Annotated in this window: 60 protein-coding genes and 1 riboswitch (1 of these 61 running past the window's edge); of the genes, 57 read left to right on the forward strand and 3 right to left on the reverse strand. The window is 51.6% G+C overall.

The features are described from left to right. Window positions 1–221 precede the first annotated feature (221 nt). The gene (locus XYCOK13_RS00380; RefSeq protein ID WP_213409861.1) at window positions 222–746 is read right to left on the reverse strand and encodes a hypothetical protein; all 525 of its coding nucleotides are present in this window, start codon (window positions 744–746) and stop codon (window positions 222–224) included. 236 nt (window positions 747–982) lie between these two features. Here XYCOK13_RS00380 and XYCOK13_RS00385 point away from each other — a divergent pair, with 236 nt between their 5' ends. From XYCOK13_RS00385 to rsmI, 10 genes are all read left to right on the forward strand, one after another. Continuing rightward, window positions 983–1,168, forward strand: coding sequence for a sigma factor G inhibitor Gin (locus XYCOK13_RS00385; RefSeq protein WP_213409862.1), 186 nt, complete (start codon window positions 983–985; stop codon window positions 1,166–1,168). A 133-nt stretch (window positions 1,169–1,301) separates the two neighbouring features. Continuing rightward, complete coding sequence (locus XYCOK13_RS00390) at window positions 1,302–2,864, forward strand: aminotransferase class I/II-fold pyridoxal phosphate-dependent enzyme (RefSeq protein WP_213409863.1); 1,563 nt, start codon at window positions 1,302–1,304, stop codon at window positions 2,862–2,864. Further along, the gene (gene tmk, locus XYCOK13_RS00395) at window positions 2,865–3,512 is read left to right on the forward strand and encodes a dTMP kinase (protein WP_213409864.1); all 648 of its coding nucleotides are present in this window, start codon (window positions 2,865–2,867) and stop codon (window positions 3,510–3,512) included. 126 nt (window positions 3,513–3,638) lie between these two features. After that, entirely contained in the window at window positions 3,639–3,968 is a 330-nt protein-coding gene (gene darA / locus XYCOK13_RS00400) for a cyclic di-AMP receptor DarA (RefSeq protein WP_213409865.1), read from the forward strand. Between the two features lie 56 nt (window positions 3,969–4,024). Continuing rightward, on the forward strand, window positions 4,025–4,471 hold the full coding sequence (locus tag XYCOK13_RS00405) for a YaaR family protein (RefSeq protein WP_213409866.1): 447 nt from the start codon (window positions 4,025–4,027) through the stop codon (window positions 4,469–4,471). A 22-nt stretch (window positions 4,472–4,493) separates the two neighbouring features. Further along, window positions 4,494–5,477, forward strand: a complete 984-nt coding sequence (gene holB / locus XYCOK13_RS00410; RefSeq protein ID WP_213409867.1) for a DNA polymerase III subunit delta' — start codon at window positions 4,494–4,496, stop codon at window positions 5,475–5,477. A 1-nt stretch (window position 5,478) separates the two neighbouring features. After that, the gene (locus XYCOK13_RS00415) at window positions 5,479–6,282 is read left to right on the forward strand and encodes a PSP1 domain-containing protein (protein WP_213409868.1); all 804 of its coding nucleotides are present in this window, start codon (window positions 5,479–5,481) and stop codon (window positions 6,280–6,282) included. Window positions 6,283–6,430: 148 nt separating this feature from the next. Beyond that, window positions 6,431–6,796 (forward strand): DNA replication initiation control protein YabA, encoded by a 366-nt coding sequence (gene yabA, locus XYCOK13_RS00420; protein WP_280520862.1) that lies wholly within the window; start codon window positions 6,431–6,433, stop codon window positions 6,794–6,796. 60 nt (window positions 6,797–6,856) lie between these two features. After that, window positions 6,857–7,639 carry a tRNA1(Val) (adenine(37)-N6)-methyltransferase gene (locus tag XYCOK13_RS00425; protein WP_373314287.1) on the forward strand — a complete coding sequence of 261 codons (783 nt, stop codon included), beginning with the start codon at window positions 6,857–6,859 and terminating at the stop codon, window positions 7,637–7,639. Beyond that, window positions 7,636–8,532, forward strand: a complete 897-nt coding sequence (gene rsmI, locus XYCOK13_RS00430; protein ID WP_213409869.1) for a 16S rRNA (cytidine(1402)-2'-O)-methyltransferase — start codon at window positions 7,636–7,638, stop codon at window positions 8,530–8,532. Before XYCOK13_RS00425 ends, rsmI begins: the two co-directional genes overlap by 4 nt. Window positions 8,533–8,779: 247 nt before the next feature. Here rsmI and XYCOK13_RS00435 read toward each other — a convergent pair whose 3' ends face one another. After that, the gene (locus XYCOK13_RS00435; RefSeq protein ID WP_213409870.1) at window positions 8,780–9,046 is read right to left on the reverse strand and encodes an AbrB/MazE/SpoVT family DNA-binding domain-containing protein; all 267 of its coding nucleotides are present in this window, start codon (window positions 9,044–9,046) and stop codon (window positions 8,780–8,782) included. Between the two features lie 302 nt (window positions 9,047–9,348). On the opposite strand from XYCOK13_RS00435, the gene XYCOK13_RS00440 reads away from it, so the two are divergent. The 15 genes from XYCOK13_RS00440 to XYCOK13_RS00510 all read left to right on the forward strand — a co-directional run bounded on the left by XYCOK13_RS00440 (window position 9,349) and on the right by XYCOK13_RS00510 (window position 22,485). Next, complete coding sequence (locus XYCOK13_RS00440) at window positions 9,349–10,590, forward strand: HD domain-containing protein (RefSeq protein ID WP_213409871.1); 1,242 nt, start codon at window positions 9,349–9,351, stop codon at window positions 10,588–10,590. Between the two features lie 36 nt (window positions 10,591–10,626). Further along, window positions 10,627–11,418: a TatD family hydrolase gene (locus XYCOK13_RS00445; protein WP_213409872.1), complete on the forward strand. Its 792-nt coding sequence runs from the start codon at window positions 10,627–10,629 to the stop codon at window positions 11,416–11,418. 153 nt (window positions 11,419–11,571) lie between these two features. Next, window positions 11,572–11,738, forward strand: a riboswitch (cyclic di-AMP (ydaO/yuaA leader). 309 nt (window positions 11,739–12,047) lie between these two features. Continuing rightward, complete coding sequence (locus tag XYCOK13_RS00450; RefSeq protein WP_213409873.1) at window positions 12,048–13,184, forward strand: resuscitation-promoting factor; 1,137 nt, start codon at window positions 12,048–12,050, stop codon at window positions 13,182–13,184. Between the two features lie 172 nt (window positions 13,185–13,356). Further along, on the forward strand, window positions 13,357–13,938 hold the full coding sequence (gene rnmV, locus XYCOK13_RS00455; protein ID WP_213409874.1) for a ribonuclease M5: 582 nt from the start codon (window positions 13,357–13,359) through the stop codon (window positions 13,936–13,938). Then, window positions 13,935–14,819: a 16S rRNA (adenine(1518)-N(6)/adenine(1519)-N(6))-dimethyltransferase RsmA gene (gene rsmA / locus XYCOK13_RS00460; protein WP_213409875.1), complete on the forward strand. Its 885-nt coding sequence runs from the start codon at window positions 13,935–13,937 to the stop codon at window positions 14,817–14,819. The genes rnmV and rsmA overlap by 4 nt, the downstream gene beginning before the upstream one ends. Before the next feature lie 68 nt (window positions 14,820–14,887). Continuing rightward, complete coding sequence (yabG, locus tag XYCOK13_RS00465; RefSeq protein ID WP_213409876.1) at window positions 14,888–15,754, forward strand: sporulation peptidase YabG; 867 nt, start codon at window positions 14,888–14,890, stop codon at window positions 15,752–15,754. Between the two features lie 122 nt (window positions 15,755–15,876). Then, window positions 15,877–16,152: a biofilm formation stimulator Veg gene (veg, locus tag XYCOK13_RS00470; protein WP_213409877.1), complete on the forward strand. Its 276-nt coding sequence runs from the start codon at window positions 15,877–15,879 to the stop codon at window positions 16,150–16,152. Window positions 16,153–16,368: 216 nt separating this feature from the next. After that, window positions 16,369–16,539, forward strand: a complete 171-nt coding sequence (locus tag XYCOK13_RS00475; RefSeq protein ID WP_213409878.1) for a small, acid-soluble spore protein, alpha/beta type — start codon at window positions 16,369–16,371, stop codon at window positions 16,537–16,539. 136 nt (window positions 16,540–16,675) lie between these two features. Continuing rightward, window positions 16,676–17,530 (forward strand): 4-(cytidine 5'-diphospho)-2-C-methyl-D-erythritol kinase, encoded by an 855-nt coding sequence (ispE, locus tag XYCOK13_RS00480; RefSeq protein WP_213409879.1) that lies wholly within the window; start codon window positions 16,676–16,678, stop codon window positions 17,528–17,530. Window positions 17,531–17,614: 84 nt separating this feature from the next. After that, complete coding sequence (purR, locus tag XYCOK13_RS00485; protein ID WP_213409880.1) at window positions 17,615–18,454, forward strand: pur operon repressor; 840 nt, start codon at window positions 17,615–17,617, stop codon at window positions 18,452–18,454. Then, a complete protein-coding gene (locus tag XYCOK13_RS00490; protein ID WP_213409881.1) occupies window positions 18,451–18,843 on the forward strand; it encodes a RidA family protein in 393 nt (130 codons plus the stop codon). Before purR ends, XYCOK13_RS00490 begins: the two co-directional genes overlap by 4 nt. A gap of 116 nt (window positions 18,844–18,959) precedes the next feature. Then, window positions 18,960–19,247 (forward strand): septation regulator SpoVG, encoded by a 288-nt coding sequence (gene spoVG, locus XYCOK13_RS00495; protein ID WP_213409882.1) that lies wholly within the window; start codon window positions 18,960–18,962, stop codon window positions 19,245–19,247. A 183-nt stretch (window positions 19,248–19,430) separates the two neighbouring features. Then, complete coding sequence (glmU, locus tag XYCOK13_RS00500; RefSeq protein ID WP_213409883.1) at window positions 19,431–20,825, forward strand: bifunctional UDP-N-acetylglucosamine diphosphorylase/glucosamine-1-phosphate N-acetyltransferase GlmU; 1,395 nt, start codon at window positions 19,431–19,433, stop codon at window positions 20,823–20,825. Window positions 20,826–20,842: 17 nt separating this feature from the next. Next, a complete protein-coding gene (locus XYCOK13_RS00505) occupies window positions 20,843–21,793 on the forward strand; it encodes a ribose-phosphate diphosphokinase (protein ID WP_213409884.1) in 951 nt (316 codons plus the stop codon). Between the two features lie 65 nt (window positions 21,794–21,858). Further along, entirely contained in the window at window positions 21,859–22,485 is a 627-nt protein-coding gene (locus tag XYCOK13_RS00510) for a 50S ribosomal protein L25 (protein WP_213409885.1), read from the forward strand. A gap of 143 nt (window positions 22,486–22,628) precedes the next feature. On the opposite strand, the gene XYCOK13_RS00515 is transcribed toward XYCOK13_RS00510, so the two are convergent. Next, the gene (locus tag XYCOK13_RS00515) at window positions 22,629–22,829 is read right to left on the reverse strand and encodes a hypothetical protein (protein ID WP_213409886.1); all 201 of its coding nucleotides are present in this window, start codon (window positions 22,827–22,829) and stop codon (window positions 22,629–22,631) included. A gap of 119 nt (window positions 22,830–22,948) precedes the next feature. Between XYCOK13_RS00515 and pth the strand changes: the two genes are divergently transcribed. The 32 genes from pth to nadB all read left to right on the forward strand — a co-directional run. Further along, a complete protein-coding gene (gene pth / locus XYCOK13_RS00520) occupies window positions 22,949–23,512 on the forward strand; it encodes an aminoacyl-tRNA hydrolase (protein ID WP_213409887.1) in 564 nt (187 codons plus the stop codon). A 92-nt stretch (window positions 23,513–23,604) separates the two neighbouring features. Further along, window positions 23,605–23,835 (forward strand): anti-sigma-F factor Fin, encoded by a 231-nt coding sequence (fin, locus tag XYCOK13_RS00525; RefSeq protein ID WP_213409888.1) that lies wholly within the window; start codon window positions 23,605–23,607, stop codon window positions 23,833–23,835. Between the two features lie 127 nt (window positions 23,836–23,962). Further along, window positions 23,963–27,484, forward strand: coding sequence for a transcription-repair coupling factor (gene mfd / locus XYCOK13_RS00530; protein WP_213409934.1), 3,522 nt, complete (start codon window positions 23,963–23,965; stop codon window positions 27,482–27,484). Further along, window positions 27,471–28,490: a peptidylprolyl isomerase gene (locus XYCOK13_RS00535; RefSeq protein ID WP_213409889.1), complete on the forward strand. Its 1,020-nt coding sequence runs from the start codon at window positions 27,471–27,473 to the stop codon at window positions 28,488–28,490. The genes mfd and XYCOK13_RS00535 overlap by 14 nt, the downstream gene beginning before the upstream one ends. A 287-nt stretch (window positions 28,491–28,777) precedes the next feature. After that, on the forward strand, window positions 28,778–29,320 hold the full coding sequence (gene spoVT / locus XYCOK13_RS00540; protein ID WP_213409890.1) for a stage V sporulation protein T: 543 nt from the start codon (window positions 28,778–28,780) through the stop codon (window positions 29,318–29,320). A 145-nt stretch (window positions 29,321–29,465) separates the two neighbouring features. After that, window positions 29,466–31,157 carry a putative polysaccharide biosynthesis protein gene (locus XYCOK13_RS00545; RefSeq protein ID WP_213409891.1) on the forward strand — a complete coding sequence of 564 codons (1,692 nt, stop codon included), beginning with the start codon at window positions 29,466–29,468 and terminating at the stop codon, window positions 31,155–31,157. A gap of 65 nt (window positions 31,158–31,222) precedes the next feature. Next, complete coding sequence (gene yabN / locus XYCOK13_RS00550) at window positions 31,223–32,749, forward strand: bifunctional methyltransferase/pyrophosphohydrolase YabN (protein WP_213409892.1); 1,527 nt, start codon at window positions 31,223–31,225, stop codon at window positions 32,747–32,749. A 125-nt stretch (window positions 32,750–32,874) separates the two neighbouring features. After that, window positions 32,875–33,147: an HU family DNA-binding protein gene (locus tag XYCOK13_RS00555; protein ID WP_213409893.1), complete on the forward strand. Its 273-nt coding sequence runs from the start codon at window positions 32,875–32,877 to the stop codon at window positions 33,145–33,147. Continuing rightward, window positions 33,147–33,437: an RNA-binding S4 domain-containing protein gene (locus XYCOK13_RS00560; RefSeq protein ID WP_213409894.1), complete on the forward strand. Its 291-nt coding sequence runs from the start codon at window positions 33,147–33,149 to the stop codon at window positions 33,435–33,437. Before XYCOK13_RS00555 ends, XYCOK13_RS00560 begins: the two co-directional genes overlap by 1 nt. A 156-nt stretch (window positions 33,438–33,593) precedes the next feature. Further along, window positions 33,594–33,875: a sporulation protein YabP gene (gene yabP, locus XYCOK13_RS00565; RefSeq protein WP_213409895.1), complete on the forward strand. Its 282-nt coding sequence runs from the start codon at window positions 33,594–33,596 to the stop codon at window positions 33,873–33,875. Continuing rightward, on the forward strand, window positions 33,872–34,462 hold the full coding sequence (gene yabQ / locus XYCOK13_RS00570) for a spore cortex biosynthesis protein YabQ (protein WP_213409896.1): 591 nt from the start codon (window positions 33,872–33,874) through the stop codon (window positions 34,460–34,462). Before yabP ends, yabQ begins: the two co-directional genes overlap by 4 nt. Window positions 34,463–34,477: 15 nt before the next feature. Next, on the forward strand, window positions 34,478–34,798 hold the full coding sequence (locus XYCOK13_RS00575) for an FtsB family cell division protein (RefSeq protein ID WP_213409897.1): 321 nt from the start codon (window positions 34,478–34,480) through the stop codon (window positions 34,796–34,798). 143 nt (window positions 34,799–34,941) lie between these two features. Beyond that, the gene (locus tag XYCOK13_RS00580) at window positions 34,942–35,403 is read left to right on the forward strand and encodes a S1 domain-containing RNA-binding protein (RefSeq protein ID WP_213409898.1); all 462 of its coding nucleotides are present in this window, start codon (window positions 34,942–34,944) and stop codon (window positions 35,401–35,403) included. A 768-nt stretch (window positions 35,404–36,171) separates the two neighbouring features. Then, window positions 36,172–38,667 (forward strand): stage II sporulation protein E, encoded by a 2,496-nt coding sequence (gene spoIIE / locus XYCOK13_RS00585; protein ID WP_213409899.1) that lies wholly within the window; start codon window positions 36,172–36,174, stop codon window positions 38,665–38,667. A 324-nt stretch (window positions 38,668–38,991) separates the two neighbouring features. Further along, window positions 38,992–39,228, forward strand: a complete 237-nt coding sequence (locus XYCOK13_RS22260; RefSeq protein WP_213409900.1) for a helix-turn-helix transcriptional regulator — start codon at window positions 38,992–38,994, stop codon at window positions 39,226–39,228. 45 nt (window positions 39,229–39,273) lie between these two features. Next, window positions 39,274–40,107, forward strand: a complete 834-nt coding sequence (locus XYCOK13_RS00595; RefSeq protein ID WP_213409901.1) for a MauE/DoxX family redox-associated membrane protein — start codon at window positions 39,274–39,276, stop codon at window positions 40,105–40,107. 356 nt (window positions 40,108–40,463) lie between these two features. Continuing rightward, complete coding sequence (locus XYCOK13_RS00600; RefSeq protein ID WP_213409902.1) at window positions 40,464–40,895, forward strand: hypothetical protein; 432 nt, start codon at window positions 40,464–40,466, stop codon at window positions 40,893–40,895. Then, window positions 40,882–42,648 (forward strand): ABC transporter ATP-binding protein, encoded by a 1,767-nt coding sequence (locus tag XYCOK13_RS00605; RefSeq protein ID WP_213409903.1) that lies wholly within the window; start codon window positions 40,882–40,884, stop codon window positions 42,646–42,648. Before XYCOK13_RS00600 ends, XYCOK13_RS00605 begins: the two co-directional genes overlap by 14 nt. Continuing rightward, a complete protein-coding gene (locus XYCOK13_RS00610; RefSeq protein ID WP_213409904.1) occupies window positions 42,648–43,934 on the forward strand; it encodes an ABC transporter substrate-binding protein in 1,287 nt (428 codons plus the stop codon). The genes XYCOK13_RS00605 and XYCOK13_RS00610 overlap by 1 nt, the downstream gene beginning before the upstream one ends. A gap of 21 nt (window positions 43,935–43,955) precedes the next feature. Further along, complete coding sequence (locus XYCOK13_RS00615; RefSeq protein ID WP_213409905.1) at window positions 43,956–44,408, forward strand: TlpA family protein disulfide reductase; 453 nt, start codon at window positions 43,956–43,958, stop codon at window positions 44,406–44,408. After that, entirely contained in the window at window positions 44,409–45,680 is a 1,272-nt protein-coding gene (locus tag XYCOK13_RS00620) for an ABC transporter substrate-binding protein (protein ID WP_213409906.1), read from the forward strand. A gap of 255 nt (window positions 45,681–45,935) precedes the next feature. After that, the gene (locus tag XYCOK13_RS00625; protein WP_213409907.1) at window positions 45,936–46,982 is read left to right on the forward strand and encodes a LacI family DNA-binding transcriptional regulator; all 1,047 of its coding nucleotides are present in this window, start codon (window positions 45,936–45,938) and stop codon (window positions 46,980–46,982) included. A 147-nt stretch (window positions 46,983–47,129) separates the two neighbouring features. Next, window positions 47,130–47,585 (forward strand): VOC family protein, encoded by a 456-nt coding sequence (locus tag XYCOK13_RS00630; RefSeq protein WP_213409908.1) that lies wholly within the window; start codon window positions 47,130–47,132, stop codon window positions 47,583–47,585. A 46-nt stretch (window positions 47,586–47,631) separates the two neighbouring features. Next, the gene (locus XYCOK13_RS00635; RefSeq protein WP_213409909.1) at window positions 47,632–48,333 is read left to right on the forward strand and encodes an SDR family oxidoreductase; all 702 of its coding nucleotides are present in this window, start codon (window positions 47,632–47,634) and stop codon (window positions 48,331–48,333) included. Window positions 48,334–48,381: 48 nt separating this feature from the next. Further along, window positions 48,382–49,035, forward strand: coding sequence for a ThuA domain-containing protein (locus XYCOK13_RS00640; protein WP_213409910.1), 654 nt, complete (start codon window positions 48,382–48,384; stop codon window positions 49,033–49,035). A gap of 187 nt (window positions 49,036–49,222) precedes the next feature. Beyond that, window positions 49,223–49,972, forward strand: coding sequence for a vWA domain-containing protein (locus XYCOK13_RS00645; protein WP_213409911.1), 750 nt, complete (start codon window positions 49,223–49,225; stop codon window positions 49,970–49,972). Continuing rightward, window positions 49,956–50,891 (forward strand): serine/threonine protein kinase, encoded by a 936-nt coding sequence (locus XYCOK13_RS00650; RefSeq protein WP_213409912.1) that lies wholly within the window; start codon window positions 49,956–49,958, stop codon window positions 50,889–50,891. The genes XYCOK13_RS00645 and XYCOK13_RS00650 overlap by 17 nt, the downstream gene beginning before the upstream one ends. Window positions 50,892–50,994: 103 nt before the next feature. Further along, window positions 50,995–52,419 (forward strand): tRNA lysidine(34) synthetase TilS, encoded by a 1,425-nt coding sequence (gene tilS / locus XYCOK13_RS00655; RefSeq protein WP_213409913.1) that lies wholly within the window; start codon window positions 50,995–50,997, stop codon window positions 52,417–52,419. Window positions 52,420–52,449: 30 nt separating this feature from the next. Beyond that, a complete protein-coding gene (hpt, locus tag XYCOK13_RS00660) occupies window positions 52,450–52,986 on the forward strand; it encodes a hypoxanthine phosphoribosyltransferase (protein ID WP_213409914.1) in 537 nt (178 codons plus the stop codon). Between the two features lie 140 nt (window positions 52,987–53,126). Beyond that, complete coding sequence (gene ftsH, locus XYCOK13_RS00665) at window positions 53,127–55,187, forward strand: ATP-dependent zinc metalloprotease FtsH (protein ID WP_213409915.1); 2,061 nt, start codon at window positions 53,127–53,129, stop codon at window positions 55,185–55,187. A gap of 269 nt (window positions 55,188–55,456) precedes the next feature. Continuing rightward, on the forward strand, window positions 55,457–56,401 hold the full coding sequence (nadA, locus tag XYCOK13_RS00670; RefSeq protein WP_213409916.1) for a quinolinate synthase NadA: 945 nt from the start codon (window positions 55,457–55,459) through the stop codon (window positions 56,399–56,401). Between the two features lie 176 nt (window positions 56,402–56,577). Beyond that, window positions 56,578–57,671, forward strand: partial view of an L-aspartate oxidase gene (gene nadB / locus XYCOK13_RS00675; protein WP_213409917.1) — the 5' portion only. 526 nt of this gene lie beyond the right edge of the window; only the first 1,094 of its 1,620 coding nucleotides appear in the window; its start codon is at window positions 56,578–56,580; its stop codon lies off the right edge, out of view.

Genomic DNA, 57,671 nt, shown 5'->3' on the forward strand with positions numbered 1-57,671 from the left:
GAGGCGGTCGCGCTTTTTGTGTGTTGTTTGCTCGTCATTTTCTGCTGATCGTTTATGTGCTGTTTCTTGTAGGGGATCGCCGCATGAACGGAACGGAGGGCAAGTCCTACGATTTTGCAGGCATTGCCCTCCGTATCGAGTTCAGTCCTTATGAAAATAGTTGCGGCAGGGTATAAAACCTTTTTTATCTATTCTGTCCACGTCAACACCAGTCAGGCTAGCTATGCCCGATAATAGGAAACGTCCGAGTGTTGCAGTTTGATCCAGGTGCTGCTCCCTTCCTGCGGCTTGCTGCGATAGCACAACGTCATAAGTGTCGGGAGATGAAGGATTATAAATGTACAGCATATAGAGGCAACCGCATCCAGCGGAAACCAGATGAAGACACTACCAATCAAGAATACGCCGGCCAGAAAAGCATGTATCTCGATATTTCTATAACTTGCATACAGCACCGGTTGCTGCGGTACAAGGCCGACAAAAGGAAAACGGAAGGAGACGGACCATCGGCTTGCTAATGTAGGATGCATCCAATGAAGAGCCGTCCTTTTGAAGACGAACTGCAGCGCACGTACGACAGCCAGAACCAATACGCAGCTTCCGAATGGCTCACGGGTGAACAGGAACATCAGACATCCCGTAAGCAATAGTATGTAAGAGGCCTTCATCAAGGAAGAAATGCGAATTCTTTTTAACAAGGTATATTGATAGATGCTCGATTGATCCGTTAATTGTTTGGGATTCACTTTGCTTCTCTCCATGTTCAATCTTGTCTGATCCAGGCCGTATATTGAACAACCGCGGGAATATACAGCTACTTATGTTCGTGCAGCATGTCGATCATCATCTACCCGCAGCCTTAAATCTGTCTCGAAATCGTTTCTCCTGCATCTAAAATACTTGTACAATGAGAGAAGAACCAGTTTAAGAGGTAGAAAGTTGAGACATACTAGGACTAAAAAGCAAGAAGGTGGTATGGTAGATGGAAAGCCAAGAACAAGTCCAGTGCATCATATGCAGTCAATTGAAAAGGGATGGCATTCATATTTGCACCAGCTTTATATGTACCGACTGCGAGAGTGAGCTCGTCCGTACGGACGTGCTAGATGATAAATATTCGTTTTTTATCAAGCAAATGCGTCAAATTGTATTGAAAAAGAACGCATAGTGCCCGCTTCTACTACAACAGCCTTCCTTCGAATAGGAAGGTTGTTTCATTTTTGATATAGTATTAGTATCATAGCGGTGAATGCCGGTTTGCGTCAACACGCACTTCACAAGAAGGGAAGGCACATAGCAGGATGAATCAACATCGGGCCCCCATTTACGAGAAATTGCAGGAATATGTGAAATCGAGTCCGGTGAGCTTCCATATCCCGGGACACAAACGCAGAGCATGGTCCCAAGAGGGATGGTTGAAGGACTGGTTTCTTGGAGATGTGACAGAAATTACGGGAATGGATGACCTGCATGCGCCTGAGGAAATGATAAAAGAAGCGGAAGAACTGGCCGCAGAATGCTTCGGTGCGGAACAAACGTTTTTTCTGGTTGGGGGAAGTACATCCGGGAACTTGGCGCTGATCCTGTCTGTTTGTCAACCAGGGGATGTGGTGTTAGTCGATCGACACGCCCATAAGTCGGTCCTGCACGGTCTGATGCTGGCTAGAGCGAAGGCTGTTTTCCTGCCTGTAGCGATAGATCCCATGAGTGGATTACCTATGGGCACGAGCCCGGCAATCCTTGCGAGGGCTCTGGAACGTTATCCGGTTGCGAAAGCCGTTGTGCTGACCTGTCCCAATTATTATGGCATTGGCCCGGATATCGAGGCAATTGCCTCGCTGTCTAGGAATGCTTCCATTCCGCTTTTGATTGATGAAGCACACGGAGTACATTTCGGCTTCCACGAAAAACTGCCGATGTCTGCCATTCGGCAAGGAGCAGATGCTGTTGTGCAGTCGGCTCACAAAATGGGAGGCGGACTGACTATGGGAGGATTCCTGCACTTGCGCGGGGATCGCGTTGATCCAGCTAGAGTGCGCCAATGCTTGTCCATGGTACAGACCTCAAGTCCTTCCTATCCTATTCTCGCCTCGCTTGACGCATTTCGCAAGCATTGGGCCGCAGATGGAAGCAGAATGATTCAACAAGGGCTCGACGCCGTACTTAGCTTCCGACTGAGCATGCAAGCATTGCCCCGATTTGCCGTAACAGATATGGTGCAACATGCGCTGTTGCAGTCGGGAGATGCATGGAAGCGGAAAGTCGATCCATTCAAGCTATATATTTTTGATCGGACGGGGGAGCTGGACGGCTATACCCTGCAAGCACGGCTCGAGCAGCACAACTGCATGATCGAAATGGCTGATCCGCGTGGTGTGCTGCTGGTCTTCACATACGCGTCAACTAAGGAAGATGCGCAGCAGTTGTTCGGCGCATTTGGCAAATGCGCGGAAATCTCCTTAATCGACAGAGAGACGCGGCCAATTGGAAACGAGCAACAAGTTGGCATGGATGACGCAAAAAATGCACAGTCACTTTCAGACGGGGAAGGATGGAGCCCCAGTGAGTTAGAAAGCGCGTCAAGCATAAGCGATCCCGTCGACTTGGCAGACTGGCAACTCCCGTCCCAAACTGAGCTTGTTCCATTGGAACAGGCGAAGGGCAGAAAAATGGCTGAAATGATCATACCTTATCCCCCTGGCATTCCGTTGGTTTGCAAGGGAGAGAGGCTGACAGACCAATTATGGATGCAAGCGATCCGGCTTCGTGATGCAGGCGCGCGATTTCAAGGAACCGAGGACAGCAAGCTTGCCTCCGTGCGAGTTATCGTGGAAGGTTTACAGGAGATTGGAGAGAGACGATAGATGAACCATAATGGATTTATTACTTTTGAAGGCGGAGAAGGTTCAGGGAAGACCACTTTGATTCAGGCGGTTGCCCGGCACTTTGAGCTGAAGGGACAACGTGTAGTGGCCACGAGAGAACCTGGCGGGATTGACATTGCCGAACAAATCCGCGAGATTATTTTGAACCGGTCGAATACGGCGATGGACGGAAGGACTGAGGCGCTGCTTTATGCAGCGGCAAGGCGCCAGCATTGGGTGGAGCGAATCAAGCCTGCGCTGGAACGGGGCGAATTGGTGCTGTGCGACCGATTCATCGATAGTTCGTTGGCCTATCAAGGATACGCTCGCGGATTGGGTGTGGATGAAGTCTATGAGATTAACCAATTTGCCACCGAAGGAGTGCTGCCTTCTCTAACGCTTTGGTTGGATTTGGATCCCGAGGCAGGGCTTGCTCGCATCGCGAACAATGAACAGCGTGAAGTGAACCGGCTGGACTTGGAAAGGCTGGACTTCCATGAGCGCATTCGCCAGGGGTACCGCCTGCTTGCAGAACGATTTCCGGAAAGGATTTGCCGGATTCATGCCGATCAACCCGTAGAGCAGCTGAAGGACGAGGCAATAGCGCTTATCGAAAAAAAATGGAACGGGCCAATTGTCGAGAGATAAAGAACCTATCATCTTTGTCCGACATATTGTATAATGAATGATACATGAAAATACTATATATTATGCGCATGTAAACGCATTCATTATTTTCGTGTAACTGATGATATGATTAAGGGAGGGCTCACTATGAAACTGGTGATTGCGGTAGTGCAAGACAAGGACAGCAACCGGTTGGCAAACGCCCTGGTGAAGGAAGGCTTCCGCGCAACGAAGCTGGCCAGCACCGGCGGTTTTTTGAAGGCGGGCAATACGACCTTTATGATCGGGATTGAGGATGAATGCATTCCTGAAGTCATGAAAACGATCAAGGCCAACTGTCAAGTACGCGATCAGTTAGTAACGCCGGTTTCACCAATGGGGGGCACGACCGATTCCTATATTCCGTTTCCGGTCGAGGTACAAGTGGGAGGCGCCGCTGTATTTGTGCTTCCTGTAGAGCGATTTGAGCATTTTTGACAACAGCGTTAAGTATTACGCCTATTGCAGGCTAAGCGGGCAAGGAGTAGATTGCAGTGAAGATTAACCCTGGTTGGCGTTCGACGATTAACGAGCTTAAGCGGACGGAGCAAGCATTGTCGCAGACGAGCAGTCCAAGAGGCTTTTCCGATATGATGCAGCAGCAGCAGGAACGGGCAACGGAGGAACAGCTAAAGCGCAGGATTGAGGAAATTCGCCAACAGGGAGAGCGGCTGGCCAAGTCGATGACGGTTCGCGAGCTGCGAGCATATAAAACCATGATCCGCGCCTTCTTGGAGGAAACTGCCCGCCGCGGCGTTCACTTGAAGGAAACCCGCGGTTGGGACAGACGCGGCCGTGGCAAGCGCTATCGCATTCTAGAGGATATCGACAGGCATCTGCTGGAGCTGGCTGACGATATGCTGGAGCGGGAAGAAGGCCAGGTTGATCTGTTGAGACGCATCGGGGAAATTCAAGGACTATTGATTAATGTATTTTTCTAAGCAATAGAACGGAGTCGAAATCATGGCTTTTCAACATGTATATGGGCAACAGCAAGCCAAGAAGATGCTGCTCACGGCCTTGAATCGGGATTCGTTGTCGCATGCCTACCTCTTCGCAGGACCACGAGGAACAGGCAAGAAGGCGATGGCATTAGCCCTGGCTCAGGCCGTGATGTGTTTATCCCGGCTGGAGGACGGCGATGCATGCGGCCACTGCGTCGAGTGCCGCAAGGTAGAGCATATGAATCATCCGAATGTGCTGTGGGTGGAGCCGGATGGGGCCTCCGTCAAGATTGCGCAGATCCGTCAGCTGCAGCAAGATCTGGCCTACCAGGCATCGCGCGGTCAGCGCAAAGTATATATGATCGGACAAGCTGAGCGAATGACGGCTGAAGCTGCCAACAGCCTGCTCAAATTTCTGGAGGAGCCGTTCTCGCCAACATTGGCCGTCCTGCTGACCGATCATGTGCAAGCCTTGCTCCCAACCATCCTGTCCAGAGTTCAGCTTGTTCCCTTCGTTCCGTTAGCGAAGGAAGCGATGCTTGAAGCGATGCTTGCTGAAGGGGCAGATCCTGTTCTCAGCCGTGCAGCCGTTCATGTAACTTCCGGCTTGGAAGCGGCGAGGACAATTATCCAATTAAATGCGTTTGCAGAAATTAGAAACCTAGTGATACAATTAGGGCAGGAGTGTCTGACGCACTGGGCATCTGCTCAGCTGACTATTCATCAGAAGGTGTTGAAGCCTCCGGTTGCGGAGCAGTTAGATCTCTTTTTAGACTTACTCACCTTATGGTTTAAGGATATGATTCAGTATCAGCTTGGCCGCAAGGAACAGGCGGTGTTTCCAGACCAGGAAGCATGGCTGGCCAAACAAGCATTTTTGCGCGGACCCGATCAATGGGTGGCTTGTATGGAAGCCGCTGTCGATGCGAAAAAGCGGATTCGCGCGAATGTGAATCCGGCCTTGGCATTGGAGCAGCTGGCTGTCCGCGTTCAGGGGGGGTAGCATGTATTCGGTTGTAGGCGTAAGATTTAAGAAAGCAGGCAAAATATATTATTTCGATCCGATCGAATTGCCGATAGAGCAAGAACACCACGTCATTGTCGAGACAGCCAGAGGGATTGAATATGGTCGCGTTGTGATCGGGAAGAAGCTGGTGGACGATGCGGATGTCGTTCTTCCTCTGAAGAAAGTAATCCGTATTGCGGACCAGAAGGATGCTGACGTGGTGGAGCAGAACAAGAAGGCGGCAGGAGATGCCTTCCAAATCTGTTTGGAGAAGATCAAGCAGCACAAGCTGGAAATGAAGCTGGTCGATGTAGAGTACACATTCGATCGCAACAAAGTGATCTTCTACTTTACTGCTGACGGCCGTGTGGATTTCCGGGAATTGGTCAAGGATCTGGCCAGCGTATTTCGGACACGCATTGAACTTCGGCAAATCGGAGTCAGGGATGAAGCGAAGATGCTTGGCGGCATCGGTCCCTGCGGTAGAACCTTATGCTGTTCCACTTGGCTCGGCGATTTCGAGCCGGTCTCCATCAAGATGGCGAAGGATCAGAATTTGTCCCTGAATCCGACCAAGATCTCAGGACTTTGCGGGCGCCTCATGTGCTGTCTGAAGTACGAGCACGATAATTACGAAAGCGCCAAGGAAGAATGGCCTGAAGTTGGAAGCTCCGTCATGACAACAGATGGGGAAGGCCGCGTGACTGCACTGATTGTGGAAGAACGTCTCGTGCAGGTCAAGAACAAGGAAACCGGCAAGACAAAGAGATATTCACTGGATGATGTAGCATTGCAAGTATAGCGTGCAGGAGAAGGCAATTTCATCAGGTCCAAACATTCCGGGTCAGCCACGATTTGCAAGTTGCGGTATGGTTAGGCGAAATCGCTGGTTATGAAGTTGCCTTGGCAGTGCAAATCTAAGAATAGCCGTGGTTGCTTGGGGTGAAAGTGTGGAGAGAAACGAAGAGCTGTACAGACAAGTGCATGAACTGGAAGATCGCATGAATGAAGCACTCGGGGAAATTGGCCAGGTCAAAAAGAATGTCATCCTTCTGCTCGAAGAGAACAAGCGTCTGGCCATTGAAAATCAACAGCTTCGGAAGCTGTTGAAGCATGACGCGCACCAGGCTGACAAAGTCGGGGAGGCGCAGCATCCGAAGGAAGAGGAAGCGCAAACGGCTGTTCCCACTCCGGGAGAAGGTTATGACAACCTGGCTAGGCTGTACCACGAAGGTTTCCACATCTGCAATGTGTATTACGGTCATTTGCGGACAGAAGGCGACTGCTTGTTCTGTTTGTCATTTCTGAATAAATAAGGTGAGAAGCCGCAGGGACGCGATTCCTGCGGCTTTCGGATTTCCAAAGGAGGATAGGCAATCGGCGTGATACAGGCTCAACCACCATTGCGTTCTGGGGAAAGGCTCGATGATCTGCTAACCCATCAACTGCGCATTATTCAAAGCAAGCAAGTATTCAGTTTTTCCATGGATGCGGTATTGCTCGCACGATTTTGCAAGGTGCCGGCCAAAGGCCGCATTCTGGATCTTTGTTCAGGGAACGGAGTCATTCCCCTTCTGCTTTCTACAAGGACGAAAGCCCGAATTACCGGCGTAGAGCTTCAAGAAAAGCTGTGGGATATGGCCCGCAGGAGTGTGGAGTGGAACAAGCTGCAGGAGCAAATCGAAATGGTATGTGCGGATGTGCGAGACTATTATAAAACAACGGGCTACGGAACATTCGATCTGGTCACGATGAATCCGCCGTATATGCGGCCCGTAACAGGGGAAGCCAATGTGAATCCGCATGTGGCTGCGGCACGACATGAGCTGAACGGGGGGCTGCATGAGCTGATCGCTGCCTGTGCGCGTCACTTGAAATCAGGGGGGAAAGCCAGCATCGTGCATCGCCCGGGACGGTTGGCCGACATTATGGAAGCCATGCGAAGCGTTCGCTTGGAGCCGAAGCGCATCCGATTCGTCCATCCGCGTGTAGGGGAAGAAGCCAACATGGTTCTGGTGGAAGCGACTCGGGATGGGAAACCGGATATTCGGCTTCTTCCGCCAGTCATCGTATACGGAGAGGACGGACAGTATACGAAGGAACTATGGGATATATATTATGGAGAACAATCGTCGCTTACAGGAGGGGAGAATCCATGACAGGCATTCAAAGAAGCTTTGATGCAACGCGCCAGGAAGGAGCACTCTATGTAGTTGCGACACCTATTGGCAATTTGGAGGACATGACGTACCGGGCTGTGCGGATGCTGAAGGAAGCGGATTGGATCGCGGCGGAGGATACGCGTCAAACGCGCAAGCTGCTGACACATTTCGAAATCGAGGGCAAATTGGTAAGCTACCATGAACATAATCGCGAAGCAAGCGGCAAGGAACTCGTCAGGCGCATGGCTGCAGGAGAGGTGGTAGCCTTGGTAAGCGATGCCGGGCTTCCGGCCATCTCCGACCCGGGACACGATCTGGTGCGCAAAGCACTGGACCAGCACATCAAGGTTATACCGATCCCTGGAGCGAATGCGGCATTGACCGCCTTGGTCGCTTCCGGATTGCCTACGGGCGAATTCAGCTTCTATGGATTCTTTCCAAGGGAGAAGAAACAGGCGGAACAGCTCTTGCAAAGGACACAGCACTATCCGGGAACGGCCATTTTCTATGAATCGCCCTACAGAGTGAAGCAAATGCTTGTACGTATTTATCAAAGCTGGGGGAACCGCCAAGCTGTACTCGCCAGGGAGCTGACCAAAAAATTCGAAGAATTCGCCAGAGGTTCGCTGGAAGAACTGCTTGTCTGGGTAGAGGAGAAGCCGCCGCAGGGCGAATATTGCGTGCTGGTTGAAGGCTGGAAGGAAGGGGATTCGGCTGCATGGTCAACAGCTTCTGAGCCAGAGTGGAAAAGCTGGTCCGTGGCGGAGCATGTGGCCAGGTACGAGGAGCAGGGATTGTCCCGCAAAGATGCCATGAAGAAGGCGGCAGGGGAGCGGGGAGTCACCAAGCGCGACATATACCGAGAGCTGTTGGAGCAGCTTCCTGAATAGGCAGGCCGCAAGTGCCGGCCAACATTTCGGGTGATATTCGGCGGCGCAGCGTATTCGTAACATCGCCAACAACCATGCTATAATGAATAGGGATACACGGACAAGGATATTCCTAGACTGGATGAAAGGGACCCCATTCAATAAAAAAAAGTCCCCGTTCAACGCTCTATACACGCAGATCGGGGATGATAAGGAGATATGAAAAGGTTAGAATTAACAATAGTTCTAATGCTATTATATACTATATTTATTCGTTTGTCATGGAATTATATAAATCTATTAATTCCTTGACAACTTCCTTGCTGATCATCTTGCCTTTGAAGTAGATCAGCTCTTCTGCATTGCCGGAGAAGATACAAGCAGGCTCATATTTTTTCAAAATAATGCGCTCGCCATCCACATAAATTTCCAATGCGTCCTTCTCGCCAATGCCCAGCGTACGACGAAGCTCGATAGGAATAACAACGCGTCCCAGTTCGTCTACTTTTCTTACAATACCAGTTGATTTTAACATAGATTACAGACTCCTCTCTATTTGTCATGATTCTCGTCATGATTCGACATAAGATTTAAGTTAATGATACCAACGATTCCCAAAACAGTCAAACCAAATTGACGCGCGCGAATTTTTATATTTTCTTAAAATACATAAAAATTTCACCATATTTTTGTGAAAATTCAAAGCAATTTTGCGACTGGGCGACAGGTAAATTGATGAAAAAAATGTCAGTGGAAAATCTACACCCTTCGACAAAGTATTCAAATTCAGGCAGAAATGTGTCGAAATATGTTCAAAGTTCAAAGGAGGCTAGCGTTGTGTCGAAACCTATGCCGGAAGAAAAAGTTTTCAAGGACCCTGTACACAAGTACATCTATGTGATGGACAGCATCATATGGGAGCTCATCAACACGAAAGAGTTCCAACGCTTGCGCCGCATCCGTCAGCTGGGCACTTCCTTTTATACATTTCATGGTGCCGAGCATAGCCGATTTTCCCATTCTCTTGGGGTCTATGAAATTACCAGGAAGATCATTTCCCAATTTGAACGCAGGCAGGACCCGGATTGGCCCAAGGATCAACGATTGATCTGCTTGTGCGCGGCGCTGCTGCACGATGTCGGCCATGGCCCGTTCTCGCATTCCATAGAGCCTGTATTTCATGTGCATCATGAAGAATGGACCTGCCGCATTATATTGGGAGATACAGAAATCAATCGCGTGCTTCGACAAGTTTCGGCTGACTTTCCGGGTAAGGTGGCGGCAATCATTGAGAAAAAGTATCAGCCGGAAATTGCAGTCAGCCTGATCTCCAGTCAAATGGATGCAGATCGCATGGACTATTTGCTCCGGGATGCCTATTTCACCGGTGTTAATTACGGCACGTTTGATCTGGAACGAATACTGCGCGTGATGCGCCCTTATCAGAATAAGATCATCATTAAGGAAAGCGGCATGCACGCGGTGGAAGACTATTTGATGGCTCGTTACCAAATGTACTGGCAGGTGTACTTCCACCCAGTCACGCGTAGCTCGGAAATTGTTCTGCGGAAGATTTTCCGCAGAGCGAAGCAGCTCCATCAAGAAGCCTACGCGTTTCGTTTCATGCTTCCCCCCTTGGAGCGACTGCTCGCACAGACTCTGACGATTGATGATTACCTGGAGCTCGATGAATCGCTGGTCCAGTTAGCCTTCATGCAATGGACGAAAGAGGAAGACCCGATTTTGCGCGACTTGTGCGAACGGTTCCTTCATCGCCGTCTGTTCAAGTACAGCATCTTGGAGCAAATCGACCATGAAGAAATTGCGCGAATGGAGCAGAAGCTGCGTGAGCGCGGTCTCGATCCCGATTATTATATGGAGATCGATTTTCCCGCTGACCTTCCTTACGATGTATATCGTCCGGGGCAAATTGGCGACAAGCCGCCCATACTTATCTTAAATGAAAGAGGGCAGCTCATCGAAATTTCACGTAAATCCGACATCATTCGTTCCATTAGCGGTGTTCAGCTGGGTACGCATCATTTGTATTATCCTGAAGAACTTCTATATAATAGATAAACCAAAACAAATATTTTGAAACAGGAGTTTATTACGATGTTATTTGACACCCATGCACATTTGGATTCAGCCAAGTTTGAAGAAGAGCGCGAAGCGATGATCGAACGTGCCCGGGACAATGGCGTAGACTATATCGTTAATGTCGGATTCAATCGGGAAACGATCCCGACCACAATGGCGCTGGCGGAGCAATATGAATGGATATACGCCGCTGTCGGCTGGCACCCCCAGGATGCCATTACGATGCAGGAAGGGGATCTGGCCTGGATTGAGTCGCTGACCGCGCACCCCAAGGTAGTGGCAATTGGAGAAATCGGGTTGGATTATTATTGGGATACCTCGCCCAAGGATGTTCAACAGCAGGTATTCCGCGAGCAGATTCGCCTTGCGCGCAAGCTGAAGCTGCCGATTATCATCCATAATCGGGACGCACATCAAGATGTGGTCAACATTCTCCAGGAGGAAAATGCGGCTGAAGTTGGCGGCATCATGCATTGCTTCTCCGGCAGTTGGGAAATTGCGAAGCGCTGTCTCGACATGAACTTCCATATTTCGTTCGGCGGGCCCATTACGTTCAAGAATGCCAAACAGCCGAAAGAAGTGCTTGCCCAAGTACCGCTTGACCGTCTACTCATCGAAACGGATTGCCCCTATTTGACGCCGCATCCATTCCGCGGGAAGCGAAATGAATCGGCATATGTGCGCTATGTGGCAGAAGCGGCGGCGGAAATTAAAGGCTTGGAAATTGAAGAATTAGCCTCTATTACCACACGAAATGCGCTGAAATTGTTTTCCATTCCTTTACAAAAGGACGAAAACGAGAGATAAATCGTGGGAGTGGCCGAGAAATACTCGCTATAGGACAAGACCGATCGATAAACGCCAATGTAAGCGTTTTTCATCGGTTTTTTTTCATTTGCATGTTCTTTACATCCCTATTCATAGCGCGTAAACTCTCTGTAGAACGTAAGAAGTGCCAATTTCCAGAAATCGCTAAGTTTCCTTCCAAGGGAAACGGGGGACCCAACCATTCGGGGTGAATTTTGCGGACAATATCTTGCGGAGCGATCCGGGGAAAAAGTTGCAAATAGGGTGAACTCTGACCCGAACCCGACAGCTAACCTCGTCAGCGTTTTTAGAGAGCAACCATTTTATCTCGGATTTTTTCAAGACGAAAAAGCCGCGGCAGGGGTTTCCTCTTCACCGGCTTTTTTTTGTAGGTGTAGAAAAAAGACAAAATCCTGTACTGTCATACACCGGGTCCTGCAGAAGTTTTCGGTTTATGCTTCGGAGCATGGCCTCACTTCCGTGGGTTCAGGAATTTGGGATAATTGTACACCCTTCCGCATAGAGTGTGTGGAGGAGGTGAACAAGCTGGGAAATTGGCCAATCTCAGGTCATTTAAGCTTTCTTGCAAATCCAGAAAGCAGGAAGACCATGAAGGAGGACCGATTCACATGGGGGCAAAGCAGCAAACCACCCAGGATAGGCAACCATCCGGCATGTCCATCGCTTTAAGCTGGATCCAAGCACATAAAAAAATCGTCGGCTTGGGCTGCGGACTCTTGGCCATATTGGTACTGGCCACAGGATTGGCTTGGCAAGGGCTCCAAGAGAAGCAGGTAACGCTGATCGTCGACGGGGAGCCCAAGCAGGTGGATACCCGCCAATCAGATGTTATGTCATTGCTGGAAGAACAGAGGGTCGAATTAGGAGAAGAAGATTGGGTGTCTGTCTCGCTAGACGAGAGCATACGAGACGGGGACACGATTGAGGTCAGACACGCTGTAGAGGTCGAAGTAACTGTTGACGGCGTTACAGAGCGTCGCGTGACGACAGCGGATACCGTACAGGCAGCGCTGCGGGAATGGGAGATTGCTCTGGGTACGGAAGATCGGGTTGTGCCGTCCCTGCAGGCTAAGGTAAAAGCAGAGATGGATGTATCCGTTGTTCGCGTGAAGACGGTGCTGGAAGAGATTGAGGAAGTAGTGCCGCACGAAGTCGTTACCGAGCAGGACAACAATTTGCTGAAGGGCAAGGAACGGATTGTGCAAGAAGGTCAAGACGGTCTTGTGGTGAAGAAGGTCAAGCAGGTATGGGAAGACGGCCAACTGGTTTCGTCCGAGGTTGTCGAAGAGAACATCAAGCAACAACCTGAGAATCAGGTAGTGGCTTTAGGAACGCGCAATCCGGTAGCTGTCTTGTCCGCGACCTCTCCGGATGTGCAGACTGTAACGAAAGACGGCGTCACCTTTGGCGTGAAGAAGATACTGGAGAACGTAACTCTGACAGCCTATGATGCGGGTGTTGGCTCCACGGGCAAGAGCGAGGAGCATCCGAATTACGGGATTACGTATACGGGCACAACGGTAAGCGAAGGCCGAACAGCTGCAGTCGATCCGGATGTCATTCCACTTGGCTGGTGGTTCTACATTGAGGGGTTTGGATTCCGCAAGGCGGAGGATACCGGCAGCGCGATCAAAGGCAATAAGGTCGATGTTTATGTCGAGAGTGAGGCTGAAGCCAATGCATTCGGCCGTAAAAAAGGCCATACCGTGTATATTATTGGTCCGAATCCCCCTGATCTGAAATAGCAGGTGGGTCAGAGACGAATATCGATGAAAAGCGGTCGAACGTGTTACAATACTAAGAAGAGGCAGACACCTCTTCTTTTTTCTTTGGCATCTGGCCTGCGGAAGCAATCGGCAAACGCATCGAAGCTTCACGTTGCTTTCGTGGGTAATTGAGTGGCGGGGGAAGCTATCCATGATCAAGGAAATTATTGTGGTGGAAGGCAAGGACGATACAACTGCCATTCGCCGCGCGGTGAAGGCGGAGACGATAGAAACAGGGGGCTCGGCACTTTCCGAAGAAGTGATTGAGCGGATTCGATTGGCGCAAGCTCGGCGCGGTGTTATCATTTTTACCGACCCGGATTTTGCCGGGGATCGCATACGCAAGATCATTAGTCAGAAGGTGCCGGGGTGCAAGCACGCATTCATTGATGTGGAAGCAGCTACATACAAGGACGACATCGGCGTGGAAAATGCTTCCGACGAAGATATTCGCCGTGCCTTGCAGCTCGTGAAGACAGAAGCTCCCCCTGAAGAAGGAGAAATAGAATGGAATGATCTGCTCGACGCGGGACTGATCGTCCATCCGCAGGCCGCCGAAAGGCGGCGATTGCTGGGCAAGGCGCTCCATATCGGTTACTGCAACGGCAAGCAGCTGTACAAACGCTGCAGAATGTTTGCCATCAGCAAGGAAGAATTTCGGACGGCGCTGGTCGCCATGGAACAGGCATTCGCCCGCGGACATGCAGTTGAGGAGGCAGAGCAATCGCCATGACGGATAAAATCGCGGTGCCAAGCCGAACCCGGGAGGTTCTGGCGAAGTATGGCATCTCGGCCAAGAAGAGTCTTGGCCAAAATTTTTTGACCGACGGCAATATCTTGCGACGTATCGTAGATGCGGCGCAATTGAACAAGAGCAAGGGGGCCCTAGAAATCGGTCCGGGAATCGGCGCCTTGACCCAATACCTGGCGGATGAAGCGGGCACTGTAGTTGCCCTGGAGATCGACCAGAGGCTGCTGCCGGTGTTGGACGAGACTGTGGGGCAGCAGGATCATGTCAAGGTCATGCATGGCGATGTGCTGAAGGAGGATTTGCATGCATTGTTTGCCGAGCATTTCCACAATGTTGAAGCCGTAAGCGTTGTGGCCAATCTTCCGTACTACATCACAACGCCGATTGTAATGAGGCTGCTGGAAGAGGAGCTTCCGCTGGAACATATCGTGATCATGATCCAGCGGGAAGTTGCTGACAGGATGACCGCAAGCCCCGGGGGCAAGGAATACGGAAGCCTGAGCATCGCGGTCCAATACTATTGCGAGGCAGAGCTTGTAGCCGTTGTGCCGCGCACCGTGTTTGTGCCTCAGCCGAATATTGATTCGGCTGTCATACGCTTGACGCGCCGCAGCAGGCCTCCTGTTGAAGTGGCAGATGCACAGCGATTTTTTGCAACCGTGCGCGCGGCGTTTACCCAGAGGCGCAAGACGATCTACAACAACCTGCGCGCGGCGTTTCCCGAGGCAGCGGGGGTGCACGATATGCGTGAGGTGCTGCTGTCCTGCGGAATCGAACCGTCCCGCAGGGCCGAGACACTGAGCATGGAGGAATTTGCTCGTCTAAGCGAGCGGCTTGGCGTCCTTAGCGGCAAGCAGGAGTAGGCAGGTGTACCGGACTATACACCAAAAACCCATATCCGCCATAGGATGAATCCTATGGAGGGGATGTTATGTGGAAGGTAGGGACGTATGTCACGCGCAAGTCGTACGGGAATGACATGATCTTCCGTATTGAATCGATAAATCAGGAGATGGCTATCTTAAGAGGTGTCGATTATCGGTTAATGGCAGACGCGCCGTTGGAGGATCTGAGCGAGGCGGAGGAGCCGCTCCATTCCGACAAGTCCGAAGTGCCCGATATGCAGAAGCGCGAGTGCCAAAAAATCATTGAAGAAACGAAGCGTCGATACATGCCTTTTTTTCGTTCTGCGGGAACGCCTGAGGACAAAGAGACCTTCTCCTATTTTGAAGTGCCGGGCAAAGTGCTGCATCTTGACGGCGATCCCGCATACTTGCGCAAAAGCATGGACTTATACAAGCATTATCAAGTGCCGGCAGAGGGCCACTATGTGCAGGAATCGTCCATGGCCGATTTGCTGTATCGGCTGCTGCCGGAATCGAGGCCAGACATTGTTGTCATCACCGGTCATGACGGCATCTTCAAAGACAGCAGGGGAGAGAACCTTTACCATCTGTCCAGCTACAAAAACTCGCGTCATTTCGTACGTGCCATTCGCGCATGCCGGGAATATGAGCGCAACCGCGATGTGCTGACAATCGTCGCCGGTGCGTGCCAATCGCATTTTGAAGCGCTGCTTAAGGCAGGAGCGAATTTCGCCAGCTCGCCGGCCCGCATCTTGATTCATGCGTTGGACCCGGTCCAGGTGGCGGCGAGAATATCCTACACGTCCATTAAGGAGACAATTACCATGATGGACGTATTTGACAAAACTGTGAGCGGGGTCAAGGGGATCGGGGGAATTGAATCCAAGGGGAGTTACCGGGTAGGGATCCCTAATTTTAAACATATGCAATAAAATTAAGGAATCCATGCGAATACCGTTGACAATCCTTAAGTGCTGTTGATATAATATAGAGCTTGTTTGACAAAATGCCGCCTCTGATGTATAATAAGCTAGGAAAGAGGTGGTACTTGACAATGGCCAACAATTCGTTATTGGAGATCAAACGAAGCCTCGAACCCCACGTCGGGGCAAAAGTATTGCTTCGGGCAAACGGCGGTCGCCGCAAGACCATTGAACGGACCGGCGTTTTGGAGGAAACCTACCCGTCCGTATTTATCGTCAAGCTGGATCAAGAGCAGCACGCCTTCAAGCGGGTTTCATACAGCTATGCGGACATCTTGACTGAATCCGTGGAAGTGACGGTTTGCAACGACGAAGGACAAGTTCGAATCGAGTACTTGCAGCAATAGCATCACACAGCAAACAGTCCCTGATTCGGGGGCTGTTTTTTTTATCTGTCAAGCATACCCGGTCTCATGCGCCTGGCTTGCTGGGAAGAACCAATTTTCCTCTATCGGGTTTCGTTTACAGCCAGACAGCGGATTTGGGTGTATAGTTGTGGAGCAACAACCGCATACTATTCATGAGGCAGAATCATACTTTTTCGGTGAGGGGGCTTGTACGTGATGGCACGAAGAAGAAGCGTCATGAGCGAATCCTTGAAATACGAACTGGCCAGAGACCTCGGTTTTTACGATAAAGTGCAGCGTGAGGGCTGGGGCGGCATCACCACCAAGGATGCGGGCAATATGGTGAAGCGCGCCATCCAGATGGCCGAGCAGAACATCAGGCGCTAAGCCAGACCGCATGGGCGAATACCCGACGGCTCGATCTTTCGAGCCGTTTTTGTTTTTTCGCAATTTACCAATGCTTTTGTTATAGTAAATAGAGTCATACTTTGGAACGGGCGATGGGAAGGGGTGGAGTGGAAGCATGAAAGTGTTCGAAAAAGCGCCAGCCAAGATCAATCTGTCCCTGGATGTCTTGTATAAGCGGGAGGACGGCTTCCATGAAGTCGAGATGGTGATGGCCATGGTCGATTTGGCGGACCGATTGGAAATGGAGGCTATTCCGCGCGACACGATTATGATCTCCAGTCAGGCGGGGTACATCCCGCTGGATGAGAAGAACCTGGCTTTCAAGGCAGCGAAGCTGCTGAAGGAGCGGTGCGGAGTCAGACAGGGCGTTTACATACATTTGGACAAGCATATCCCGGTGGCGGCGGGGCTGGCGGGCGGCAGCAGTGATGCAGCAGCGGCACTCCGCGGCTTGAACCGCCTGTGGGATCTCGGACTGTCCCAGACTGAACTGCAGCAGCTTGGCGAAGAGCTTGGGTCCGATGTTCCATATTGCATTGCAGGCGGAACGGTGCTGGCTACAGGCAGGGGAGAGAAGCTCCAGCCGCTTCCTCCGCTTCCTCCATGCTGGGTTGTGATTGCCAAACCGCCTATCAATGTGTCCACGGCAGATGTATATGGCAGGCTTCGAGCGGATCAGATCGAAAATCATCCGCCAACCGGACGAATGGTGGAAGGGTTGCGCAACCAAGACTGGTTAGCAATTTGCGGAGCGCTCGGCAATGTGTTGGAGGAAGTAACCTTCCAGCTGCATCCGGAAGTGCGGAGAATCAAGGAAACCATGCTGCGGTTAGGGGCGGATGGCGCGTTGATGTCGGGCAGCGGTCCTACGGTTTTTGCACTGGCGGCTAAATCATCGAGAGCGCGAAGAATCTATAACGGGTTGAAAGGCTTTTGCAAAGAAGTGTATGTGGTAAGAATCCTCACATAGAGTTGACTCAGCCCCCTTGCTTAAAACCGTATAAAAATGGTATATTGGCTATATATTATTCGGATTTAGGGGGTTGAGAGACGGATGAAAAAAGTAAAACGCAGTTCAAGATTGGTTGAAATGACGCAATATTTATTGCAGCGCCCCCATGTACTCATACCGCTTACCACATTTGCTGAACGATATAACTCTGCGAAATCATCCATAAGCGAGGATCTAACCATTATCAAGGAAGTGTTCCAGGATGAAGGCCTGGGGGAACTGCAAACACTGGCAGGCGCCGCCGGCGGCGTGAAATATATCCCGAAATCGCCGAAAGCCGCATCGCTCGACATGATGGGCCGCATCTGCGCGCAGCTGCAGGAACCGGAACGCATCCTGCCAGGCGGTTACTTGTATATGTCGGACCTTCTCGGCCAACCGAGCATTGTCGATGAGATTGGGAAGATGTTTGCAAGCGCCTTCGCTGGAGTCGAACTGGATTGTGTCATGACCGTCGAGACGAAAGGCATTCCCATTGCCTATGCGACTGCAGGTTACTTGAATCTGCCGGTTGTGATTGTCCGCCGCGACAACAAAGTGACGGAGGGGTCCGCGGTCAGCATCAATTACGTGTCCGGATCGACCAAGCGCATTCAGACGATGTCGCTGGCCAGACGCGCCCTCAAGGAAGAATCCAACGTGCTCATCATTGATGACTTTATGAAAGCAGGGGGAACCATAGCCGGCATGGTTGACCTATTGCGAGAATTCAAGGCGACGGTGAAGGGCGTTGGCGTCTTTGTGGAATCCGATGAAGACGTAACCGATCACTTGGTGGAAGAGTATGTATCCTTGGCTGTCCTTACTGGCGTGGATACACGAAATCGGCACATTATTGTCAGGCCGGGAAACTATTTTGAAGGAGTGGAAAAGGAACAATGACCATGAAACCTATTCACAGCGATCAGGCTCCAGCGGCAATCGGACCGTATTCCCAAGCGATTGCCGTCGGCGATCTGCTTTTTACATCCGGACAAATCCCAATCGATCCCGCAACAGGAGAAGTAGTGGAGGGCGGTGTCGCGGAGCAAACACATCAGGTATTTCAGAATTTGCAAGCTGTTTTGGCTGCAGCAGGATGCACATTTGATGATGTGATTAAAGCGACGGTATTCATTAAGAACATGGAGCAGTTCGCCGAGATCAATCGCGTGTATGCTTCCTACTTTGGCGAGCATAAGCCGGCAAGATCCACTGTAGAAGTGGCCCGATTGCCGAAAGATGTGCTTGTCGAAATTGAGCTAATCGCCAAGAAACTTGTCGAAAATTGAGGAATAACTATCAACATTAAAAAAAAGTCTAAAAATTTACGAAAAAAAAGAAGGATTAGACCCTAATATGTGGAATTATACAGCAAGCTTTTGAATCGAAAAGGTGGTGACATAAAGTGCAAATTACCGATGTGAGACTCCGCCGCGTGAATTCGGACGGAAGAATGAAAGCTATTGCTTCCATTACGATCGACAATGAGTTTGTCGTTCACGACATTCGCGTCATTGACGGAAACAACGGCATGTTTGTAGCCATGCCAAGCAAGAGAACGCCTGACGGCGAATTTCGTGACATCGCGCATCCGATTTCTTCCGCGACACGTGAGAAAATTCAAAGCGCTGTTTTGCAGGAGTACGAGAACGCCGCTTCGGAAGAATCCGAAGTGATGGAAGAAGGAGCTTAGTTTTCATTTCATTACGCATTTATCGGGTTGTCAGCCTTCGGCATACAACCCCATTTTTTTGTCCATTCACAAGTTGCACATAGTGGGGAGAAGGCTCGGAGAACCCGTGAAGAGGTTCTCTTTTCTTTTGCCTGAAAGTAAGCTATAGTCATAACTGACAAACGATATACGGGAGGATGCTGAATGAACGTATATGGTCTCGTTCTGGCTGCAGGCCAGGGCAAGCGAATGAAATCGAAGCTCTACAAAGTGCTGCACCCGGTATGCGGGGTTCCGATGGTAGGGCATGTCGTCAACTTGCTGGAATCCATGCAGACAGCCCAAAACATTGTCATTGTCGGACACGGAGCGGAAGCGGTCCAGGCTTATTTGGGCGATCGGGTTAGCTACGCCCTGCAAGCGGAACAACTGGGTACCGGCCATGCCGTCCAGCAGGCAGCTTCGCTTCTGGCGGACAAGGAAGGCATAACCGTCGTGATTTGCGGAGATACACCGCTCATTACGAAAGAATCGCTGGATGAAATGATCGCTCGCCATCAGCAACGCGGGGCCTCTGCGACGATTCTGAGCGCGCAATTGCCGGATCCGACCGGGTACGGACGCATTATCCGCGGCAAGGACGAGTCGGTCCTGCGCATCGTGGAGCAGAAAGACTGTTCGCCTGAGGAAGCTGCGATTTGTGAAATCAACACAGGCACTTATTGCTTTGACAACCGCAAGCTGTTCGAGATGCTGCCCAAGCTGACCAACCAGAATGCGCAGGGTGAATATTACTTGACGGACGTCATCGGCCTCCTGCAGCAGGCTGGCGAAAAGGTAGAAGCTTACTGCCTGAAGGATGCCGCAGAAGCGACCGGCGTCAACGACCGCATTGCATTGGCTGAAGTAGAGCGGGCCATGCGTCAGCGAATCATCGAGGAACATATGCGCAAAGGTGTCACCGTTATCGATCCTGCAAATACTTATATCGGACCGGACGTGGAGATCGGAGCAGATACCATACTGTATCCTGGCGTGCACCTGACGGGCCAGACCGTGATTGGCGAGGACTGCGAAATCGGCCCGAACTGCCAAATTGACCAAAGCCGGATAGAGGCAGGCGTGCACATTACGCAATCCGTGCTTAAGCAGGCTGAGGTGCAGACGGGGGCCTCCATTGGACCGTTTGCCTACCTGCGTCCGGGCGCCCAGATTGGACCGCAAGCAAAGATCGGAGATTTCGTCGAAGTGAAGAACGCCCGTATTGGCGCAGGCAGCAAAGTGTCCCACCTGAGCTATGTGGGTGACGCAGACATCGGCCAGGATGTGAATGTGGGCTGCGGGGCCATAACGGTCAATTACGACGGATTCGCCAAGCATCGTACGATTGTAGAGGACGGTGCGTTCGTTGGCAGCAACGTGAACCTGATTGCTCCTGTGCATGTGGGCAAGGGAGCCTACGTCGTGGCAGGCTCAACGATTACACATGATGTGGATGCTGGCGATCTTGCGATTGCTCGCGAGCGCCAGACGAATAAGCCCGGTTACGCAGCCAAGCTGAAATCCAGAATACAATCCCGCAATCAATCTCAGAACTAATAGGAGGAACCCGCTCAATGCCTTATTCGGATCCCAAGCTCAAGCTCTTGGCATGCAACTCGAACCCCAAGCTGGCAGAAGAAATCGCCGTGGCGATTGGCGTGCCGCTGGGGGAGTCCAGGGTGATGCGCTTCAGCGACGGGGAAATTCATATGCAGCTGGACGAAAGCGTTCGTGGAGCCAGCGTATTCGTCATCCAGTCAACCAGTTATCCGGTTAATGAAAATCTGATGGAGCTGCTGATCATGGTCGATGCGTTGAAACGGGCGTCGGCCAAAACGATTAATGTAGTCATCCCGTACTACGGCTATGCCAGACAGGATCGGAAAGCTCGTTCGCGCGACCCGATCACCGCAAAGCTGGTAGCCAATCTCATCGAGACGGCGGGCGCACATCGCGTCGTTACGATGGACCTGCATGCCACGCAAATTCAGGGCTTCTTCGACATCCCGGTGGACCAGCTGCTGGGTGTGCCCATTTTGGGCCAGTATTTCAAGGAAAAGAACCTGGAGGACATAGTCGTCGTATCTCCCGACCATGGCGGTGTCGTGCGTGCCCGCAAGCTGGCTGACTACTTGGCTGCGCCGCTCGCCATTATCGACAAGCGAAGACCGGAACCGAATGTAAGCGAAGTCATGAACATCATCGGGGATATTGAGGGCAAAACCGCGATCATCATCGACGACATTATCGACACGGCCGGCACGATCACTTTGGCCGCGCATGCCATGATGAAGGAAGGCGTGAAGGAGGTATATGCTTGCTGCACGCATCCCGTCTTGTCCGGACCGGCTATGCAGCGCATAGATGATTCGCCTATTAAGGAAGTTGTGGTGACGAATACGATTCCGCTTCATCATGAGAGCGTCTCGCCCAAGATCAAGTCGCTGTCTGTAGCGCCGTTAATTGGGGAAGCCATCGTGCGAATCTATGAGGAGCTGTCTATCAGCAAGCTGTTTGAAACATAAATGACTAAAAACCTCCAGAGATGGATACAGTAAGAACATGAACCCAATCTGGAGGGGGAAGACGAATGAACGCGATCAAAGTGGACGAGCGTGCAAAAGCAACCCAATCCGAGTTGAAGCAACTGCGTCAAGCGGGCAAGATTCCTGGCGTTGTCTATGGCAAGAACCGGGCGTCCGAGGCGATTGCCGTGGATGCCAAGGAATTGATGCGCCTGCTGCGCCAAGGGGGCGGCGGCGTCCTGGACATGGAGATGCCGGACGACCAGGTCAAGCCTGTCATGATTACCGAAATACAGCGTGATACGGTGAATGGCCATATTCTCCATATTGACTTCAGGCAAGTCAATATGGAAGAGCCGGTGCGCACCAAGGTAAGGCTGAACTATATCGGAACTCCTCAAGGGGTCAGCGAGGGCGGACTGCAGCAAATCCAGGAGCATGAGGTGGAGATCTCATGCAAGCCGAAGGATATTCCGGCATCAATCGAAGTGGATATCAGCCGTCTGCAGATCGGACAATCCGTAACCATAGGGGAGATATCTCCGCCGCCCGGCGTCGAAATTCTTGCTGAACCGGCGGATGTGCTGGTTACCATTTTGGAGCAGCAGAAGGTGGACGAGGAGCCGGCAGATAAAGGGAATGCCGACCCTGAGGCTTACGATGGTGTCGGACAGCGTGCTGAGAAAGCGTAGAGCAATGTGAACAAAAAGAAAAGGGCGGAATCGAAGTGATGCTTCGATTCCGCCCTTTTTCCTAGGTATGACGCTTATGAGAGGAAGAATTCGTCCATTCAGGAGGGGCCTTTGCTTTCACCGCAAACCGCAAGGTATAATCATTAATACCCGGGTCTGGAGATAAAAGTGAAGTGCTCCCGCATGTAAATCATGCGCTGAATCCGAACAAACTTTTCAGAGAATTCGTCAATAAATCCAATATCTTGATGCGTATCCTGCCAATAAACCTGAATGGGTACAGAATGATCAATGTGATCGCGAAAATGGTGGTCCTTTGTCAAAGCTTCGCCATTGTGATACATACGTTATCCTCACCCTCATTCATTAAGGTTTTCACTCTATAGGACAACCGAGGCGCGAAATTTCGTTGCATGCATTTGACAAAATTAACCGCACATTTTGAAGGGAGCTTGCGTAAAATATGAAATGGTTTGTCGGCTTGGGCAATCCAGGCGCTAAATATGCCAATACCCGTCATAATGTCGGGTTTATGGCATTAGACCGATTTGCCCAAGAACAGGGAATATCCATCACAAAAAGCCAAGGGAAGGCAGAAATCGGCGAAGGCATGATTCGCGGCCAAAAGGTCGTGCTGATCAAACCGATGACCTATATGAATTTGTCCGGCGAAGCCGTGCGGGCCTATATGCAGTTTTATAAAGCAGACCCGGCTGATATGATCGTACTGTACGATGACCTGGATACAGAGATTGGGAAAATTCGTTTGCGCTATCAAGGCAGCGCGGGCGGGCACAACGGCATCAAATCGATCATCCAGCATATAGGCAGCCAGACATTCGACCGGATTCGCATCGGCATCTCCCGGCCGCCGGCGGGATATGACATTGCCGATTATGTGCTGTCGCCGTTTCCGAAGGCACAGGCCGAGCTGCTTGATCAGGCGCTAGAGCGGAGCTGCGAAGCGATGCTTCACGCTCTTGAGCATCCGTTTGATCGCACGATGGCCCAATTCAATGGCAAGTAACCGATCAAGTCGAATTTCCGGACCAACATCCGGCTAATCTCTCTTCCTGCTGGTTATACTAGAGGTATCGAACCAGACAGGGAGGCATACACATGGCAGTGACTTATCTATGTCGGCATTGCGGATCGAAGCTTGGCGAGATCAATCGAACCGATATACAAGAAGCCCAGCTAGGGTTTCATTTCTTGACCCCTGATGAGCGCAGAGATATAATAGCGTATAATCAAAATGGCGATGTGACCGTGAAAGTAACGTGTGATTACTGCAGCCAAGCATTGGAGGCCAATCCGGAGCTGGCTTTGCTCCACAATCCGCTGCAGTAGCAGATAAGTATGCCGTGCAAGCCTGGGCAAATTCGCGCCGAGGCTTTTTAGACTGGATGAGATACCCGGATGAAATACAGGAGCCCGCGAGTAGGGTACCGAGAAGAGGAGGAAACGCGGTTTGCAACTGGATTCCATTATTCAACGCATGCAAAGCGACGCCGATGTGCAGTCGATCATAGCCGGAATAGCATCAGGCATGAAAGAGCAGATGGCAGCGGGCTTGGCTGGATCGGCCAGACAGGTGTTCCTGGCCGCGTTATACCAGCAGACAGGCCGTCCCCAATTAGTGGTGGCCCATAATATGTTCGCTGCGCAGAAGATTGCAGAAGATTTGCAGGAATGCTTGCCCAAGGACGAGGTTTTGCTGTATCCCGCCAATGAAATCACCATTGCGGAGGCGGCCGTATCCAGCCCGGAGATTCAAGCCAGGCGGATCGAGGTGCTGAGCAGGCTGGCTGAAGGGTTCAGGGGCATTATCGTGACGCCCTTCACCGGAGTGCGCAAGCTCATTCCGAATGTCGATGTTTACGCATCGGCACAGCTGCCGATCCGTGTGGGAGATGAGCTGCCATTAACAGCAGCGGTAGAGCGCTTCGTTCAGCTGGGCTACGAACGAGTGGAGCGGGTGGAAGGCAAAGGGCAAATAAGCGTAAGAGGCGGCATTGTGGATATCCAGCCTCTGCACACGGAGCATGGATATCGTATCGAATGGTTCGATGACGAGATCGATTCGATCCGCCTTTTCGACATTGCAGACCAGCGCTCCACGGAGAAGCTTGACGCATGGACGGTACCGCCGGTCAGAGAGATACTGGCGGATGAGCGAAGATTCAGAAATGCCGCCGACCATGCGAAAAGCTTGCTGGATGCCCAGCTTGCCAAGGTTGCCGACCGCAGTCTGAAAGACAGGCTGGCAGCAGCGATCGGGCAAGATATCGAACGGCTTCGGGAACTTCAATATTTCCCCGAAATCTATAAATATATTTCTCTCTTATATCCGGAAAGACAGACATTGCTAGATTACGTGCAGCCGGATACGATTATCGTGCTGGATGAGGCCATTCGCTTGATGGAGACGTCCAAGCAATTGGAACGCGATGAGTCCGAGTTCATGACCAGCCTGCTGCAGGAGGGCAAGTACCTGCCTTCTTTCGTGCTGGGCAAAAACTACGAGAGCCTGTTCGGCGCAAGCCGCTTTCCACACCTGTACGTATCCTTGTTCCTGCGCCAAATTCCTCATACACAGCCGCAAAACATTGTCAATTTCGTCTGCCGATCCATGCAAAATTTCCATGGACAGATGCATGTTCTGAAGGCGGAGATGGAAAGATGGAAGAAAAGCGGAACGAAGGTCATCCTGCTGGCGGGTGGCAAGGAGCGGGCAGAACGGATGAAGCGGGTGCTCGAGGACTACCACATTCCGCAGCCGGAGATCACCACAGGCAACCTGCAATCCGGCTTTGAATTTCCGCCCGCTAATCTGGCAGTGATCACTGAAGGGGAGATGTTCTCGCAGAAGCAGCGCAAGGTGCGCAAGCCTGATCGGAAAATCGAGAATGCCGAGCGCATCAAGAGCTATCTCGACTTGAAGGTGGGCGACTATGTCGTCCATATCAACCACGGCATCGGGAAGTTCGTAGGGATTGGGACACTCGAAATCAATGGATTGCACAAGGACTATATCCATATCCTATATTCGGGCGGCGACAAGCTGTCCGTGCCCATCGATCAGATCGAATTGATTCAGAAGTATGTTGGAGCAGAAGAGAAGGAGCCGAAGCTGTACAAACTCGGCGGCACCGAATGGACGCGCGTCAAGAACAAGGCGCGTGCTTCGGTCAAGGATATTGCTGAGGATCTGATTAAGCTTTACGCAGAGCGCCAGTCCGTCAAAGGACACGCATTCGCCAAGGATACGCCTTATCAAAAAGATTTCGAAGAGATGTTCCCGTATGATGAAACCCCGGACCAGGCACGAACGATCCAGGAAATCAAAGCGGATATGGAGAAGCCGTATCCGATGGATCGCTTGTTGTGCGGCGATGTCGGCTATGGCAAGACGGAGGTGGCCATTCGCGCAGCTTTCAAGGCGGCGATTGACGGAAAGCAAGTAGCCGTGCTTGTGCCGACGACGATTTTGGCGCAGCAGCATTACGAGACATTCCGTGAGCGCTTTAATGGGTATCCGTTCCGCATTGAGGTGCTGAGCCGGTTCCGCTCGCGCAAGGAACAGAATGAAACGATCAAAGGCGTGAAAGACGGAACGGTGGACATCGTCATTGGCACGCACCGGCTGTTGTCGTCAGACTTGACATTCAAGGACCTGGGTCTGCTTATTGTCGACGAGGAGCAGCGCTTCGGTGTGACACACAAGGAAAAGCTGAAGCGGCTGAAGACGAATGTCGATGTTTTGACCTTGACGGCAACGCCAATTCCGCGGACCTTGCACATGTCCATGCTGGGTGTGCGCGACTTATCCGTCATCGAAACACCGCCGGAGAATCGATTCCCTGTTCAAACCTACGTCGTCGAACACAGTCAGGCGCTGGTCCGCGAGGCGATCGAGCGCGAGCTTGCCCGCAGCGGTCAAGTCTACTATCTGTTCAATCGCGTGCAGGGCATCTACCAGATGGCGGAGCAAATATCCGCGCTCGTTCCGGACGCGCGCGTAGCGGTCAGCCACGGGCAGATGTCCGAGCAAGAGCTGGAGAAGACGATTCTTGATTTTTTGGACGGGGAATACGATGTGCTGGTAAGCACGAGCATAATCGAAACCGGCGTAGATATTCCGAACGTCAACACGCTGATTGTGCACGATGCCGACAAGATGGGGCTGTCCCAGCTTTATCAGCTGCGGGGCAGGGTTGGCCGGTCCAATCGGATTGCATATGCTTACTTCACCTATCAACGGGACAAGGTGCTGAACGAAGTGGCCGAGAAGCGGCTGCAGGCGATCAAGGAATTCACCGAGCTTGGTTCCGGGTTCAAGATTGCAATGCGCGATCTGTCCATTCGCGGAGCGGGCAATTTGCTCGGCGCGGAGCAGCATGGCTTCATTGCCTCGGTTGGCTTTGACATGTACAGCCAAATGTTGGCTGAAGAGGTAGCTAAAGGGAAGGCTGCTTTGGAAGGCAAGCCGGCTGAGCAGAAGGAAGAATTTGTGCCGCTGATCGATTTGAACGTAGATGCTTACCTGCCGCCAGAGTACATTTATGATGATATGCAAAAGATCGAGGTTTACAAGAAGGTGTCCGGTATTCGCACATTGGAGGAGGCCTCGGATCTGATCGACGAATTGATTGATCGCTTCGGCGAACCGCCTCAAGCGGTGCAGAGCTTGATCCAGGTTGCACGGCTTAAGGTGTATGGTATAATGTATGCCATTGAGTCCTTTGTCCAAAAAGGACGAGATGTGACCATCACGGTCCACCCTTCACAAAATGAACGCATTGACGGACAGAAGCTGTTTGCCATCGGCTCCAGATTTGAGGGCCGCATTCAGCTGAAAGCAGGCTCCGCTATTCAAATTGTTGTGAAATGTCAGGACTTGTCCCCTGAGGAAAGCTTGAAATTGTTGAATCAATTTATGGAAGCCTATCAGGAGGTTGTGAAAACGAAGGGAGAATTGCATAATGTGGCAAATTAAGAAAGTCTGCGCCGCACTGGCCATATCTGCCGTAGCGGTCATGGCCGCCGGCTGTGGTAACGCCGAGCCTGGAGACCCGGTTGCTGTCTATCAAGGAGGAGAAGTGACGAATCAAGAATTCGAGCAATTCAAGAGCGTCACGAGACTGCTGAATCCATACTATGACCAGCTGGTTGCCATGATGCCTGATTTCGAGCATCGCCTGCTGGATCAATATGTAGCGGTTGAACTGCTGTCCTCCAGGGCATCGGATGAGACGCTGCGGGAACAGACAACGCTCGCCGAGCAGGATTATGCGGATTTGAAGGAGCAATTTATCGCGCAAATGGGCGAGGAGACATGGAATAGCGAGATGGACAGGCTTAACCTGAACGAGGAAGCCATCACGAATTATTTCGTGCTGTCCAACACCGCTCTCGCTTGGATTCGCACCGAGTTGAAGGAAGAGGATATCCGTGCGCTGTACGAGCAGCAGGCCAGCGAGCATCAATATACGATAGCAACGGTGAGCCATATTCTGATCGGCACGAACGATCCGAACACCGATGAAGAAATTCGGACCATGGAGGAAGCGCTGGAACGGGCGAATGAAGTGAAGGCGAAGCTGGATGCGGGCGAGGATTTCGGCGCGCTCGCCGCGGAGTACTCGGACGACCCGGGCTCCAAGGACAATGGCGGCACGTATGAGGACGCGCCGGTGAACAATTGGACACCGGGCTTCCGCGAGGCGACGATTGACCTTCCGATCAACCAAGTCAGTGATCCGGTCGAAACGGTGTACGGTTACCACATCATCAAAGTGCTGGAGCGTCACCAACAGACCTTTGAGGAAGTGGAGGATCAGGTAGCGTCTGCAGCGGCTAACGAATATTTCAGCAATTTCATGGAAAACGAGCTGCGGGATATGGTTGAGGAGGTCAATCTCCCTGACCCGCCAGCGCCGGCGCAACCGGAGAACACCGAAACGCCAGCAGAAGGTGAAGAAGGCGGACAACCTGCAGAATAACCGATACAGCCTCTCGGGTCTACGGACTCGGGCGGCTGTTTTTTTTTATTAGTGAATCGGCTCTGTCGCTGCTGCATCAGACTTGACCGTGCCGGGCTCCCAGGCGCAGGTTTGAATGGTTCCCAGTTCGGGTAAACTGTAGGTGCACGTGTCGCCTCTTGCTCGGTTGCTCGTGCATAAGCGGTTGGGAAAAGAAGAATACTAAGGGCAGAACAACCCTTCATCACCATAATTGTACGACCGATCCAGTGATCTAAAACTCAGTCGAAAGTGAGGCATCAAGAATCATGAAAGCTACTGGAATTGTTCGAAGAATCGACGATCTGGGAAGAGTGGTGATTCCCAAAGAAATACGCAGAACGCTTCGCATCCGTGAAGGCGATCCTTTGGAAATATTCGTTGACCGCGACGGTGAGGTCATCTTAAAAAAATACTCGCCCATAGGCGAACTGGGTGATTTCGCTAAAGAATATGCCGAGTCTTTATTCGAGAGCACAGGCCATATCACCATGATATCCGACCGGGATACGATGATCGCAGTAGCAGGTGCTTCCAAGAAGGAATACTTGGAGAAGCAGATTGGCACTATCGTGGAGAACTGCATGGACAACCGCAAGACTGTGCTGGAAACCAATACGGGCGAATATGAGATAATCAAAGATATGAGCGAGACGATATCCTCCTTCGTGGTAGCGCCTATCATATCTGGGGGCGACCCAATTGGATCTGTCGTTATGCTGAACAAGGAAGAGAGCGCCAAGATGAGCCAGATGGAAATCAAGATGGCCGAGACGGCTGCAGGTTTTCTGGGCAAGCAGATGGAGCAGTAGGCGTTCCTATACGAACGAACAACGAAAAGCTCCCCACCTTGGGAAGGCGGCCGTGCCCTCGGTCGCCTTCCTCGAGGAGGCGGAAGCTTTTTTTCATAAACGGCATGCGCTATAATGGTCACGAAGTCGAAGGGAGCAACGGGTCATGATCGAGCGTGAGGAACGGACGGGTCCGACAGCCGGCGGCAAGCTGGTGAAAGGCGCCGCGATTCTGGGCTTGGCCGCTGTCCTTTCCAAGCTGATCGGGACGATGCAGAAGATCCCTCTGCAAAATGTGGCCGGCGATGAAACGTTTGGGATATACAGTACAGTTTATCCTTTTTACATTTTTGTTTTGTTCTTGGCCACTGCCGGGTTCCCAATCGCGGTGTCCAAATTTGTCTCGGAGCGAACCGCCCATGGGGATGAACGCGGCATGCGGGAGGTGCTGTTCGTCTCGCTGGTGCTGATGAGCATGACGGGTTTGGCCGGCTTTGCCTGTTTGTATTGGGGAGCAGACCAACTTGCCCGTTGGATTGGCAACGCCCATACGGCGGCTTCGATTCGGAGCGTTTCGTTTGCGATGCTGTTTATTCCGGTTATGGCTGTGCTGCGCGGATTTTTTCAAGGCCAGCAAAACATGGTGCCGACCGCGGTATCGCAAGTGACCGAGCAAACCGTGCGGGTAGCGGCCATGCTGATCTTGCTCTTTATCTTGACCGCGCAAGGCGCGGAGCCGGGCATCGTTGCAGCTGGCGCGACCTTCGGATCAGCGGCCGGTGCTGCAGCCGGACTTGTAACGATGGCTGTATTCTGGTGGAAGTCGGCCGACCGGAACAACCGAACTGCCGCTGGGCCGAAGAGGTTGAGGAGCGAGGAACGAAAGGCCGCTTGGCGCCGTTACGCCGCATGGTCGAAGAAGCTGACCGCCTACGCGCTGCCTGTATGTCTTGGCGCCATCGTCATGCCGGTGCTCGGAATCGTGGATACCTTCACGGTTCCGCGGCTGCTTGAATCGTACGGCTTGGACGAGCGTGCGGCCATGGATCGCATTGGCGTATACAATCGCGGCCAAACGCTGGCCCAGCTCGTGGGCATGCTGTTTTCCTCGGTATCGGTGGCGATCGTTCCGGCTATAGCGGAAGCGAAGTCCCGCGGCCGCCGCGAATGGATCGAGCTGCAGACCGATCGTATTATGCGGGTCAGCTGGCTCATTGGCTGGGCCGCGGCAATTGGGATCGCGGTATGTGCCCAACCGATCAACACGCTGCTGTACACGAATGCGGATGGTTCTGCCGTTATGGCTGTCATTGGCATTAGCGTCATCTTCAGCGTCATGAATATTGTTACGGCCAGCCTGCTGCAAGGGATAGGGTCGCCAGTATGGCCGGCTTTGCATCTGCTCGCGGCTGTCATACTTAAGGTCGGACTTAATATGTGGTGGGTGCCTCAGTACGGCATTATGGGCGCTGCGGCGGCGGCAGTGGCAGCTTTTGCCCTTGCGATGGCGCTCAATCAGTTGGCTGTCAGCCGCTTGATGCATGTGCGGATGCGGCTTGCGTCCTACTGGCTGCGGCCGCTGCTGGCCTGGGCTGGACTGGCCGTCAGTCTGTGGATGCTTCGGGAAGGCCTGTACTGGCTGACCGGACAATTCGCACTTCCGAACCGGCTGGAAGCGGCCCTGCACACGTCGATTCTTGTGCTGGCAGGAATGGGGGTATTTGCGATCCTCGCATTGCGGACAGGATCGATTCAATGGAGCGAGCTGGAGCAAGTGCCCAAGCTTCGGAAGATTGCCGCCAAGGCAAGGCGCTGGCTTAATGTGCAGGAAGGCGGCACGAGAAGCGGGAAAGCTTGACCGGGCAGGACTGTGCAGCGCTTTTTGCATCTGCATGGATCATGGAGGAGAAAAGGAGGGGCAGCATGGATAAGCAGAATAGACGCTCGCTCATAACGGTAGTTGGACTAGGATCGGGGGATGAGCAGCAGCTGAGCTTGGGCGCGCTGAACAAGCTGAAATCGGGCAAGTCCGTATATTTGCGGACAGAACGACACCCTGTCGTCCAATGGCTGCGGCAGCAGGGCGTCAGCTTTCAGGCTTTTGATGCGATCTATGAGAAGCATGATCAGTTTCCAGCGGTCTATGCCGAAATAGTCGAACAGCTTCTGCGGGAGGCGCTTGCCGCGGAAGAAGAAATCATTTACGCAGTACCCGGTCATCCGATGGTGGCCGAAGCCACAGTAAGCAGCCTGCTGCAGCAAGGAGCGGAGCAGCATGTCCGGATCGAGGTGCTCGGAGGCGAGAGCTTCCTGGATACGGCGTTCGCGCGGCTTGGCATTGATCCGGTGCAGGGCTTTCAGCTGCTCGACGCCACGAGCCTTGATCCTGCGCAAGTGCACCCGGGATTGCATACGATCATCACGCAAGTCTATGATACATATACGGCCTCTGATGTGAAGCTGGCGTTGATGGAGCTGTACCCGGACGATTTCCCGGTAATCGCGGCCCATGCGCTTGGTGTAGAGGGGCAAGAGCGAATCGAACGAGTGGAGCTCTATGAGCTGGATCGTCTTGGCAGCTTCGGCAATCAATCCTTGGTATGGATTCCGCCTACGGCGAATGAGCAGGTAACGAACCGCCGGTTTGACCGCTTGCGGGAAATCGTGCGCATCCTTAGAAGTCCCGGAGGGTGTCCATGGGATCGGGAACAGACGCATGCGTCGATTCGCAAGCACTTGATCGAGGAAACATACGAGGTGCTGGAAACGATTGATGACGATGATCCGCACGCGATGTGCGAAGAGCTGGGCGACCTGCTTCTGCAAATTATGCTGCATGCCCAGATCGAAGAAGAGGCGGGCATGTTCGATGTGCTCGATGTCATCGAGGAATTGAATGAGAAGCTGATACGCCGCCATCCCCACGTATTTGGAGACAGGCAGGCGGGCGATGCGGAGGAAGCGCTGGAAAACTGGCAGGATATCAAGGCCGAAGAGAAGCGGAACAGGGGCATTGACGTTGCGGCCATGTCTGTGCTCGACGGCGTGCCGAGAGGGCTCCCTGCCTTCATGAAGGCGCTGGAAATTCAGAAGCGTGCAGCCAAGACAGGCTTCGATTGGGAAGCACTGCCGGATGTGCTGGACAAGGTGCAGGAAGAGCTGGAGGAATTTCGGGAAGCCGCCTTGGCCGCCGAAGCGAGCGACGCGGATGAGCTGCGCGAGCATGCCGTAGAGGAGCTTGGCGATCTGTTGTTCGCAGCCGTGAATGCGGCAAGGTTCCTGAAGGCGGATCCGGAAGCCGCGCTGGCATCGGCCAACCGCAAATTCACTGAACGGTTCCATTACATAGAGGAACGGTTAAGGCAAGCAAATATGCGTTTTTCCGACACTGATTTACAAAAATTGGAGCAATATTGGCAGGAAGCCAAGAAAAATCCGCAAAATCGATAAAATTCTTCGTTTTTTTGTTGAAATAAGAAGGATTTTCCTTGGCGCAGGAAGAATACTATTGGCGAATGAAATCATTAGTCGGGGAAGCTGCCCTGACCAGAACCGATGTAGGAGGAAGAAAACTCATGAACAAAACGGATTTGATCAACAACATTTCCACGAAAAGCGGACTTTCCAAAAAAGATGTTGAAGCCGTACTGAACGGATTTCTTGGCGAGGTTACAGACGCGCTCAAGAGCGGCGACAAGGTTCAACTGATCGGCTTCGGCACATTCGAAACTCGCAAGCGTTCCGAGCGTGAGGCGCGCAACCCGCAAACAGGGGCAACGATCAAAATCCCAGCTTCCACTGTTCCTGCGTTCAAGGCCGGCAACAAGCTTAAAGAAGCTGTGAAGTAATGCGTCTCGACAAATACCTGAAGGTATCGAGAATCATCAAGCGCCGTACGGTTGCGAAGGATGTTTCGGATAACGGCCGTGTATGGATTAACGGCCGTGAGGCGAAACCGAGCAGCACGATAGCGGTGGGGGACGAGCTGAAGATTCAGTTCGGACAGAAGACATTAACCGTGCGGGTGGACGCCGTCAAGGACAATCCTCGCAAGGAGGAAGCCGCACAGCTTTATACCGTAATCAAGGAAGAATTTCATAAATCAGAGGGCGGTTTGTTCGGTTCTGATCGCGATTAGGCGCAGAACCGCACCGCTTGCTGTACGGAGTCCGGCACACTCGCTTCAGAGTGTGCCGGTTTTGCTGTTTCAGGCCAGTCTCACACTGGATTGAAAACTTGTTCTAATTGCAGACAGCCCCTCATACATTGGTGGTAAGAAGGAGGGGTACATGCCATGATGGAACAAGGGAAAGCCAAGCGCCATGAGGTCAAGATGCTGAATCGCAAGCTGCTTGAAATATCCGGCGTTGTGAACTTGGAGAGCTTCGACAGCGAAGAATTCCTGCTGGAAACCGAGTGCGGTTTTTTAACGATTACAGGGCAGAACCTGCACATTAAGAATCTGATTTTGGAGCAGGGGCTGGTCGCCATAGAAGGCATGGTGCATTCGCTCTCTTATTTGGACGGGCATACGCAGGACAAAACCAAGGGATTTTTGGGTAAATTGTTCAAGTGAGTCTCGAAACGCAAGTGATGACCATGCTGGCGATGTTCGTCTGCGGCAGCGCGCTTGGCATCGTCGTGGATGTATACCGGACCACCGCCCGTGAGCTTCACATGCCCCGTTTGTTTACACCGCTGATCGATGCCGTCTTCTGGGTTGCTGCTACTTGGGCTGTCTTCCGCACGCTGCTGGCCAGCAATGAAGGGGAGCTGCGCTTTTATGTCTTTCTTGCGCTTGTCATCGGGCTGTGGTTTTATTTCAAAACGGCGAGTTCCTGGATCCAGTCGCTTGTGGTCAAGGTCATCGATACCGGCAAACGGTTGCTTCGCCTGCTTATTCGACTCTTTCGATTGCTTGTCATTCGCCCTGTAATCGGATTATACCGGTTGTTGATGATTTTTTTGGGTTTTCTTGCAGCGCTCTCTATTTTCTTTTACAAGATTGTGATACAATGTTTACGTCCGGTTGGAAAATTGTTGCTCTGGTTGCTGAAGCCGCTCGTGACTCCAATTGCGAGACATTTCCGCAAACCTGCTGACCGGCAACGCTTCTGGAACGCGTGGATCGCTTGGATCCGTCAGCGCTTCCGCAGGAAATAGGGAGGATCGACACGTATGACGGGAACCCAGACTTCCGCAGACCGCAGCAGTGTTTCGGTCCGTGGAACACGCAGAAGATTACGAATCTGGATGTTGTTTTTGCTCGGTTTCTCGGCTTGGGCAGGATTCACCTTTTATGATCAGGTGCATAAGCTGGATAGCAAGATGGCGAGGATGGAAGAGCTCGAACTCAAGCTGGCTGACACTCGCGCCATCAACGATGCTTATAAGCAGGAGATCGTGCGGTTGAACGACCCTGAATATATTGAACAAATTCTCCGCAAGGATCATCTCATGACCAAAGAGGGAGAAGTGCTTTATATAGAGACCAAATAAGCAATAAACGCAGAACCCTCATATTGACCGAGCTTGATAGTATCGGTTATAATTTGAATTAGTCGGTCTTTTCAACAGGTAGACCTACGTTGTTGAACGGCTCCGAGGAAGCTGATCATGTTAAGGAGGCACTATCGAATTTTATGGCAATTGAAGTGGGCACCAAAGTTGAGGGAAAGGTGACGGGGATTACCAATTTCGGAGCTTTTGTCGAGCTTCCCGGCGGAGTCACCGGCCTGGTTCACATTTCGGAAATCGCGGACAACTACGTCAAGGATGTGAAGGATCACCTGAAGCTGGACGATGTCGTTACAGTGAAAGTGATCAATGTGGACAAAGACGGCAAAATCGGCTTGTCCATCCGCAAGGCTGTAGACCGTCCGGTGGAGCAGCAAGAGAGGCCTAGACCATCCCGTGATTCGAGACCGCCTTTCAAACGCGACGGCGACTTCGGGGATCGCGGACGCGGAGGTTTTCGCGGCCCGAACAAAAATTCGTTTGAAGACAAGGTGTCAAAGTTTTTGAAGGACAGTGAAGAGCGCATGTCTTCGCTGAAGAAAAATACGGAATCCAAGCGCGGCGGACGCGGTGCCAAGCGCTTCTAAGTTGATATACGCCAAGAAGGCTCTTTTCCTTATGGGGAAGGGGTCTTTTTTTTATTTGCCATGAGCCCGGGAACGCATACGTCCGATCCGAAAGCCGTCCAAGGTCGACTTGTCCCGTATAATAGCTGTCCATCCAGAGCTGCCTTGAGTCTAATGGACGATCAATGTGGAAAATAACGGGAAAAGACGTGCTTATTTAGTGATGATCGGAACAGCAGTCGCAAATAGCGGACATGGAGGTTCTTATACCTACTGTCCATCCATAAGAACGAGTCATGTCCCCTTGATAAGACCACGCGTTACCGTTATTGGCTCGTGACAGCGCCATGGAGTGCATATAAGACCGAACTATTCCTTTATTGGCACTAGGGCGGGTAAGCAATAAGGGAGCGGCACCGGCGTCTGGAGTGCATGCCGACAGTGGCTGCCCATCGATGCGAGCAGAATAGACAAAGCATAGACACAACCTGCGGAGCTAGGTTTTTTTTGTCGCATTGTTCGGCGATCCAAGGGGAATCGACATAGAACCCGGCGTTTCTCACGGGCATATCTGACGCACGATGATGCTTTCGGTACGAACAGCCATTCGTTTCCCCTTGCTCAAATGTACGTGGCTTGTACATTCGACGAAAACCAGTGAGAACGGGGGAATCGTTTCTTTTTGTCGGAAATTTCTTTCTCTCAACCACCGCATTGTGACAAACTTTCTGCTAGACTTGCCCCTATAATAAAACCACCAAAAATGCTGATAGGTGGTGTCTGGCAACGATGTTGAAAGGGAAAATGGTTGGAGGATGGAAACCGGAAGTTCGCGCGAATGCGGCACAAGCGGTCGGTTCAGTCCGGAAAGCGCTGCTGCATAACCGGGTTATGCGCATGCTCGCCGCGCGCAAGTGGACGTTGTTGTTGTCGGTGATCGGTATTTTGCTGGGAAGGGCGATGATCCTAGAACAGCTGTCGCCATTTGCGATTGCCTATTTCGCAGTCATAGCTTTTGTGAAGAGAGATGCGCTGCAGGCGGTAGGCATCGCGCTCCTGGCAGGAAGTCTGTTCAGTGCGCATGGCCAAACGGCGGCGATTGCTGCGGGCATGCTGATCTTCTGGCTGATCCATCAGGCGATGGAAAAGACGAATAAGAGCGGCGATATGTCCTATGTGCCCTTGGCGGTTCTTGTATCCTCGCTGCTCGCCCGCGTCTTGATGCTCGTCATGACGAACAGTCTGGGGTGGTTCGAGCTGATGATGGGCGCTGTGGAAGCTTCGCTTTCATTTATCCTGACGATGATTTTCCTTCAGGCGGTGCCGGTGTTTCTTATGAGCCGCAAGCCTACGCAGCTGCGTCATGAAGAGATCATCTGTCTCATGATTATGCTGGCTTCCATGATGACGGGAACGGTCGGTTGGATGCTGCAGGGCATATCGGTGGAACACGTGATGAGCCGCTATCTGATCCTGCTGTTTGCCCTCGTTGGCGGTGCCCCGCTCGGCGCATCGGTCGGCGTGATTACCGGACTCATTCTTAGCTTGGCAAGCATGAGCGCCATCTATCAGATGAGCTTGCTGGCATTTTCCGGTCTATTAGCCGGCCTGCTGCGGGACGGCAAGAAACCGGCGGTGGCAATCGGGATGCTGATCGGTTCCGGTATTCTCTCGATGTATATAGGAGATCAACCGGCCATTCTTGCCTCGATCGGAGAGTCGCTGGTCGCCATCGTCTTGTTCCTGCTCACTCCGCGCAGCCTGTTGCGCGCCATTGCCCGCTATGTGCCGGGTACTGCAGAACATGCCAAGACGCAGCATGATTATGCGAAGCGGGTGCGCGAGGTGACAGCGAATCGGGTCACGCAGTTCTCCGAGGTATTCCGCCAGCTGTCGAGCAGCTTTGCCGCGATGCCGGTCAGCTCGGAGGAGGAGCGCAAGGAAGAGGAGATCGGCCACTTCATGAACGCCGTGGCGGACAAGAGCTGCGCGACTTGCTGGAAGCGGACACAGTGCTGGGATCAGAAGTTTTACCAGACGTATAAATATATGACGGATATGATGACAGAGATTGAAGCCAACCCGCGCATGGGCAAGAAGGACATTCGCGGCGAGTGGGAGCGGGCTTGCGTGAAGACCGAGCAGGTGATGGAAACGATGAAGCAGCAGTACGACTTGTACAAGCATGATCAGCATTGGAAGAAGCAAATCCAGGAGAGCCGCAAGCTCGTGGCTGATCAATTGCATGGCGTATCCCGCGTGATGGAAGACTTGGCGAATGAAATCAAGCGAGAAGGACAGGAGCTGCTGCTGCAGGAGGAACAAATCCGCCAGGCACTGGAGGAGCTCGGCCTTTCGATTATTCATATAGACGTCATCTGTCTTGATGAAGGCAACGTTGAGATCGAGATGGTGCACCGCTACAACAAAGGCTTTGACGAGTGCCGCAAGATCATTGCGCCGCTGCTCTCGGATATTCTGGGCGAGAACATAGCGGTGAAGCAGGAGACGCTTAATCGCCAGGGCGACGGCACGAGTGTGGTCACCTTCGGCTCGGCGAAGGAGTATGAGGTGGAGACAGGAGTAGCCGGTGCAGCCAAGGGCGGCGATCTGCTGTCCGGGGACAGCTTCACGACCGTCGAGCTTGGGAACGGCAAGTTCGCCGTAGCGATAAGCGACGGCATGGGCAACGGAGAGCGGGCGAATGCCGAAAGCCGCACGGCGCTGACGATTCTGCAGCAGCTGCTGCAGTCCGGCATGGATGAGAAGCTGGCCGTCAAGTCGGTCAACTCCGTCCTCCATCTGCGTTCATCCGATGAAATCTTCGCAACCATTGATGTAGCCTTGATCGACCAATATACGGCCCGCACTACATTCCTGAAGATCGGCTCGACCCCTAGCTTCATTAAGCGAGGGCAGGAGGTGATCGTGATTTCAGCGAACAACTTGCCGGCGGGCATCCTGCAGGAGATCGACTTCGACTTGGTCAGCGTACAGCTTCAGCCCGGCGATACGCTGATCATGATGACAGACGGCATCTATGATGCGCCGGGGCCGGCGGCCAATAAAGAGCTTTGGCTGCGCCGAATCATTCAGGAGATCGAGGCCGAGGACCCGCAGGAGGTAGCCGACTGCCTGCTCGAGACAGTTGTTCGCTATCATGAAGGCGACATCTACGACGATATGACGGTGGTCGTCGCCCGAATCGGCAAGTACCAGCCGGAATGGGCCGCCTTCCCTTGGCCGGGCCTGAGCCAGTTCGAGCGCCCGAAGACGGTGAGTTGAGCGGGATACAAACGAATATTGCATGGAATAAGAAAGCGTCACTTCTTTCGAATAATAGGGAAAGAAGTGACGCTTTTGTCGTATTCCGAGACAAACTACGCGAGTGTGTACAGAATCGGAAATTGCAGGCGGACATCCAAAAATAACATTATTTAACTAAAACTGAAATAGATGAACCATGAAAATGCTGTTACAATGTGTATCACATAGGTGCTGGATTGTCAAGTGTTCTACAAGATGGACTAAGGCTGAAATCCTAGCTGCCCAGAAAGGAGTGACGGGAAATAGCGTTCCAAATAAGTAGGGAAGGGAGGTCCCTTGCTAATGATTGAAATCGAATCAAAGTTGTTAAATGCCATTTTAATAAAACTATCCAACCATGGTCTGACTTATAGAGAAAAATCAGTCGCCGTCTTGTGGATACAAGGCTGCGATTATAGAACGATATCAAAAAAATTATTCATTAGCGAACATACGACTCGAACAATTATAAAAAATATTTACAAGAAACTTGAAGTGAATTCCAAGATAGTATTGCTAATGAAAATATTAGCGGAGTAGGTTCCAAGCAGGTAACACAATCAAGTATAGGTGGTGAGTGTTTGGGTGCACTATGTGTCATTCGCTATTGATTGGATAATGGTCATCGTATTCTCCTTGTCGTTTTTCTCTAAACTTTTTACATTCGACAATTTTATTTTGCATATCCGTTCCTATAAGATCGTCCCCAGTAAATGGGTTGCATATTCTGCAACGATTATCCTGATTATTGAAATGTTAATTGTCCTTGGTTTCGCTGTAGGCGATGTTGTACTCACTAACATGACAACCATCCTCCTCCTGGTTGCCTTCTCCGTCATGCTGAAACTGAAAAAGGAAACGGACGACTGCGGTTGTTTCGGCGATATTTCATGGCTGAACAGGCTGCCGCTCCTAAGAAATGCAATATTGATCTTTTTGGTTGCAATCGATTTATTTATCCACACGCGCGAATTCATGTTTGGACAGAATATTATTGCCATTTGCACTTTCCTAGGTGTAGGAGCGTACATACTTGTCAAGGCGGTTGTGGATAGGAAGCGGCTGGAAAAGTGGGTGCTCGAAATAAAACGTTTTACTGGAGACAACCAAAGCCGCACTATCATTTTTTTGGACTACAATCAGCCTAACCTTAAGGAAATCGAGAGGGTGTTATTGGACTATCCAACCCAAGCAATCATCATTCTAAAGGGACCTGCATGGTTGATTAAAATAAAAGAAGCAGCTTGGAAGCAACATATCGTAATAGATTCAAGTTGCTTGAAGAAGCTAGGTAAGCTTGATTATCAAAAGCCCAAAATTGTTGTGCGGCAAAACAGAAAATGGAAGATCATCTCTGAGGTGACGGAATATATGAAGGATCAAGCTGAGAAGAAAAGCGAACCAGTATACCCCATATGAGGGATATCATGCATAGGCCGAGTATTATATATTTAACTTGTTCATGGAATTAACTACAACATGACTCCATGGGTAATTTGAAGCGAAGGGGGTGAAAGAATGGGATGTCCGTCAGGATTGGTACAATACGGCTCTTATAGTGGAAGTTATTGCGGAAACAGCTCGTGTGGTTCAAGTTCATCGATTTATAAACTGGTAGAGTGGACAACTTACCAGTGCATCAACCCAAGAACAGGAGACAGAAGTGAGACAACAGATCGTACTACTACTAACATATGTTGTTCGAACTAGTCTAAGGACGGGGATGGCTTTCGGTCATCCCTGCCATACATTTCAGTAGAAAGAGGAAGGAAAATATGCTGAAAGATATATTGGAAAAGTACAAGCCTTATAAGACAGGAGATAGGATGCAGGACTTTCTTATTGATGAAAGAACCAGCTTTCACCGAATGGTTGGCGACGGCATCATTGTGTTGACTATAAGCACAAAGTGTGCGGCATGCTTGGAGACATTGAACGATCTCCAGGAAGTGGACGTAAGCAAGAAGGGCTTAGTCGTTTTTATAGAATGCGACGATCAGGAATATCCAACCATACATTCGGTGCTAAGCGAGAAATTCAATTTGATCCGAATCGATCACGCTTTTCTGAAGAAAAATTTGAAAACACCCGGAGTGCCCTGGATATATAGAATTGACGAACAGCTCCAGATTATCCTGAATCGAAATTATCGGACGAAAGATGATCTGGACATAAGGAATAAGGTAGATATCTATGAACATGATTAAATGGACAAGGTATTTGTTAACGGGGAATTTGATCATTACCTTGGGATTGATAAGTCTTATTGCTTGCTTTCCTGTTCTGGAGTGGATCAAATTTACGCAGACACAGTTATTTTTTGATTCCATTACCGGAACGGCAAATACGCTTGTGTGGATAGCCTTGATCCTGGCAGCTGTACAAATCGCGGACATGTCGCTGCATCGTGTAAAAGGCATGTTGAATGAACGATTCTCGCTCAAAATCGGCCACAAGTTGCAAGAATACGTGCTTTCCCTCGTTGAAAAAACGAATTCCATTACGACGTTGGAATCTCCCAAGTACAGAGAGGATCTCAATATCCTGAATAACAATATTTCGAAAACCTCTGAATTTATCAATGCTTTAATTACAATCGTGCATCAACTGGTAGTGGTCATCATTTACGTGTATTTGATTCAGCAGTTTTCATGGCTAGTGATCTTGGTCGTCTTCAGTTTTGCACTTCCAAGCGTCATCTATGCGTTAAATGTTGCCAACCGAAACGACAGACACTTCCATGCCAATTCGCAGCTCCAATTAGAAGGGAATAATATTTACGGGTTATTAACACATCCCTATGTGCAAAAAGAATTAATTATTTTTTCTTCCAGGAAATTTTTAATGAAGAAGTGGAAGGACGCTGCATATCGTTTAGTCAATAATAACAGCAAATTGTTAATCAAAAATGCCAATGTCGGGATTGCTGTCGATATATTTAGTCCTATTGGCTTTTTGGTTGCCCAAATGATATTGATCCAAAAATTAATGAATCAATCCATTACGCTAGGCGATTACATAGCGGTGACCACCTCGATCGCCATGTTGGAAGGATCGCTCAAGACGATCTTGTTAAGCACAAATATTTTTAAGAACTATGACCTATTAGTAAAAAGAATAAAGCATTTCCATACCGAATACGTGGAAAACAACAATCGAAAGAATACTGTCCTATCCTGTCCGGAAATAAAGGAAATGAGGGTCAGTAATCTTTCCTTTACCTACCCGCTTCAATCTGCCGCCGTATTGCGAAATATTAACTTGAAAATAAATAAAGGAGATGTCGTAGCGATTGTGGGTGACAATGGTTCAGGCAAATCGACTTTGGCCAAGATTGTAGCCGGACTTCACACTGTTCCAGACGGGCATCTTTTTATTAATGGCATAGATATGAATGATTTGGACAGCAAAGAATATTACACGCAAATAGCAGTGGTAAACCAGGATTTTGTGAAGTATCCTTTAACGATATATGAGAATATCTCGATGAATGAGGTTGGCGCGAGTGACAAGAACAAGCTCGATCTCTTTGTGAATAAGTACCCCATGCTCGTACCGGAGCAGCTTAGAGCGAATATGGATGTGTATATAGGTGCTGACTATCTTCATTCCAACCAATTGTCTGGCGGGCAGTGGCAGAGGATTGCCATTGCGCGGGCACTGTATAAAGACAGCCCGCTGCTTTTGCTGGATGAGGCTACTTCTGAAGTCGATCCGCAGACCGAGGCCGATATCGTGAGCCTCTTGCTTCAAGATCGGAAAGGAAAAACAACGATCATTGTGACCCACAATCTGTACCTGACCAGGCAAGCCAATCAAATTATCGTTATGCATAAAGGAGAGATAATGGAGAGCGGCACATTTGCCGATTTAGTGAATAAAGGAGGAAAATTCTACAGAATGTGGGCATCTCAGAATGAAGCCAAGATGACAACGGTAGCAGGAATGGGGGCTGGATGATGAAACGCATCATTATCACTTTAATGGTTTTCGTGCTATGTGCAGGCGTTGTTGGATGTCAAAGCAGGGAAGTGCAAGAACCCGTAACGCTTAAAGTAGCAGGTTTAGATCATAATCGATTCATGGAGAGATACGGGAACACCTTTACGTTGGAAAACCGGAATATTGCTTTGGATGTGATTCCCTATGAGTTAATCCCGGAAAGCGGGAGTACTGAAGATCTTATGCGATTTATGACTGAATATCAGCCGGATATCTTCATACTGGGAACCACGAATTTCCGACCTGCAGTAGAAACGGGACTGCTCCTGGCACTCGACACCTTCCTGGATAAGAGCGAATTCACTGCAGGCTCGTATCCGGAGTCTCTTCTTCAACGTCTTCGCAACGACTCCGGGCAAGATCAGTTGTTCGGGTTGTCCCCGTTTTATCTTAGTTCAGCATTGCTCTACAATAAGCGACTATTCGATGAATATCGCGTGGATTACCCGACAGACGGAATGTCCTGGAAGGATGTATTCGCATTAGCGGGGAAATTCCCGAGTCATGATGAAGCGGGTAATCGCATATACGGCTATTATCAACCCGAGAACAGACCAATCGAGGAGAAGCTCATTCGAATGATTTACTATGCCGGGCTGGGGGAGGATCTGTCATTCATAGACCCGTTGAACGGAGAAGTCACCATGCATACATCGAGCTGGCTTCATCTATGGGAAACGTTCATTCATGCTTATCAAGATGGGATCATCTCGGATGAACAAATGGAGAAGCTAAGTGACTTTCCAGGGATTACGCCCCAAGAGCGCGTTCAGGCATTTTTGGAAGGGAAAGCGGCTATGGTTGTCTCGGAAACGAGCATATTTGAGTTGGCTGATAAGCTGAAGGAGCTTGAGATTCAAGCGGTCGAAGCTCCAGGAACTTATCAAACCCGCATGCAAGCGGGAGATACGTTTGCCATCACAAGCCTCTCCAAGCACCCGGAAAGGGCATGGGAATTTATTGAATTTGTGAATAGCGAAAAGGCAGGACTCTACCATATGATATGGGGAGGTCTTCCTATATACTCCCCACAACTTGAGAGACAATGGGGACTGGATTTATCAGCATTTCATGAAAAGGAAGCATCCTTATATGGGATTTATTCAGACAATGGATTGCCGGACGGGTTTTTGCGCCGGTATTTCGAAGTCGGTGCCGGTGAGGTGGCCTTGATCCTGAATGAAGGCAAATCAATCGAAAGGGCCTTGGATGATCTTCAAGCCGTTATAAGTTCAGAATATTAAAATAAAAATGAGGTGCGATTGATGGGGAAGGTTGATTTTGTCAAATTGTTTGGAGGCAAAGGGGAAGAATATCAAGTCGTTGAGACTTTTGAAGTCAAGGATCGTTTTCCCTTGCCGGAATCAATCTCTGTAAGAGAAGACGGCCAGTTCATACTGACTTGCTTTCTATCCTTAAGCTGTCCTGTATGCATCGAATTGCTGCCGGAGCTGCCGGAATTGTTCGCTTCCTATGATATGCAATTTGTCCTGTTCATCTACGGCTTGGAGGAGGAAATCGGCAGCTTGAAGGAGCATTTCCAATTCTCTTTTCCTGTAGTTCGTATAGCGGATAATGAACTGCGTGAAACCTATAAGGTTCCTGTTACACCTTATGTTTATATGTTGTCGGCCGATAAAACGGTTATCGACCATGTCGGCATTGACACGAGACCGGAGTTGGAGACTCTGTGCAATGCGTATACAGGGAGAAAGTAGATGAGAAGAGCCAAGCATGTTCTGATCACCTTGCTGCTGAGTGCGCTTTATCTAGCCGGATGTTCTTCTAATGGAATAGAAAAAGACGATATAACCCTAAGAATATGGGTAGAGGAAGTATCGCAGACCCATACGCAAGCGTTCGGAGAGCTGAAAGCGCAGTACCCTAATGCAGACGTGGAATTCATCCATATTAGAGAACTGGTCGAGCAACCTGTACAGATTTATGAGAACCTGGAGGAGCTGTATCTGGACTTGAATCCTGATGTGGTTATCTCTAATCCAGTGACTTTTCCCCTCTTGGCGTCCCAAGGCTACCTGCTTAATCTGGAGTCGAATATGAGACAAGACGGGATAGTAGTTGAAGACATGCATCCGCCCGTTATGGAGTGGATTAGAGATCAAGGAAACGGACAAGTATATGGGTTGACGCCGTACTTTGACACAGAGGTTTTATTTTATAACAAAAAACTGTTCGATGAATTTAATATTTCTTACCCAACGGGCCGGATGACTTGGGGGGGAATTCTTGATTTGATCATGAGGCTTCCAGCCTCCAATCAAGGAGAACGTTTATACGGGTTCTACGTCGGTTTCGAAGGAGATCCCGCTTCTTTATTGGATCGTATAAGCCGGACGAATGGACTATCGTACCTCGATTGGGAAAACAAGAAGGTAACCTACGAAGATCCAAGATGGCCAGAGATTTATTCACTTGTGTCGCGTGTGGAACAATCAGGCTTGCTGTTGCAACATTCGACTATTCAGGAAGAGGGCCAGCAACCGGCAGATCTGTTTAAGCAGAATAAGCTTGCTGTAATGTTTGGTGATTATGGGACATTTGAAAAGCTAAGTTACGAAAGCGACTTGGCGTTCGGCGCAGTGACGCAACCCGTTGCAGAGGATGATCGCTCTGCAGGTTTTCTAAACCTGGAAGAGATCTACTCTGTAAATGCAAATAGCACAAATAAAGATGCTGCATGGACCTTCGTGCGGGCAGTGATGAATCAAAGTGAACCCGGAAAATTGCCGGTGGCCATTAATGCTGTAGCACAACATGATGAACGAGCTGCTGTGTTTTACGAGCTCGATTACAAACGTGAGCATGCGATTAACTTCTGGGAGGTGCCTTTGGCATTTTCCGCTGAAATGAATACGTTGAGAAGAGAATCGCTAGCGAGAATATTAGAAGGAGATCCCATTAATGAGGTTCTGAAGCAACTGGAGTCCGATGGTCAAGCTATGCTTGGATCATTGTCTGGAATCGAGTAAAAAGCCCTCGCGCTTCCTAACGAAGCGCAGAGGGCTTTACTTAAGGACGCGTGTTCACATATGAATCGATTACATACCGAACACTCTCCTAGGATGGGATGAGATAGGAATCTTTAACTCCCCTCCTATACTTCATAATTTTCTCGCATTGACTCCGCATGCGGGTATGGTACAATGACGTCAAATTGTAAACACGTGTTTACAAGCCATGCAGCCAAAAGCAGGCGAAATAGCGGGAGCAAGGAGTGCCCTTATTTGAAGAAGAAAGAGATCAACAGCCATCAGATTGCCCGCTTGGCCGGGGTATCGCGGAGCACCGTCAGCCGAGTCATCAACAATTACAGCAACGTGCCGGCTGAAACGCGTGAAAAGGTGATGAAGGTGATCGAGCAGTACAATTACTTTCCGGACCTATCGGGACAGGTGCTGGCTGGCAAAAAGACGAGGACAATCGGCTTGTTCATGATCGAGGCAGGCCATGTGTCGGGGGATATGATTTCCAATTTCCTGCTCGCCAATGTGGTGGAAACCGCGTCAAGCCAAGGATACTACGTGCTGACCCAAATCATACGCGACAGCCGCGACCCGGAAGCGATACGCAGTGTGAAGGAAAGCTTCTATCAGCGCCGCATAGATGGAGGCCTCTTTATCGGGGCGGCCAATCACGAGCCGATGATTGAGGAGCTGATCGCGGAAGGGTTTGCCGTAGGACTTGTGGATCATCTTCTGCCGGGCAGACAGGAGCCGAACCGGATCGTCTACAATTTTGACAACGCAGGCGGGATCGATCAGGCTATTGATTACTTGGCGAACATGAATCACCGGCATATTGGCGTCATCAAGGGAGATATGAAGCGTCATTCCGGACCTGACAAGTTCAATGGCTTCCTGCTGGCGATGAAAAGACGGAACCTGGCGATACGGCCTGAGTGGGTGTTGGAGGGAGACTTCCACCAGCAAGCAGGCTATGAGGCGGTCGAACGCATGTTGGAAGGGGGAGGCGAGCTGCCTACGGCGATATTTGCAGCGAATGACAGCGTAGCCTTCGGGGCTATCGATGCGCTGCACAAGCGAGGCTTGCGCGTGCCCGACGACATCTCCTTGATCGGTTTCGATGACCATACGCTGAGCGCCCGCATTCAACCGTCCTTAACGACCATTCGCGTCGACTTCGGCGAAGTGATGGGCGGATTGACTCGAGCGTTGATCGCTTATATTGAGCGAGGCGGCGACACGTTCAAGCGGGTGACGGTCGGCACGAAGCTGATTGTCCGCGAGTCATGCCGACAGCTTTCTACCTAAGCGCGTGCTTCTTCCAATCCTTCACAGTATGACGGCAGATGGGGCTATTTCTAGCGCATGGAGCGCAGCACCCTGTTTGATCAGGAAAAGAGGGTTTGGAAGTTCATATAATTGTCATCCTAACTATATAAAGGAGCGATACCGATCATGAGTCAAAATGTATTAGGCACGAACGTTATTACGCAAATCGGCATTTTGGTCAACGACATCGAGAAGACTTCCCAAGCGTATGCGGAATTCTTCGGCGTCGAAAAGCCGAAGTGGTTCTGGACCGACACCGTCGATGTAGCGCAGACGGAATATATGGGCAAGCCTTCCGAAGCGCGCTCCAAGCTGGCCTTCTTCGATATGGGCTCCTTGCAGCTGGAATTGATTGAGCCGGACCAGCATCCGAGCACTTGGCGCGATCATCTGAATGCACACGGGGAAGGCCCGCATCATATTGCCTTTGTCATCGAGGGCATGAAGGAGAAGATCGCGGTCATGGAGGCCAAGGGGATGAAGCTGATCCAAAAAGGCGAGTACACAGGCGGCCGTTATGCATACATGGATACGTTCCCGCAGCTGAAAGTGATGCTGGAGCTGCTGGAGAACGATAAATAACTAAGTGCTCTCTCGTACACACAAAAAAACAAGGAGGAACGACACAATGAACATATTCATTACGGGCGCTAATCGGGGACTCGGTTTTCATTTGGCAGCGTTGTCTCTGGCACAGGGACATCGTGTAGCTGCCGGTGTGCGCAATCCGGCACAACCGGGGGAAGGTCTGGAGAAGCTGGCGCAGCAATATCCCGGAGATCTATTGATTACCGCGCTGGATGTGAAGGATGAGGCGACCGTCCAGCAGGCGGCTGCCGCAGTGAAGGAAGCGTTCGGCCATGTAGATGCGGTCGTCAACAATGCGGGAATCCTGCTGGCGCGCGATCAAAAGCTGGAAGAGTTGTCTCTGGCGGATACGGAAGAGACGTTTCAGGTGAACCTGTTCGGCCCGATTCGTGTCGTGAAGCACATGCTTCCGCTGATGACGGAAGAGGGCGAAAAGGCGATCGTCAATATCAGCTCGGAGGCGGGCAGCTTTAAGAATGCCTACGGCGGAGACTATCCATACGCAGTATCCAAGGGTGCGTTGAATCTGTTCTCGGAGCATGTGCGCCGCTATGTGAAGGATCGCGGCATCCGCGTGTACGCCGTGCATCCGGGCTGGATTCGCACCGACATGGGCGGCGAAAAGGCGCCGGGCGATCCGACTGAGTCTGCGCAAGGCGTGCTGGCGCTGATTGATGGCACGAACAAGGCAGAAGGTGCCGGCATCTTTATTGACCATCGCGGCGAGGCTATGCCAGGGTAATAATTTCGATTAAGCCGGCGCTTGCATAACTAGGAGGGAATGACCGAAATGAAAAGAGTGGTAGCTGTTACCGGAGATTTTTATCATCAGAAAGCGTGGGCGGACGAGTCGCTGCAGCGCGCAGCGCAGCCGCTGATTGACGCAGGGGAAATTAGCCTCGAATTCATAGACGCAGAGCAATTGGTTGCGACGTTGCAGGAAAAGCCGGATGTGGCGATCCTGTTCAAGGAGAATCGGATTAATCCGCAGGACGAGCAGGTCCGCATCTGGATGGATGCGGAAGCCGAGGAGCAGATTGCGAAGTATGTGCGTGAAGGCGGCGCTTGGCTTGGCTGGCATGCCGGGCTGGCTTCCTATCCGGAGGACGGCGCGTATGTGGATATGCTGCGCGGCCATTTCCTGTCTCACCCGGTGGAGCATCAGGTTGTCCGTTACGAAGCGGCCGAGGGCGCCGGCATTGGCGATCCGCAGCAGCCATTCTCGTTCCTCGACGAGCATTATTTCGTTTCCGTTCGGGAAGCGGAGACCGAAGTATTCCTGCGCTCTTCCTCTGTCGACGGCGAATCGATCGGCGGGTGGCGCCATGCGTTCGGCCAAGGGAAGGTGCTGTGCCTGACCCCGGCTCATTTGCAAGACGGATTGAACCATCCGGCATTTACCGAGGTGCTTAGACAGAGCTTGTCCTGGTGCGCGAAGCAATAGCAAGACCTATATCTCCTGTCCGCTGGATGCGGGCAGGTTTTTTTATGGTTTCCCTGCTAGCCGCAAACTGCCTTTCCCCAGGGTTAAAATCTTCTATTCCCGTCCATACTAGGTAATAGAGTCGAGTGCTAGATTCGGTCAGACGCCGGGCGCTGGACGGGCCAAGATAATGGGGAGGTACAGGCGAATGAAGCAAATCATCTTGATAACAGACGGCTGTTCGAATGTTGGGGTGGATCCGGCTGCAGCGGCTGCCCAGGCATACGAGGATGGGATTGTAGTGAATGTGATTGGCGTATTGGACGGCGGCGATTTGGGAGAGCGCGGTGCGGCAGAGGTGGAGCGGATTGCGGCCGCGGGAGGGGGCATGAGCCGATTGGTGCATGCGAAGGATCTCGCCCGCACGGTGCAGATGATGACACGGCAGACCGTTGCACACACGATCCGTCAGGTAGTCCATACCGAGCTGAGCACCATTATGGGCAAAGACACGGATATCGCGGCTTTGCCGCCGGATAAGCGGGCGCAAGTGGTGGAAGTCATGGATCAATTGAATGAGAAAGCGAGTCTTCAAGTAGCGCTGCTGATAGACGCAAGCGGCAGCATGCGCGCCAAACTGCCGGCAGCGGCGGAGGCGGTTCGTGATCTGATGTTGAGCCTTCAGGCCCGCAGAGGAAAGAGCGAGCTTGCGGTATTCCATTACCCGGGGAGCATGGAACGGGTGGCGGAGCTGGATCACGGCTGGTCGGCAGACCTCCAGGGAGCGGATAAGCTGTTTCAAAAACTGAACATGAAGGGTACAACACCGACAGGACCTGCTATAATAGAAGTGTTGAAATATATGGGAGCGTATCAATCTGCCCCGGCTGGCCTCGATGATTTGGAAGAGCAGCCGCTGGAAGCACGTGAGGGATTATTCCGTGACTATATGGTCTAAACAAGATAACGAGCAGTCGGCTTCGGTTCGCCTGTTGCAAAACGATGCGCGTATCCGGGGCATATATAATGAAAGAACGTATCGCGTAGAACGTTTGTTGGGCGAAGGAGCGAACGGACGTGTATACTTGGTGTCTGCAGGACGGAAGCGGCTGGCTGCCCTGAAACTAGGCTACGACGCAGCCAGCTTGCAGTCGGAAATTAATTTGCTTAGTGCGCTCAACCGTAAGGACAAGCCTTATCTGCTCGATGCAGATGATGCGGAATTGGGAGGCCTTCGCTATCCCTTCTATGTCATGCCTTATATTGAGGGCGTCAGGGTAACGGCTTTTATCGCCAAGCGCGGGCGGGACTGGACCTACATCTTGCTCAGGCAGCTTCTTGCCAGGCTGGATGAGCTCCATCGCCAGGGCTGGGCGTTCGGCGATGTAAAGCCGGAGAACATTCTTGTCTCCGAAAGCGGCCGGGCGACACTGGTAGATTACGGCGGGGTAAGCCGGTTCGGGGATTCGGTTCGCCAGTTCACCGAGCTGTACGATCGCGGTTACTGGAATGCAGGCAGCCGCACAGCTGAAGCTTCCTACGATATTTTTGCGGTGGCCGCGCTCGGGCTGCGACTGCTGGCCGGGTACGAGCGCTTCGACGCCAGGGCCAACCGCATTCCCCAGAACCGGTGTGCGGAAGATCTGGTGACACTGGCACGACAGACGCCTGCCTGCAAGCCTATCGCGCCTTTTTTGGAGAAGGCTATACAAGGACGATACGACTCGGCTGATGCGGCACTGCAGGAGTACCGGCAGCTGCTGTTGAAATGGGGAGGGCTGAAGGCGCTGGAACCGCTCCATCTGCCTTGGCTGACGGCGGCCTTCATCAGCTCGTTTGTTGCGTTTGTATCCGTGCTTTGGCTGGTATTGAACTAGCTGAACGGGTGCGTACGGACGTGAATTGGACCCAGTGATGGAAGAGGAGCGGGTCTTGAAGTTGTTCTCTGCTTTCGTGGATACTACGGATGGGGTGTAGACGATGGGGCAGCTGCTTGCACAGCTGAGAAGGACAATCGAAGAAGAGAACCTGCTGCAGGCGGGTGAGCGTATCGTTGTCGCGGTATCCGGGGGGCCTGATTCGGCGGCCCTTTTGCATGCCCTGGAAGCCCTGGCCCGCACGTATCAATGGCAGCTAGCTGCGGCTCATGTGGATCATGGCTTTCGCGGAGAGGAATCGCTCAGTGAGGCGGATTGGGTAGAGGCGTTCGCCGGACAGCTTGGCATCCCCTGTTTTCGCACACAGCTGAATATGCCGGGAGAGCTGAAGCAGCATCCGGGTAATGCGCAGGATCGGGCACGCGAGCTCCGTTATGCATTTTTGGTCGAAACAGCGAATCAATGGCGGGCAGGCAAAATCGCGTTGGGCCACCACGCCGATGATCAAGCTGAGACCGTTCTGATGCGCCTGCTGCGCGGAAGCGGCAGCCACGGATTGGCCGGCATGCCGATCAGACGAATGGAGAAAAATGTGGAACTCGTTCGACCTCTGCTGCGTATATATAAAGCAGAGCTTGTCAGTTATTGCCGGGAGCAAGGCATCGATTACCGAACGGATTCCAGCAACAGCAAGCGGATCTATACGCGCAATGCAATCCGGCTCGACGTGCTCCCTGCACTTGAGGATTTCAGTCCGGGGGCGGCGCAGAGCCTGAATCGAACCGCAATGATTCTGGGTGATGAAGATGCCTACTTGAAGCAGCTGACAGAGGAGCTGTTCGCGGAGATGACCACGGTAGAATCAGGCTTCATCCGCCTGTCAGCCAGCCGCTTGGCTGCGCTGCACCCAGCTTTACAAAGAAGATTGATTCATCTAATATTAAGTTATCTTTCGGGGGGAGACGATGCCGTCACGTTCAGGCATATCGAGCAGGTGAGGCATGCGGTACGCCAGCATGCTGCGCCGAATGCCCGGTTCGAGCTTGCCGGAAGCATTCGGCTGGAGCGGGACTATGATGGGCTGTGCTTCACTACGGCACAGGCGAAGACCCCGGCGGCCTATGAGTATGAGATTCATGCGCTGCCGGCAGTCGTGCAGGTTGCGGAAGCCGGAATTGCCATGCAATTGGAGCGGATAACGCTTGAATCGAATGAACCTCGACAGGCGCTGTCAGGGGGCGGCATGGAAGAGGCATGGCTGGATGCGGAGCGGCTGCATATGCCCTTGATTGTCCGCTGCAGGAAGCCGGGCGACCGGATGCGGATTCAGGGATTAAACGGCAGCAAAAAGGTAAAAGATATGTTCATTGACGCCAAAATACCCGTCTCCGAACGAGAGACCATGCCGCTTGTGACGGATGCCGAAGACAGGGTGCTTTGGATTCCGGGATTGCGCCGATCCGACGTAGCCCTCGTTTCCGACCGAACCCGGTCCGTAGTACATATCCGCATAAGCAGCATCATATAATATTAGAACCAACGCTAGGAGGCCCCTGCATTGCTCAATGACATTGAAGAAGTGTTGTACAGCGAAGAACAGATTCAAGCCAAGGTGAAGGAACTGGGGGAAGTGATCAGCCGCGATTACGAAGGGCGGAATCCGCTCGTGATCTGCGTGCTGAAGGGCGCCTTTATGTTCCTTTCTGATTTAGTGAAGCGTATTGAAGTGCCGCTTGAGGTTGACTTCATGGCGGTGTCCAGCTACGGGAATTCCACCAAATCGTCCGGCGTTGTCAAGATTATCAAGGACTTGGACGTTACGGTCGAGGGTCGGGATGTGTTGATCGTCGAGGATATTATTGACAGCGGTCTTACACTAAGCTATCTCGTGGATGTGCTCGAAAGGCGCAACGCGCTTTCAGTCAAGATCGTGACGCTGTTTGACAAGCCTGCTCGGCGTACGGTTGGTCTGGAGGCCGACTACAAAGGATTTGTGCTCCCTGATGCATTTGTGGTAGGATATGGCCTGGATTACGCGGAGAAATACCGCAATCTGCCGTTTATCGGGGTGCTGAAAGAAGCCGTATACTCCTGAGATTCCAATTGAGGTTCATCCGACATGTGCTTCTATTGTGATTGCCTGACAGACTATGGTACAATATTTGAAGCTCGTTTTTATCCTGTGGAAACAGTTCCAATATACATCAATGCGCCCTTTTCGAGAGGAGGTAGGGGATGAACCGATTCATCCGGAATACCGGATTTTACCTGTTAATTTTTCTGGTAGTTGTCGGTATTGTTCATTTTATCAGCAGTCAGAACGACCAGCAAAAGCCGCTTTCTTACACCGAATTTTTGTCACAGGTCGAAAGAAATAACGTACAATCGGTCACGGTCAAGTGGGACGGTTATACATATGAGATCTCCGGCGTGTTTGCGGCCAATCAGGAAACCTTCGAGGTTCGGGCCCCTGTAGTCGAGACGCTGTTCAGTTACTTGCAGGCCCAAGGCGTCGAGCTGAACATGGAGCCGATGGATACACAGAGTGGTTGGGTCACGTTCTTGACTTCGATCATTCCGTTTGTCATCATCTTTATCCTGTTCTTCTTCCTGTTGAACCAGGCACAGGGCGGCGGCGGCAAGGTGATGAATTTCGGCAAGAGCCGTGCGCGTCTATATAATGAAGAGAAGAAGCGGGTCACATTCGAGGACGTGGCTGGTGCGGATGAGGAGAAGCAGGAGCTTGTCGAGGTTGTGGAATTCCTGAAGGATCCGCGCAAATTTGCGGCTGTCGGAGCGCGCATACCGAAGGGCGTGCTGCTGAACGGTCCTCCAGGCACAGGTAAGACGTTGCTGGCACGGGCAGTGGCTGGCGAGGCAGGCGTACCTTTCTTCAGCATCAGCGGCTCGGATTTCGTTGAGATGTTCGTCGGTGTCGGCGCCTCTCGTGTCCGGGATTTGTTCGAGCAAGCGAAGAAGAACGCGCCATGTATTATCTTTATTGACGAGATTGATGCTGTCGGACGTCAGCGGGGCGCGGGACTGGGCGGCGGTCATGACGAGCGCGAACAAACGCTCAACCAGCTGCTGGTCGAGATGGACGGATTCAGTGCGAACGAAGGAATTATTATCGTAGCCGCAACGAACCGCCCGGATATTTTGGATCCGGCGTTGCTGCGTCCAGGCCGTTTTGACCGTCAAATTACCGTCGATCGTCCGGATGTGAAGGGACGCGAAGCGGTACTCAAGGTGCATGCGAAGAATAAGCCGCTTTCCAAGGATGTGCGGATGGATGTCCTGGCTCGGTATACAACCGGCTTTACCGGCGCTGATTTGGAAAATCTGCTGAATGAGGCCGCATTGATTGCGGCGCGCCGCAACAAGAAGGAGATCGGCATGGATGAGCTGGACGAGGCTTTCGACCGAGTGGTAGTCGGTACCCAGAAGAAGAGCCGCGTGATCAGCGAGCGCGAGAAGCGCACCGTGGCTTATCACGAAGCCGGCCATACGATCATCGGCTATCATGTGCGTCATGCAGATGTCATTCACAAGGTAACCATCGTCCCAAGAGGACGCGCGGGCGGCTATGCCATGATGATCCCGAAGGACGGCGAGGATCGCATGCTTCAGACGAAGAGCGAGCTTCTGGATCGTGTTACAGGATTGCTGGGCGGTCGTGTATCGGAGGAGCTGTATATCGGTGAGATCGGTACGGGCGCTTACGATGATTTCCGCAAGGCTACCGGCATTGTGCGCGCCATGATTACGGAATACGGCATGAGCGACAAGCTCGGTCCTATGCAGTTCGGGCAAAGCCAGGGTCAGGTTTTCCTAGGCCGCGATATAGGCCATGAGCAAAACTACAGCGATCAAATCGCTTATGAGATTGATCAGGAAATGCAGGCTATGATCCGCTCTTGCTATGAGCAAGCACGCGAAATCTTGACCAAGCACGAGGATCAGGTTCACCTGATTGCCAATAAGCTGCTTGAGCTCGAGACGCTCGAGAAAGATCAGATTACAGAATTGCTGGAGACCGGCAAGCTGGAAGAGAACCTGCGGCCGCGCCATAAGGAAAAAGCGGACCAGTCATCGACGGGACAACAGGGCGACCAGCCGAAGGTGACGATTAAAGAGCAGGACCAGAAGCATGACGGCAACAAGCTGGACTTCGACCGCAAGCCTGAGGAAAAGGCAGATCATGCCGATTCTGCCTCTGACAATCAACAGGCAGCGGATCAAGAGGATGCGAAGCCGAAAGATGCGGATGAGTCAGACGATAAAGAGAAGAAATAAGGCAAGCGAATACAGACTGGCGCAGGCTGCTTTGCCTGCGTCAGTTTTTTTCTGTTGTTGAATAACGGAAGGAAATCGAATGCCGCACTTTAACTTGGCGATTGTGCATTGACACTGTTCGGCAGGTGCTGTAAATTAGTTGTAAACTGTCTTCGGGTCAGCTGCGTGAAATAATTATCGGTCTAATGACCCCATACTATTTCATGGCCTGACTCATTTATGTGCTTATTTTCACAAACACTGTCAAATCAAAAGGGAGGGCGGTCCGCATGGAAGCACTAGCGTTGGAACGTAAAGCGGAGCGTGACGCCGAGCTGAAGGAACGGCTGCTGCAACTGAAGAAGGAGCGCAATGCCATCATTCTCGCACATTATTATCAGCGCGATGAAATACAGGAAGTGGCGGATTTCCGCGGAGATTCATTTTTGCTGGCACAAAAAGCCGCATCCACGGATGCCGATGTGATTGTTTTTTGCGGCGTGCACTTTATGGGTGAAAGCGCCAAGATCTTGGCCCCGAACAAGACGGTTATTATCCCGGACGAACGGGCGGGGTGCCCGATGGCGGACATGGTCAATGCGGACGGGCTGCGCAAGCTGAAGGCTCAGCATCCTGGCGTGCCGGTGGTAACTTATATTAACTCGACGGCGGATGTGAAGGCTGAAACCGACATTGTCTGTACATCGGCCAACGCGGTGAAAATCGTCAACTCCGTGGACAGCGATACGGTCATTTGGTGCCCGGACAAAAATTTGGGCCACTACGTGCAGCAGCACACAGATAAGAAAATGATCATATGGGAAGGGTACTGCAATACGCATGACATGCTGACGGTGAAGGATGTTGAAGAGATGCGGGCGCAGTATCCGAACGCTGAGTTCGTCGTCCATCCGGAGTGCCGTCCCGAGGTTGTGGCGATGGCGGACTTTGTTGGCAGCACAACAGCCATTATTAAATACTGCCGCGAATCCGATAAGCAGGAATTTATTGTCGGAACGGAAGACGGCACCGGGTATCAGCTCAGGCTCGACAGCCCGAACAAGACATTTCACTTCGCCAGCAAGTTCCTGGTGTGCCCGAATATGAAGGTGAACAACCTGAAGAAGCTGGTGAAATGTCTGGAGAACATGTCGCCGCAAATCTATGTTCCGACAGCGGTGGCCGACAAGGCGCGGCGCTCGCTGGAACGGATGCTTGAAGTTGCGGGGAAATAAGCGAGCAACATCGCATGCAGCGCACACTTTCATAGGTGGGAATGCTTGGGCTGCGAACAATCATGCTGAATGGGAGGCTTCCTGGAAGCCTCTCTCTTTTTCGATCATAGATGGTATCGGTACGAACTCATACATAAAAAGCTACAGACTTCGGATAGAGAAAGCAGGCGATGAGAATGATCCCTCGATATTTGGTCGATTTTGATCTCAAGGAATTGCCCCAGGTCGAGACTTCTTGTTTGGTGATTGGTGCAGGGATCGCGGGCTTGTTCACAGCAATCAAAGCCAGCGATCACCAGCCGGTGCTGATGATAACGAAGAAGTCCATGTACGACAGCAATACCCAATATGCTCAAGGAGGGATTGCCGCTGTATTGGCGGAAGATGACTCCCCCGCCTATCATCGCCAGGATACGCTTATCGCTGGGGCAGGACTTTGCTCGCAAGAAGCGGTGGACGTGCTGGTGCACGAAGGACCTGAGCTTGTTCGGGAACTGATGCGTCTCGGCACGCAGTTCGATGAAGAGAACGGGGAAATCGCGCTCACGAAGGAAGGGGCGCACAGTCATCGCCGCATCCTGCATGCGCATGGCGATGCCACGGGAGCCGAAGTGGTGCGTGCGCTGAATGAAATTGTGAAGAACAGAAGCCAGATCGAGGTGTGGGACGACCACTTTGTCATCGATTTGATTACGCATGAGGGAGAGTGTGCCGGAGCGCTGGTGCAGAAGCCGGACGGCAGCCGGGTTTTTGTACGCAGCCAAGCGACTATCCTGTGTGCAGGCGGAGCCGGTCAGCTGTATCGCTATACGACAAATCCGGATATTGCGACAGCGGACGGTATAGCCATGGCGTACCGGGCTGGCGCGGAAATTCGCGATGTGGAATTTATCCAATTCCACCCGACTTCCCTGTGCTATCCGGGCGCTCCGCGCTTTCTGATTTCCGAGGCCGTACGAGGGGAAGGTGCGGTGCTTCGGAATATCAAGGGGGAACGCTTCATGGAACGCTACCATCCCCAGCAGGAACTGGCCCCGCGCGATATCGTGGCCCGCGCCATTGTGTCGGAGATGGAAGCAACGAAGTCCACGTTCGTCTATATCGATATCACCCATCAACCGGAAGAATGGATACGGCAGCGCTTCCCGACGATCTTCGAATTTTGCCTGAAGTACGGTCTCGATTTGACTTCGGACTGGATTCCTGTTGCACCGGCCGCCCATTATATGATGGGCGGCGTCAAGACCGATCTGAACGGGGAGACGTCCAT

Origin of the sequence: Xylanibacillus composti (assembly GCF_018403685.1) — a bacterium.
GTDB classification, from domain to species: domain Bacteria; phylum Bacillota; class Bacilli; order Paenibacillales; family K13; genus Xylanibacillus; species Xylanibacillus composti.

Coding starts and splice junctions, on each gene's coding strand:
- pth (WP_213409887.1), top strand. CDS start 22,949: ATGAAATGGTTTGTCGGCTTGGGCAATCCAGGCGCTAAATATGCCAAT.
- darA (WP_213409865.1), top strand. CDS start 3,639: ATGAAACTGGTGATTGCGGTAGTGCAAGACAAGGACAGCAACCGGTTG.
- rsmA (WP_213409875.1), top strand. CDS start 13,935: ATGACGGATAAAATCGCGGTGCCAAGCCGAACCCGGGAGGTTCTGGCG.
- rnmV (WP_213409874.1), top strand. CDS start 13,357: ATGATCAAGGAAATTATTGTGGTGGAAGGCAAGGACGATACAACTGCC.
- XYCOK13_RS00575 (WP_213409897.1), top strand. CDS start 34,478: ATGACGGGAACCCAGACTTCCGCAGACCGCAGCAGTGTTTCGGTCCGT.
- XYCOK13_RS00630 (WP_213409908.1), top strand. CDS start 47,130: ATGAGTCAAAATGTATTAGGCACGAACGTTATTACGCAAATCGGCATT.
- XYCOK13_RS00385 (WP_213409862.1), top strand. CDS start 983: ATGGAAAGCCAAGAACAAGTCCAGTGCATCATATGCAGTCAATTGAAA.
- XYCOK13_RS00610 (WP_213409904.1), top strand. CDS start 42,648: ATGAAACGCATCATTATCACTTTAATGGTTTTCGTGCTATGTGCAGGC.
- fin (WP_213409888.1), top strand. CDS start 23,605: ATGGCAGTGACTTATCTATGTCGGCATTGCGGATCGAAGCTTGGCGAG.
- tmk (WP_213409864.1), top strand. CDS start 2,865: ATGAACCATAATGGATTTATTACTTTTGAAGGCGGAGAAGGTTCAGGG.
- XYCOK13_RS00645 (WP_213409911.1), top strand. CDS start 49,223: ATGAAGCAAATCATCTTGATAACAGACGGCTGTTCGAATGTTGGGGTG.
- XYCOK13_RS00390 (WP_213409863.1), top strand. CDS start 1,302: ATGAATCAACATCGGGCCCCCATTTACGAGAAATTGCAGGAATATGTG.
- holB (WP_213409867.1), top strand. CDS start 4,494: ATGGCTTTTCAACATGTATATGGGCAACAGCAAGCCAAGAAGATGCTG.
- yabG (WP_213409876.1), top strand. CDS start 14,888: ATGTGGAAGGTAGGGACGTATGTCACGCGCAAGTCGTACGGGAATGAC.
- XYCOK13_RS00620 (WP_213409906.1), top strand. CDS start 44,409: ATGAGAAGAGCCAAGCATGTTCTGATCACCTTGCTGCTGAGTGCGCTT.
- XYCOK13_RS00515 (WP_213409886.1), bottom strand. CDS start 22,829: ATGTATCACAATGGCGAAGCTTTGACAAAGGACCACCATTTTCGCGAT.
- veg (WP_213409877.1), top strand. CDS start 15,877: ATGGCCAACAATTCGTTATTGGAGATCAAACGAAGCCTCGAACCCCAC.
- XYCOK13_RS00615 (WP_213409905.1), top strand. CDS start 43,956: ATGGGGAAGGTTGATTTTGTCAAATTGTTTGGAGGCAAAGGGGAAGAA.
- XYCOK13_RS00490 (WP_213409881.1), top strand. CDS start 18,451: ATGACCATGAAACCTATTCACAGCGATCAGGCTCCAGCGGCAATCGGA.
- XYCOK13_RS00445 (WP_213409872.1), top strand. CDS start 10,627: ATGTTATTTGACACCCATGCACATTTGGATTCAGCCAAGTTTGAAGAA.
- XYCOK13_RS00635 (WP_213409909.1), top strand. CDS start 47,632: ATGAACATATTCATTACGGGCGCTAATCGGGGACTCGGTTTTCATTTG.
- XYCOK13_RS00600 (WP_213409902.1), top strand. CDS start 40,464: ATGCTGAAAGATATATTGGAAAAGTACAAGCCTTATAAGACAGGAGAT.
- ispE (WP_213409879.1), top strand. CDS start 16,676: ATGAAAGTGTTCGAAAAAGCGCCAGCCAAGATCAATCTGTCCCTGGAT.
- XYCOK13_RS00555 (WP_213409893.1), top strand. CDS start 32,875: ATGAACAAAACGGATTTGATCAACAACATTTCCACGAAAAGCGGACTT.
- purR (WP_213409880.1), top strand. CDS start 17,615: ATGAAAAAAGTAAAACGCAGTTCAAGATTGGTTGAAATGACGCAATAT.
- yabN (WP_213409892.1), top strand. CDS start 31,223: ATGGATAAGCAGAATAGACGCTCGCTCATAACGGTAGTTGGACTAGGA.
- XYCOK13_RS00450 (WP_213409873.1), top strand. CDS start 12,048: ATGGGGGCAAAGCAGCAAACCACCCAGGATAGGCAACCATCCGGCATG.
- XYCOK13_RS00510 (WP_213409885.1), top strand. CDS start 21,859: ATGAACGCGATCAAAGTGGACGAGCGTGCAAAAGCAACCCAATCCGAG.
- yabP (WP_213409895.1), top strand. CDS start 33,594: ATGATGGAACAAGGGAAAGCCAAGCGCCATGAGGTCAAGATGCTGAAT.
- XYCOK13_RS00435 (WP_213409870.1), bottom strand. CDS start 9,046: ATGTTAAAATCAACTGGTATTGTAAGAAAAGTAGACGAACTGGGACGC.
- XYCOK13_RS00605 (WP_213409903.1), top strand. CDS start 40,882: ATGAACATGATTAAATGGACAAGGTATTTGTTAACGGGGAATTTGATC.
- XYCOK13_RS00545 (WP_213409891.1), top strand. CDS start 29,466: ATGATCGAGCGTGAGGAACGGACGGGTCCGACAGCCGGCGGCAAGCTG.
- spoIIE (WP_213409899.1), top strand. CDS start 36,172: ATGTTGAAAGGGAAAATGGTTGGAGGATGGAAACCGGAAGTTCGCGCG.
- XYCOK13_RS00475 (WP_213409878.1), top strand. CDS start 16,369: ATGGCACGAAGAAGAAGCGTCATGAGCGAATCCTTGAAATACGAACTG.
- tilS (WP_213409913.1), top strand. CDS start 50,995: ATGGGGCAGCTGCTTGCACAGCTGAGAAGGACAATCGAAGAAGAGAAC.
- XYCOK13_RS00505 (WP_213409884.1), top strand. CDS start 20,843: ATGCCTTATTCGGATCCCAAGCTCAAGCTCTTGGCATGCAACTCGAAC.
- XYCOK13_RS00640 (WP_213409910.1), top strand. CDS start 48,382: ATGAAAAGAGTGGTAGCTGTTACCGGAGATTTTTATCATCAGAAAGCG.
- glmU (WP_213409883.1), top strand. CDS start 19,431: ATGAACGTATATGGTCTCGTTCTGGCTGCAGGCCAGGGCAAGCGAATG.
- XYCOK13_RS22260 (WP_213409900.1), top strand. CDS start 38,992: ATGATTGAAATCGAATCAAAGTTGTTAAATGCCATTTTAATAAAACTA.
- rsmI (WP_213409869.1), top strand. CDS start 7,636: ATGACAGGCATTCAAAGAAGCTTTGATGCAACGCGCCAGGAAGGAGCA.
- spoVT (WP_213409890.1), top strand. CDS start 28,778: ATGAAAGCTACTGGAATTGTTCGAAGAATCGACGATCTGGGAAGAGTG.
- XYCOK13_RS00560 (WP_213409894.1), top strand. CDS start 33,147: ATGCGTCTCGACAAATACCTGAAGGTATCGAGAATCATCAAGCGCCGT.
- nadA (WP_213409916.1), top strand. CDS start 55,457: ATGGAAGCACTAGCGTTGGAACGTAAAGCGGAGCGTGACGCCGAGCTG.
- XYCOK13_RS00580 (WP_213409898.1), top strand. CDS start 34,942: ATGGCAATTGAAGTGGGCACCAAAGTTGAGGGAAAGGTGACGGGGATT.
- XYCOK13_RS00415 (WP_213409868.1), top strand. CDS start 5,479: ATGTATTCGGTTGTAGGCGTAAGATTTAAGAAAGCAGGCAAAATATAT.
- ftsH (WP_213409915.1), top strand. CDS start 53,127: ATGAACCGATTCATCCGGAATACCGGATTTTACCTGTTAATTTTTCTG.
- XYCOK13_RS00535 (WP_213409889.1), top strand. CDS start 27,471: ATGTGGCAAATTAAGAAAGTCTGCGCCGCACTGGCCATATCTGCCGTA.